Genomic DNA, 56,809 nt, shown 5'->3' with positions numbered 1-56,809 from the left:
CGGGCGATTTTCCCATGGTGCTGAAGACCTGGCGCATCGCGCCGGGCGAGGCGAATACCTGGTCCATCCGGGTGCTGGGGATGAAGGGATCGGCCGTATTCACGACCAAGAGCCCGCGCCAATGGCAATGGATGCGCTATGAGGCGGGCGGGTCGCAGGGCTGGGTGACGGAGGATCTGGGCTATACGCCGCTGTTCGGGGCGATCACGGGGGGGATCTTCGAGTTCGGCTTCACCGATGCGATCCAGCAGATGTGGGCGGCCTTTGTGGATGAACTGGCAGGGGGGGATGCGCAGGGCTTTCCCTGCGCCACGCCGGAGGAGGCTGCGGCGCATCATGCGGTGCTGACGGCGGCCCTTCAGGCCGGGACCAGCGGGCAGTCGGTCGAGGTTTGCTGGTGATGCCGCCGCCCTCTGCCAGACGCGGCGTCGCCTGTGCGGGGAACTGGATCGTGGACATCGTCCACACGATCGAGGGCTGGCCCGCGAAAAGCGAACTGGTCCGGATCACCGACGAGGTCGAGGGGACGGGCGGCGGCGCGGCCAATGTGATGCTGTCGCTGGCGGCCTTTCAGGCCGGGCTGCCGCTGTGGGCGATCGGGCTGGTGGGGATGGATCGCCACGCGGCGACGGTGCGCTGGGCGGTGAAGGCGGCGGGGGCGGATGGCACGCACCTGGCCGAGACGGACCGCGCGCCCACGGCGCATACCCATGTGATGAACCTGCCCGGAGACAGCCGCACCTTCTTTTACCACCCCGGCACGAATGACCTGCTGGATGAGGGCGACATCGCGGTCGAGGCCGTGGCCGCGGCGGGGGCGCGGATCTTCTATCTGGGCTATCTGAACCTTCTGGGACGCCTCGATGAGGTGGCGGGGGGCGAAAGCGGCGCGGCGCGGGTGCTGGCGCGGGCGCAGGCGGCGGGGATGGTGACGGCGGTCGATCTCGTTTCCACGGATCGCGCGGGGTTCCGCGCCACGGTCGAGGCGGCGTTGCCCTTCACCGATGTGCTGTTCCTGAACGAGATCGAGGCTGCGCGGGCGACGGGGCGCGCGGTGGCAGGGGCCGGGGATGCGGCGGGTCTGGAGGCGGCGGCGCGGCAGTTGCGCGACGGTGGCGCGGGGCAGGTGGTGATCCACAGCCCGGCGCTGGGCCTGTGGCTGACGCCCGGGGGGGATGCGGTCGCGATCCGCCCCGATCCTGTCCCGGCCGAACGCGTGGTCAGCCCGGTCGGCGCAGGCGATGCCTTTGCCGCGGGCTGCCTTTACGGCCTGCATGAGGGATGGGCACCCGAGGCCTGCCTCAGGCTCGGCCATCGCGCCGCGGCGGCCAGCCTTGCCGGGGCCACGGCCACCGGGGCGATCCCGCCCCTGACGGCGCTTCTGGGCTGAGGGAGCAACCCCTCCCCCAACCCTGCCCGAGCAACCCCTCCCCCAACCCCTCCCCATGGCTGGGGAGGGGAGATGTCCTTTCCCCTTTCACCTTGGCGAAAATACCCAATCGACCCCTGCCACCCTTTCGGGCGGCTTGGCCCTGAGCGCGGGGGGGTCAAGGGGGGGCTGTGCCCCCCCTTGGGGCTGTGGTCCCGCGCGGGATCAGGGTCAGGGGCAGCGGGGCGGGCCGCGGCGGGGTCTCGCCGCGCATCAGGGCGATGATCTGATCCACCGCCGCCTGGCCGATCTCGCGGATCGGCTGGGCGATGGTGGTCAGCTGCGGGATCGTGTAGCGCGCGGCGGGCAGATCGTCGAAGCCGATGATCGACAGATCCCCCGGCACCGACAGCCCGCATCCCGCCGCCGCATGCAGCGCGCCGATGGCGGCCATGTCGGACGTGCCGATCAGCGCATCGGGGCGCGTCTCCGCCAGAAGCGCCGCCGCCAGATCACGGCAGGCCTCGAATCCGTGGACGGGGCCAAGGCGGATCACCGGCGGGGGCAGCCCCGCCGCGGCGAGTTCCTCGGTCAACCCCGCCAACCTGTCCTGCACCGGGGCGGAATGGCCCGGCGCGCCGATCACGCCGAAACGGCGATGCCCGAGGTCGATCAGATGCCGCGCCTGCATCCGCCCGCCGGTGCGGTGGTCGGCGGCCACGGTCGGCGTGCCGGGCAGGGCGCGATCCAGCGCGACGATGGGCACGCGCGCCGCGCGCAGGCGCGCCACCCCTGCCCCGTCCGGCGTGACGGCGGCAAGGATCACGCCATCCACCTGCTGCGCCAGCATGGCCGAGACATAATCCGCCTCATGTTCCGGGCTTTCGGCGGTGGAGCAGATCATCGCCTGATAGCCGCGCGCGAACAGCGCCTGTTCCACCGTATGGGCCAGGATCCCGAAGAAATGCACGTCCAGCGCGGGCAGAAGCACCCCCACCATCCGGCTGCTGCCCGAGCGCATCATCCGCGCCCCGGCATTGGGCCTGTAGCCCAGTTCGGCCACCGCCGCCTCGATCCGGGCGCGCATCGCGGCGCTGACATAGCCCGATCCGTTCACCACCCGCGAAACCGTGGCGATGGAGGCCCCGGCCCTTTCGGCGATTTCCTTGATCTTGGTCATGGCGGCGCGCCCTCTGCTGATGGTCCTGTCTAGCCGCGTTTCGCGAAACGGCAAGCGATGGCGTGTCTGGCCTGCCGCGCTCTGGCAGGTTTTCCGGAAAGATACATTCATAGTCTTGAATATTTATTCCAGCCGGTCTAACTAGGCGACATCACCGCGAGGAGACTACCCATGCGCCGTCTGTCTTTCGTCTCGATCCTGGCTGCCCTGCTCGGCACGGCGGCCCTGGCTGAAACGGTCACGCTTTCCCCTGTCACCGTGACGGAATGGAAGGCCGTCTATGGCCGGATCGAGGCGCGCGACCGCATTCCCGCCCGGGCGCGGCTGGGTGGCACGCTGGTTTCGCTGAAGGTCGCCGAGGGCGATATGGTGGCGCAAGGCGATGTGCTGGCCGAGATCGTGGATGAAAAGCTGGGCTTCCAGCTTTCCGCGCTGGACGCGCAGCGATCGGCGCTGGAGGCGCAGCTTGGCAATGCACGGGCCGAACTGACGCGGGGCGAGGAATTGCTGGCCCAGGGCGTGACAACGGCGCAGCGGCTGGATGCGCTGCGGACGCAGGTCGATGTGGTGACGGGCCAGATCGCCGCGCTGGAGGCGCAGCGGCAGGTGGTGCAACAGCAGGCGGCCGAGGGCGCGGTGCTGGCGCCGGTGGCGGGCCGGGTGCTGGATGTGCCGGTGGCGCAGGGCGCGGTGGTGATGCCGGGCGAGGCGGTGGCGCAACTGGGCGGCGGCGGGATCTTCCTGCGGCTGGCCGTGCCGGAGCGCCACGCCGCCGACCTGACCGAGGGCGACGCAATCGAGATCGAGGGCGCAGAGGGCACGGTCGAGGGGCGGCTGGTCAAGGTCTATCCGCTGATCGAGAATGGCCGCGTCGTGGCCGATGTCGAGGTGGCGGGCCTGACCGACCGCTTTGTCGATGCGCGTGTGCTGGTGCGCCTGCCGGTGGGCGAACGCAGCGCCCTGATGGTGCCGGAAACCGCGCTGGTGACGCGCGGGGGGCTGGATTTCGTGGGCGTCGAAGGCGCGGGCCTGCGGACGGTGGTGCCCGGCCAGCGGATCGAGCGGGAGGGCGTGGCCATGGTCGAGGTGCTGACCGGGCTGAAGGCGGGCGATGCGGTGCTGACCGTGGCCCCGCAGGCGGGCGAGGTGGGCCATGAGTGACCGCGACGCCGCAGCGCTGGGCATTGCCGGGCGGCTGACGAAGGGCTTCATCGCCTCGGCCCTGACGCCGCTCTTCATTCTGGCCGCGCTGGCGGCGGGGCTGGTGGCGCTGGTCTCGCTCCCGCGCGAGGAAGAGCCGCAGATTTCCGTGCCGCTGGTCGATATCCATGTGCAGGCCCAGGGCCTGCGCGCCGAGGATGGCGTGAAGCTGGTGACGGAACCGCTGGAGATCCTCGTGAAGGGGATCAACGATGTGGAACATGTCTATTCCCAGACGCGCGACGATGCCGCGCTGGTGACGGCGCGGTTCGAGGTGGGCACCAAGGCCGAGGATGCGATCCTGCGCGTGCATGACAAGCTGCGCGCCAATATCGACAGGCTGCCGGTGGGCATTCCCGAACCCTTGGTGATCGGGCGGGGGATCGACGATGTGGCGATCCTGACGCTGACCCTGTCGGCCGCGCCGGGCTCGGAGGCCACGGCCAATGACCTGACGCGCGTGGTGCGCGCCCTGCAATCCGAGGTCGCCAAGACCGAGGATGTGGGCCTGACCTATGTCGTGGGCGAGGCGCAGGAGGCGATCCGCATCGAACCCGATCCGGAACGCCTGGCGCTTTATGGCGTGACGCTGCAGCAACTGGCGGGGAAGGTGGCGCAGGCCAACCGCACGCTGAACACCGGCAAGGTCCGTGCTGGCGGCGGGCAGGTGGATCTGGTGGCGGGCGAAACCATGACGGCCCCGGCGGAAGTCGCCAATCTGCTGCTGACGGCGCGCGACGGGCGGCCGGTCTATGTTTCGGATGTGGCCGATGTTGTCTTCGTGCCCGATACATCGGACCGGATCGTCAGCCATCTGGTCAAGGACGAGGCAGGCAGCGTGCATCGCGCCCCGGCGGTGACGCTGGCCGTGGCCAAGCGGGCCGGGGCCAATGCGGTGGTGGTGGCCGAAGAGGTGCTGCACCGCGTCCACACGCTGGAGGGCAAGCTGATCCCCGAAGGCATGGCGCTGACCGTGACGCGCGACTATGGCGAGACGGCGAATGAAAAGGCCAATGAACTGCTGTTCCACCTTGGCCTTGCCACAGTGTCGATCATTGCCCTCGTCTGGCTGGCCATCGGCTGGCGGGAATCCATCGTGGTGGCCATCGTCATCCCGGTGACGATCCTTCTCACGCTCTTTGCCGCCTGGATCATGGGCTATACGCTGAACCGCGTCAGCCTGTTTGCGCTGATCTTCTCCATCGGGATCCTGGTGGATGACGCCATTGTCGTGATCGAGAACATCGCCCGCCACTGGGCGATGAAGGACAGCCGCAGCCGGACCGAAGCCGCCATCGACGCCGTTGCCGAGGTGGGCAATCCCACCATTGTTGCCACGCTGACGGTGGTGGCGGCGCTGTTGCCCATGCTCTTTGTCAGCGGGCTGATGGGGCCCTACATGTCGCCCATCCCGTCCAATGCCAGCGCGGCGATGATCTTTTCCTTCTTTGTCGCGGTGATCATCACGCCCTGGCTGATGGTGAAGATCGCGGGCAAGGCCGACATGTCGGCCCATGGCGAAGGCGGGCATGGCGGCCATCATGGCGGGATGCTGGAGCGCAGCTATAATGCCGTGGCGCGGCCCCTGCTGGCGACGAAGGGGCGCAGCCTTGCCTTCCTGCTGATCACGGCGGCGCTGTCCTTCGGATCGTTGGCAGCGCTTTATACCCGCGACGTGACGGTGAAGCTTCTGCCCTTCGACAACAAGTCGGAACTGTCGGTGATGATCGACCTGCCCGAAGGTGCCTCGGTCGAGGCGACGGACCGGGTGGCGCAGGATGTGGCGGCCATCGTGATGCAGATGCCCGAGGTGACCTCGGTCCAGACCCATGCGGGAACGGCGGCACCCTTCAACTTCAACGGGCTGGTGCGGCATACCTATCTGCGGCAGGAGCCGCAACTGGGCGAGGTGGCGATCAACCTTCTGCCCAAGACGGATCGCGACCGGGCCAGCCATGACATCGCGCTGGATATCCGCGAGCGGCTGAAGGCCGTGGCCGTGCCCGAGGGGACGGTGTTGAAGACCGTGGAACCCCCGCCGGGGCCGCCCGTCATCGCCACCCTGCTGGCCGAGGTCTATGGCCCGGATGCCGAGACGCGGCGCAAGGCGGCGGCGCAGATCCGGGCGGCCTTTGAAAGCATCCCCTTCGTCGTCGATGTGGATGACAGCTTTGGCGTCATGGCGCCGCGCCTGAGGGCCACCATCTCGACCGATGATCTGGAATTCTTCGGCGTGCAGGAGGCGGATGTCTTCGACACGATGGCGCTGCTGAATGGCGGGCAGACGGTGGGCTATTCGCATCGCGGCGAGGGGCGGCATCCCATTCCGCTGATCGTCGGGCGCGACAAGGGCGACCGGGTGCTGGACGAACGCTTTCTGACGACGCCCATTCCGGCCAATGTCCTGCCCGGGGCGCGCGGGGTGGTGGAACTGGGCGACGTGATCCGCGTGGCGGAGGAACAGTCCTCCTATCCCGTCTTCCGCCACAATGGCCTTGAGGCCGAGATGGTGACGGCCGAGCTTGCAGGTGATTTCGAGGCCCCGCTTTACGGCATGCTGGCCGTGGCCGACGCGATCGAGGCGCAGGACTGGGCCCCGGGCACGAAGCCCGAGATCAGCCTGCATGGCCAGCCCGAGGATGAGGGCCCCGTCACGCTGCTGTGGGACGGCGAATGGGAAGTGACCTTCGTCACCTTCCGCGACATGGGGGCGGCCTTCGGGGTGGCGCTCTTGGGGATCTATATCCTTGTCGTGGCGCAGTTCGGATCGTTCAAGCTGCCGCTCGTGATCCTGACGCCCATCCCGCTGACCTTCCTTGGCATCATCCTGGGCCACTGGCTGTTTGCCGCGCCCTTCTCGGCCACCTCGATGATCGGCTTCATCGCGTTGGCGGGGATCATCGTGCGCAACTCGATCCTGCTGGTGGATTTCATCCGAAATTCCGGAACGGGCAGGGTCTCGGTCGATGTGCTGATCGAGGCGGGGGCGATCCGGTTCAAGCCCATCCTGCTGACGGCGATTGCCGCGATGATCGGGGCGGTGGTGATCCTGGCGGACCCGATCTTTCAGGGGCTGGCGATTTCGCTGCTGTTCGGGCTTCTGTCCTCGACCCTGCTGACGGTGCTGGTGATCCCGGCGATCTATCGGGTGTTCCGCACCTGAGGCCGGATGCCGGGGGGCGGCCGCAGGGCCGCCCTCGGGATGGCGGGGGCCGCCTTCCGGCCTGCGGGCAGACCTCTGGACAGGCAAGCGATCCGCAAGCGCTGGGGCGCGGCTTGGCAGGGTGGGATAGAAGGGGGGCAGGGCGGCACGCCGCCCTCCCCCCTTTTGCTGCCGGGTCTTGATGACCCCCGATCCGGCGGCGAAAGGGGCGGCCCGGTATGGTGAGTTGGCGCGGTTCCCGGCCCCTGCTGCCTGCGGATGATCCGGCCTTCCCCAGAGGTGGGGCGCAGGTCGGCGGGGGCCGATCCTGCGGCAGGGTCAGAAGTGGAAGGCGTCGGTGACGTGCCGCTTGCCCAGGGTCAGCGCATCGGCGACATGCACCATGGGGGCGAGATCCACTTCGGATGCCCCGGCGCGGACAAGTTCGGCCATGCGGGCATAGAGGCGCGGATATTCGCCCATGATCGTCTGTTCGCCCGCGATGTCCTGGCCCGCCACCTGAAACCGGTTGCCGCCAAAGCGCAGCGCGCAGGGGCCGGCATCGGTGTCGATCTCGATATCCCAGGTCTGCGGGCCTTCCTGCCGCCAGTCGAAATCGGCGGTGACATTGCCACAAAAGGCGATGCGCGCGGCGATGGGGGTGTCGCGGTTGGCGGGGAATTCCAGATCGGCCTGCGTGACATGCACGGGGGCGGGCAGGATTTCCGTCAGGATCGAAAGCGCGTTGATGCCGGGATCGAAGACTCCCATGCCACCCGGTTCGAACACCCAGTCCTGGCCGGGATGCCATTTGCGCACATCCTCGCGCCAGGTGATATGGGCGCGGGTGATGGTCTTGTCCCTGAGCCAGGCCTTCGCGGGGGCCACAGCCTCGGCCATGCGGGAATGCCATGTGGCATAGAGGGTGACGCCCTGTTCGGCGGCCAGGCGTTCCAGGGCATGCACCTCGGCCAGGGTCTGGCCCGGGGGTTTCTCCAGCATGACATGGCGGCCCGCCTTCAGCGCCAGTTCCGCATAGGGATAGCGGGGCTGCGGCGGCAGGCAGAGCGAGACCGCCCCGATATCGGGGCGCTGCGCCAGCATGGCGGCGAAATCGGTGAAGGCGGGCACGCCATCGACGCTGCCCGCGCGGCTGACCGTGGCCGCCAGTTCCCAATCGGGGGAGGCGGCCAGCGCGGGAACATGCTGGTCGCGGGCGATCTTGCCGATGCCGACGAGGGCGATCTTCATCAGTGCGAATCCTTGCCCACCGGCGCGCCACGATTGCCGCGCAGGAAATCGAGATCGGCCCCCTTGTCCGCGCCCATGACATGCTGGTGATGCAGCATGGCATAGCCGCTGTCGGGCGGAGTCACGCGGGGTTTCCAGGCGGCAAGGCGGGCGGCAAGCTCTGCGTCGCTGATATCCAGATGCAGGCGGCGGTTGGGCACGTCCAGTTCGATCATGTCGCCGCTTTGCACCACGGCGAGCGGGCCGCCTGCGGCGGCCTCGGGCGAGGTGTGCAGGACGACCGTGCCATAGGCGGTGCCCGACATGCGCGCATCCGAGATGCGCACCATGTCGGTGATCCCCTTCTTCAGAACCTTGGGCGGCAGGCCCATATTGCCCACCTCGGCCATGCCGGGATAGCCCTTCGGGCCGCAGTTCTTCATCACCATGACGCAGGTTTCGTCGATGTCGAGATCGGGGTCGTTGATGCGGGCCTTGTAGTCGTCGATATCCTCGAACACCACCGCGCGGCCGCGATGCGTCATCAGCGCGGGGGTTGCGGCGGAAGGTTTCAGCACCGCGCCATTGGGGGCAAGGTTGCCCTTCACCACCACCACGCCGCCCGATTGCGTCAGCGCCTTTTCGACCGGAAGGATCACGTCGGGATTGTGGTTCACCACCTCCTTCACCTCGTCCCACATCGTTTCGCCCGAAACGGTGAGCGCGTCCCTGTTCAGCAGGCCGCTTTCGCCCAGACGTTTCAGCACGACAGGCAGGCCGCCCGCGTAGAAGAATTCCTCCATCAGGTATTTGCCCGAAGGCATCAGGTTGACGATGGTGGGCACGTCGCGGCCCAAGCGGTCCCAGTCGTCCAGCGTCAGGTCGATGCCGACGCGGCCCGCGATGGCCAGAAGGTGGATCACGGCATTGGTCGATCCGCCGATGGCGGCATTGGTGCGGATGGCGTTTTCGAACGCCTCGCGCTTCAGGATGTCGGAGGGTTTCAGATCGTCCTTCACCATCTGCACGATGCGGCGGCCCGAAAGCTGCGCCATGACGCGGCGGCGGCTGTCCACCGCCGGGATGGCGGCATTGCCCGAAAGCGCCATGCCCAGCGCCTCGGCCATGGAGGCCATGGTGCTGGCGGTGCCCATCGTGTTGCAGGAGCCTGCCGAGCGGGACATCGAGGCCTCGGCCTCGGCAAACTCGGCCGGGGACATCTCGCCTGCCTTCACGGCTTCGGAGAATTTCCACAGATGCGTGCCGGAACCCACGCGTTCGCCCCGGAAATAACCGTTCAGCATCGGCCCGCCGGTCACCACGATGGAGGGCAGGTCGGTGGAGGCGGCGGCCATGAGGAGCGAGGGCGTGGTCTTGTCGCAGCCCACCAGCAGCACGCAGCCATCCATCGGCTGGCCGCGCATCTGTTCCTCGACCGACATGGCGGCGAGGTTGCGGAACATCATGGCGGTCGGGCGGAAGGCGGATTCCGAGACGGAGAAGACGGGCACCTCGACCGGGAAACCGCCCGCCTCGTAGATGCCGTTCTTCACCTTTTCCGCGAGGTCGTTCAGATGCGCGTTGCAGGGGTTCAGTTCCGACCAGGTGTTCAGGATGCCGATGACCGGGCGGCCATCGAACAGGTCATGCGGGAAGCCCTGATTCTTCATCCAGCCGCGGTGATAGATGTTGTCGCGGCTGGAACCGCCGAACCATTCCTGCGAGCGCAGTTTGCGGGGCCATTTGGCGGGTTTGAATGTCATCTCTTCCTCACAGGGCATGAACGGCGACAATGGCCGCACCCGGCGCGGGCGCGCGGGCGAGCGGATTTTTCAGCGGCAGGCCGAAGGGGGGGGCCTCGATCTCGAACAGGTCGCCGGGTTGGGTGGCGATGCCATCGGCAAAGGACAGGGTGGCGGTGCCGAACATGTGGACATGCACATCGCCCGGGCGACGGAAGAGATCGTATTTGAAATGGTGATGTTCGAGATTGGCCATGCTGTGCGACATGTTCGCCTCGCCCGAGAGGAAGGGTTTCTCCCAGATCACCGCGCCATCCCTGCGGATGCGCGACATGCCCTGCACATCGGCGGGCAGGTCGCCCACCAGGATTTCGGGCCCGAAAGAGGCCTCGCGCAGCTTGGAATGGGCCAGCCACAGATAGTTGAACCGTTCGGTGATATGGTCCGAGAATTCGTTGGCCAGCGCCCAGCCCAGGCGGCAGGGCGTGCCGTCGGGGGCGATGATGTAGATGCCGGCCAGTTCCGGTTCCTCGCCGCCGTCTTCGGCGAAGGCGGGCATGGTCAGGGGCTGGCCGGGGCCGATGGCGGTGGTGCCATTGCCCTTGTAGAACCATTCGGGCTGCGCGCCGGGGGTGCCCGGCGCGGGGCGGCCACCCTCAAGGCCCAGGCGGAACATCTTCATGCTGTCGGTCAGGTTTTCCGCCCCGTCCAGCTTGGCATGCATCGCATCGCGGGCCGAGGCGCTGCCCAGATGCGTCAGGCCCGTTCCCGTCAGGTGCATATGGGTGGGATCGGGATGGGTGATGGGCAGCGTGACGCGCCCCTCGGCCAGAAGCGAGGGCAGGTCCACCGCCGCGCCCATGCCCCGTTCGGCGATGATCGCGGCGACCGGGCGGCGGGTGGTGGCGGCCTCAAGCGCCAGGTCATAGGTGCTGGCCGTGCCACGCAGGATCGCGGCTTCGGATCCCGCGCGGACCACGACGGCAAGGCTGCCATCGGGGCGGATGATCTGCGACAAAAGCATGGGGGGCCTCACTTGTTCTTGTTGTAGACGTCGAAGATGACGGCGGCCAGAAGGACAAGGCCCTTGATCACCTGCTGGTAGTCGATCCCGATGCCCAGGATGGACATGCCGTTGTTCATCACCCCCATGATCAGCGCGCCCACGACCACCCCGATGATCTTGCCCGATCCGCCGGTCATCGAGGCCCCGCCGATGAAGACGGCGGCGATCACATCGAGTTCGAACCCGACCCCCGCCTTGGGGGTAGAGGAGTTCAGCCGCGCCGCCACGATCATCCCCGCAAGCGAGGCAAGCACCCCCATGTTGCAGAAGGCGAAGAAGGTCAGCCGTTCCGTATTGATCCCCGACAGGCGGGCGGCCTTCTCGTTGCCGCCCAGGGCATAGATGCGGCGGCCCGTCGTCGTGTTCTCGGTGAAGAAGGCGTAAAGCACGGTCAGCACTGACAGCACCACAACCACATTGGGCAGGCCGCGGAAGGTGGCCAGCTTGTAGCCCACGAACAGCAGCGCGGCGGCCACCACGAAGTTCCTTATCGCGAAGACGGCCACGGGTTCGGGCGTGATGCCGAATTGCTGATCCCTGGCGCGGGCGCGCAGGCCCATCCACAGGATCGCCACCGCCGCCAGCGCCACCAGCGCCAGCGCCGTCATGTTCGGCTTGCCCACGCCAAAGGCATCGGGGATGAAACCCGTCGAAAGCGACTGGAAGGATTTGGGGAACGGCCCCACATTCTGCCCCGCCAGCAGCCAGAGCGTCAGCCCCCGGAAGACCAGCATCCCCGCCAGCGTGACGATGAAGGACGGGATGCGCCAATAGGCCACCCAATAGCCCTGCGCCGCCCCGATGCAGAGCCCGACCAGAAGGCAGGCCGGGATCACCGCATAGACGGGCCAGCCCATGTTCACCGTCAGCACCGCGGCCACCGCGCCGGTAAAGCCCACGACAGAGCCGATGGACAGGTCGATATGGCCCGCCACGATCACCAGAAGCATCCCCAGCGCCATGATGATCACATAGGAATTCTGCAGGAAGAGGTTGGTGATGTTCTGCGCCGACAGGAAATCGACACCCAGCTGGACCCGGACCACCACGGTAAAGAAGATCACGATGGCGACCAGCGCCAGGATCATCCCGTTTTCCCGCAGATGCCCGCCCAGATGCGCGCCGATGCCCTTGCCGCCCGTGCCTGCCGCCTGATCCGCCATCACGCCACCCTTGCCTTGCCGTCATTCTTCAGGATGAGGGACATGATACGCTCCTGGCTGGCCTCTGCCTTCGACAGTTCGCCCGCGATGCGCCCCTCGTTCATCACATAGATCCGGTCGCACATGCCCAGAAGTTCGGGCATTTCGCTGCTGATCATCACCACCCCGCGCCCCTGGGCGGCAAGTTCGTTCATGATCGTGTAGATTTCAAACTTCGCGCCCACGTCGATGCCGCGCGTGGGTTCGTCCAGGATCAGGACCTGCGGATCGGCGAACAGCCATTTCGACAGCACCACCTTCTGCTGGTTGCCGCCCGACAGGTTCACCACCTTCTGGAACACGCTTGGCGTGCGGATCGACATGGCGCGGCGATACTCCTCGGCCACCTGCTGTTCGCGTCCCCGTGACAGGACGCCCCGCGTGGCCACCCCCGCCAGATTGGCCAGCGTGATGTTCTTCACGATGGGTTCGTCAAGGACAAGGCCAAGCTGCTTGCGGTCCTCGGTCACATAGGCCAGCCCCGCCGCGATGGCGCGGGTGACGGAAGAGGTATCGACGACCTTGCCCCCCATCTTCACCGTGCCGGAAATGTCGCGCCCATAGGCATGGCCGAAGATCGACATGGCCAGTTCCGTGCGCCCCGCGCCCATCAGCCCGGCGATGCCCACGATCTCGCCCTTGCGGACGGTGAAACCCGCGTCGCGGATCATCTGGCGGCCCTGCTGTTCGGGATGCCAGACGTTCCAGCCCGACACTTCCATCAGCACCTCGCCGGGGTTCGAGTCACGCTCGGGGTAGCGATGGGCCATGTCGCGGCCGACCATGTCGCGGATGATGCGTTCCTCGCTGATATCGGCCTTGTCGAGGGTCGAGACGGTGGCCCCGTCACGCAGGATGGTGATGCGGTCGGCCACGCGGCCGATCTCGTTCAGCTTGTGGGAAATGATGATCTGGGTGACGCCCTGCGCCTTCAGTTCCAGCATCAGGTCCAGCAGTTTCTGGCTGTCATTCTCCTGCAGGGCCGCTGTGGGTTCATCGAGGATCAGCAGGCGCACATCCTTGGCCAGGGCCTTGGCGATCTCGATCAGTTGCTGCTTGCCGACGCCCAGCTTGCCCACCTGCGTGGTGGGCGGCTCCGAAAGCCCCACCTTCTTGAGCAGGGCCTCGGTCTGCTGAAAGGCGCTGGGCCAATTGATGATGCCGTTCTTCGCCACCTCGTTGCCGAGGAAGAGGTTCTCGGCAATCGACAGAAGCGGCACAAGCGCCAGTTCCTGGTGGATGATGATGATGCCCTTTTCCTCGCTGTCGCGGATGCCGCGATTGGCAAGGGTGGCGCCGTCGTAAAGGATTTCGCCCTCATAGCTGCCATGCGGATAGACGCCCGACAGCACCTTCATCAGGGTGGACTTGCCCGCGCCATTCTCGCCGCAGATGGCGTGGATCTCTCCCGCTTCGACCGTCAGGTCGACATGGTCCAGCGCGCGGACACCGGGAAAGACCTTGCTGATCCCCCGCATTTCCAGAAGCCTTGCCATGCGATCCCCCCGGTCTGCATCAGGCCCGCCCGCGCCAGGCGGGCGGGCGGGCGGGCCTGACTTTCTGGACGTTACTTCAGCTGATCGGCCGTGTAATAGCCCGAACCGACGAGGATTTCCTCATAGTTCGTGACATCGACCGAGACCGGCTCCAGCAGGTAGGAGGGAACGACCTTCACCCCGTTGTCATAGGTTTCGGTGTCGTTGATCTCCGGCTCGCCGCCCGACAGGATGGCATCCACCATCTTCACGGTCACGCCGGCCAGCGCGCGGGTGTCCTTGAAGATGGTCGAATACTGCTCGCCCGCGATCATCGACTTGACCGAGGGCACTTCGGCATCCTGGCCCGTCACGATGGGCATCGGCAGATCGCCCGAGCCATAGCCCACGCCCTTGACCGAGGACAGGATGCCGATCGACAGCCCGTCATAGGGCGAAAGCGCGCCATGCAGCTGCTTGTCGCCATAGTTGGCCGACAGAAGGTTATCCATGCGCGCCTGTGCCACCGCGCCATCCCAGCGCAGGGTGCCCACCACATCCATGCCCATCTGGCCCGACGGGATGACGATGTCGCCCGCGTCGATCAGCGGCTGCAGCACGCTCATCGCGCCGTTGTAGAAGAAGAAGGCGTTGTTGTCGTCGGGCGAGCCGCCGAACAGTTCCACATTCCACGGCTTCGCGTCGGGGAAGCGCTCCTTCAGGCCCTTCACCAGGCTTTCGGCCTGCTGCACGCCCACCTTGAAGTTGTCGAAGGTGGCGTAATAGTCGACCGACCCGCTGTCGCGGATCAGGCGGTCATAGGCGATGACCTTGATCCCCGCCGCGGCGGCATTGTCCAGCGCGTTGGACAGCGTGGTGCCGTCGATGGCCGCGATGACAAGGACGTTCACGCCCTTGGTGATCATGTTCTCCACCTGCGCAAGCTGGGTGGGGATGTCGTCTTCGGCATATTGCAGATCGGTCGCGTAACCGGCGGCGGTGAACTGCTCCACCATCGAGTTGCCGTCCGAAATCCAGCGCGCCGAGGATTGCGTCGGCATCGCGATGCCCACGGTGCCCTTGTCCTGCGCGAAGCTGGGCGCGCCGACAAAAGATGCGGCAGTGGCAAGCGCAAGAAGCGCCCTTCTGGAAAGTTTCATGCTGTCCTCCCTCGCCGTGATGCGCCACGGCATGTTGCGGCCCCGTTGCCGGGCTCCCGTCCCGCCAACGCCGTGGGGCGGAGAGTTGCAACGGCTTTGCATATCCGTCAAAGAATGATTTGTGATGAATATATGGCGATAAGGTTATGTCAGAATCCGACAATCTGCTGCGCCGCGGGGTCAAGCTGGCGCATCTGCGCCTGATGGCGGCGCTGGCGGAAACCGGGCAGCTGGGCGCGGCGGCCGATCTTCTGGGCGTGGCGCAGCCCGCCGCCTCGCGCCTGCTGGCCGAGGTGGAGCGGATCGCGGGCCAGCCCGTGCATCAGCGCACCGGGCGCGGCATCACGCTGACGCCGATGGGCCATGCGCTGGCCCGGCGGGCCGAACGGGTGGTGATGGAATTGCGCGATGCCGGGCGCGAGATCGCCGAGATCGCCAGTGGCGGATCGGGCCATGTGCGGATCGGTTCGGTGACGGGGCCCGCGCTGGACCGGGTGCTGCCCGCGCTGCGCACGGCGCGGCTGGCCCTGCCGCAGGTGACGGCCGAGGTCGTCGTGGCGCCTTCGGACCTGCTGGCGCAGCAATTGCTGGCGGGGCGGCTGGATTTCGCCATCGGCCGGATGCCCGACGGGATGGAGGGGCAGTTGCACCTGTCAGATCCCATCGGGGTGGAACCCGTCGCCCTGATGGTGCGGCGCGGGCACCGGCTGGCGATGATGCCCGAGGTCGCGCCGGGCGATCTGATGGGGTTCGACTGGGTCATGCCGGGGCCGGGCGCGCTTTTGAACCGGGCGGTGACAGAGCGCCTGCGCGCCCTTGGCCTGCCGCAGCCGCCGCAGCGTCTGGCCACGGCCTCGTTCCTGCTGACGCTGGCGCTGATCCAGCAATCCAACGCCATCGCGCCCCTGGCGCGCGCGGTCTGCGACCGCTTCGCGGGGCCGGATTCGCCCTATGTCATCCTGCCGGTCGATCTGGGGATCGTGGTGGAACCCTTCGGCCTTCTGACCCGCGCAGGTGCGATCCTGACCCCGGTCGCGGCGCGGCTGGCGGGCATGGTCGTCGCGCAGGGCGGCGAGGCGGGGGCAGGCGACGGGGCAGGGGATCGGCAGGGCTGATTAGGCTTTGCCTAAGCCGCGCATGGGAACATCCTGCTTTCCTTGTGCAAGCCCATGGCGGAAAGTCATCTTTGCGGGCGACGCCGTCGCGCCGCCGATCCGAGGATGCCGCCATGACCGCCCTAGACCCCGCCCTGCGCGCCATCGAGGAATTGCGCGCCAATGTCGCCGTGCCCTTCGAACGCGCGCAGGCCATGCCGAAATCGGTCTATACCTCACCCGCCTTCGCCGAGGCCGAACAGCGCCACATCTTCGCGCAGGACTGGCTTTGCGCGGGCCGCGCCGACGCGCTGAAGGAACCGGGCGACTATCTGACGATGGAGATCGCGGGCGAACCCGTCATCATCCTGCGCGACCGCGACGGGCAATTGCGCGGCCTCTCCAACGTCTGTCGCCACCGCATGTCGACGCTGCTGGAAGGCCGCGGCCGCGTCCGCGCCATCGTCTGCCCCTATCACGCCTGGACCTACAACCTTGACGGCAGCCTGCGCGGCGCGCCCGCGATGACGCTGAACGAAACCTTCTGCAAGGAGCAGGTCCACCTGCCGAAGATCCGCGTCGCCGACTGGCACGGCTGGATCATGGTCACGCTGAACCCCGAGGCCGCCCCCATCCATGACCGCCTTCGCGATGTCGAGGCGCTGGTGGGCCATCTCGACATGGCCTCCTACTCTGAGACCTTCCGCGAGGAATTCCGCTGGGCGACCAACTGGAAGGTGCTGGCCGAGAATTTCATGGAAAGCTACCACCTGCCCGCCTGCCATGCGGGCACCATCGGCGGCACCTGCGACCTTGCCCTGATGGAATGCCCCGAGGGGACGGAGGCCTTCAACTATCACTGGATCGTCAAGAACGACCTTGTCCCCCTTGCGCTGGCGCATCCGTCGAACACCAGGCTGCAAGGCGACGCGCGGCGCATCACCTGGCTTCTGGCGATCTATCCCGCGCTGCTGATCACGCTGACACCGGGCTATTTCTGGTATCTGTCGCTGACGCCGGACGGGCCGGGCCATGTGAAGGTGCTGTTCGGCGGCGGGATGAGCGCGGAGTGGATGGCCGATCCCGACGCCCCGACGCATCTTGCGAAAGTGAAGGAATTGCTGGACGACGTGCAGGTGGAAGACAAGGGATGCACCGAAAAGGTCTATCGCGGCCTGCTTGCCGCCATGTCCTCCCCCGGTCCCCTGTCCCACCTCGAACGCCCGAACTTCGAATTCGCCCAATACATCGCCCGGATGATGCCCCCGGCGTGACCCTGTGCCCAAGCCGGGGGGCAATGCTGCCCCCCGGACCCCCCGCCGCCCCAGAAACCAACCGGAAAGACATCATGGCCCATATCCGCCACCGCAAGTTCAACACGAAGGACACCTATCCCGAACAGAAGCTGGACAATGACCTTGCCCAGGCCGTGGTGGCGCGGGGGACGGTGATCTTCCTGCGCGGTCAGTGCCCGCAGGATCTGGACACGGCGATGAACATCGGCAGCCACGATCCGGTGGAGCAGACCCACAAGGTGATGCAGAACATCCGCCAGCTGGTCGAGGAATGCGGCGGGAAGATGGAGCATGTGACCAAGCTTGTGGTCTATCTTACCGATGTCCGCCACCGCGAGGCCGTCTATCGCACCATGGGCGAATATATCCGCGGCGTGCATCCCGTCTGCACCGGGCTTGTCGTCGTGGCGCTGGCCCGGCCCGACTGGCTGGTGGAGATCGACGCCACCGCCGTGATCCCCGACTGAACCGCGCCCGAGCCGCCCTGCAGACCCGTTGCATGGGTATTTGCGGCCAAGATGAAGATGCCGTTTCACCTTGGCCCAAATACCCTGCGACGCCCGTAACCCCGAGGTGACGCATGACCTTTTCGCTGTTGGCCCGCTGCCCCGAGACGGGTGCCTTCGGGATGGTGATCTCTTCCTCTTCCCCGGCCGTTGCCGCGCGCTGCGCCCATGCGCGGGCGGGGGTGGGGGTGGCGGCAACGCAGAACATCACCGACCCTGCCCTCGGTCCGGCGCTGCTGGACCGGCTTGCCGCAGGTCGCCATGCGGATCAGGCCGTGGCAGAGGTGGTGGCCGGGACGGCCCATGCCGAATACCGGCAATTGATGTGCGTCGATGCGGGGGGCCGGGTGGCCGCCCATTCCGGCGGGCATGTGCTGGGGATCTGGGGGGTGGCGGAAGGCCCCGGCGTGATCGCGGGGGGCAATCTTCTGGCCCATGACGGCGTGCCCGCGGCCATGGTGGCGGGTTTCCTTGCCGCGCGCGGGGCGCTGGGCGACCGGCTGGTCGCCGCCCTGATCGCCGGGCGCGATGCCGGGGGCGAGGCGGGGCCGGTGCATTCGGCGGGGCTTCTGATGGTGGATCGCGAAAGCTGGCCTGTCGCCGAATTGCGTTGCGACTGGTCCGACGAGGCGCGTCCGATCGAGGCCGTGGCGCGGGCCTGGCAGGTCTATGCCCCGCAGATGGCGGCCTATGTGCAGCGCGCGCGCGATCCGCGGCAGGCCCCGTCCTATGGCGTGCCGGGCGATGAGTGAGGGGTCGCGCGCGGGGCTTCCGTCGCGGGCGGCGGCAGGCTAGCCTGCGGGGATGCCGCTTCGCTTTACCCTGCGCCAGCTTGAATACCTCGTCGCCGTCGCGGAATGCGGATCGGTGGCGCTGGCGGCAGAGCGCTGCCATGTCTCATCGCCGTCGATTTCCGCGGCCATCGCGCAGCTGGAACAGGAATTCGGGCTGCAGCTGTTCATCCGGCGGCATGCGCAGGGCCTGTCGCTGACCGAGGGCGGGCGTCAGTTCACCGAAGCCGCGCGGGCGGTGCTGCTGGCCGGGGGCGCCCTGAACGACCGCGCGGCGGATCTGACGGGGCAGGTGCGCGGGCCGCTGGCGGTGGGCTGTCTGCTGACCTTCGCCCAGGTCGTGCTGCCGCGCCTGCGCCGCAGCTTTGCCGAGGCGCATCCCCAGGTGGAGTTCCGCCAGTCCGAGCATGATCACGCCGCCCTGATCGAGGCGCTGCGCCGGGCGACGCTGGATGTGGCGCTGTCCTATGATCTGGAGATCCCGGGCGATCTGGAGTTCCGGCCCCTGCTGCCGCTGTCGCCCTATGCGCTGCTGCCCGAGGATCACCCGCTGGCCGGGCGGGCGGCGGTGACGGCGGCGGATCTGGCGCCGCATCCGATGGTGCTGCTGGATCTGCCCTACAGCGCCGATTACTTCCTGTCCTTCTTCACCGCCGAGGGCCTGCGCCCGCTGATCGCCGAGCGGACCCGCGACATGGGGGTGATGCGGGCCATGGTGGCCAATGGATTCGGCTATTCCATCGCCAATATCCGGCTTGGATCGGATCGCGCGCCCGATGGGCGGCGGCTGGTCTTCGTGCCGTTGCGCACCGCGCGGCCGCCGATGCGGATGGGGCTGATCCTGCCCGCTTCCGCGCCGCTGCGCCGTGCGGTGGCGGCCTTTGCCGATCATTGCCGCGATGCGCTGACCGATGCCGTCCTGCCCGGCCTTTCCGATCCCGAAGGTTGACGCAGGCCCCGGCATGGCTAGATCGCGCGCATGACCCGCCCTTTCCCCCCCCTGCCGCCCGCCGCATTGATCGTGGCGCATGGCCAGCCTTCGGATCCCGGCCCCGCCGCGGCCGAGATCGCCTTTCTCGCCGCCAAGGTGCAGGCGCTGATGCCGGGCTGGCGGATCCGGTCGGCCACGCTGGCCGATGAGGGGGCGCTGCCGCGCGAGGTGGCGGCGGCGGGCAGGGCGGGGCTGGTCTATCCGCTCTTCATGGCCGGTGGCTGGTTCACCGCCACCCATCTGCCGGCGCGTCTGGCTGCGGCAGGTGGGGCGGACTGGCGGATCCTGCCCCCCTTCGGGCTGGATCCCGGGGTGCAGGCGCTGACGCTGACACTGGCGCGCGAAGCGGCAGCGCGCCGCGGGCTTGCCGCGGCCGACCTGCCGCTTCTTCTGGCGGCGCATGGCAGTTTCCGCAGCCCCGCCCCGTCGGAGGTGGCCCATGCCATGGTCGCCCGCCTGCGCCAGGAGGCGGGCTTCAGCCGCGCCGAGGCCGCCTTCATCGACCAATCCCCCCGCATCGCCGAGGTGGCCGCGGGCTTTCCCCCCGGCGCGCTGGTATTGCCCTTCTTCGCCGCCCGCGGCGGCCATGTGACCGAGGATCTGCCGCAGGCCCTGCAGGCGGCGGGGTTTTCCGGCCAGGTATTGCCGCCGGTCGGGCTCGATCCCCGGGTGCCGGGATTGATCCGCGCCGCGCTGCGCCGGGCGGCGGGCTGATCAGGGCGCGGCCGTCTCGCTGGCAGGCGCCCCGCGGGGCGCGGCCGGGCCGGTTTCGCCAGAGGCCGCTTCGGCCTGCAGCAGCAGCGCGGCCCGCGTCTCCTGCCAGATGCCCGCGATCCGTGACAGGGCCTGCGCGATGGCCGCCGGATCGGGCTGATGTTCGCCCGGGGCTGCGGCAGGCGGCTCTTCCGCCTGGGGCCGGTCATCGGGATGCAGCGCCCCCGCACCCAGCGCCTCTTGCGCGGCCATGAGGGCATGCCGCAAGGCAAGCGCGCCGAACGTGCCTGAACTGCCCGTCAGGCGATGGCACAGACGTGCCATCTCGGCCCCGTCGCGGCCCGGATCCAGCGCGCCGAGGCGGGCAAGGCTTGCATCCGCCTCTTCGATCAGGCGCAGGATCAGGGCCTGCGCCGTTTCCGCGCCGACATAGCGGATCAGATCGGCCAGGCGGTCGGCATCAATCACCTGCGGCAGCGGTGCCGCGCCAGGGCCGCCCGCGCCACCGGTCTCGGCCAGGGCCGGCCCGCCCGCAGGGCCGGTGGCGGCCCGGTCCAGCGCGGCGGGATCGCCCGCCAGCGCCCGCAACAGGGCATTGCGCCCGATGGGCTTGGTCAGCGAGGCCTCCATCCCCGCCGCGCGAAAGCGCGCCTGTTCCTGTGGCAGGGCATGGGCTGTCAGCGCCAGGATCCGCGCCTGCGCCGAAGGCCCGCCGCCCACGCGGATCGCGCGGGTGGCGGCGATGCCATCCATCCGCGGCATGGAGATATCCATCAGGATCGCGTCGAACCCCGCCTTGCCGGCCTTCTCCACGCCTTCGATGCCATCCGCGGCCTCGGTCACCTGATGACCGCCGCTTTCGAGGAAGCGCCGCAGCAGGAAGCGGTTGATCGCATTGTCCTCGACCAGCAGCACCCGCAGGGGGGGGCCTGGATCGACATCGTCGCCGGCATCCGCCGCGCTCTTGCCCGGGGGGGCAGGCTCTGTCGTGGCCGCGGGCGGGGCGGGCGGCAGGGGCAGGCGCAGCCAGAACAGGCTGCCCTCGCCCTCCAGGCTTTCCAGCCCGATCTCGCCCCCCATGGCCCGGGCCAGCCGCCGCGCGATGCCAAGGCCAAGCCCGGTGCCGCCGGTGCTGCGCCCATAGCTGGCATCCAGCGTGACGAAATCCTGAAATATCCGCTCCTGATCCGCCTCGGCGATGCCGATGCCGGTATCGCCCACGCGAATCTCCACCAGCCCGGGCTGATCCGGCAGGCGTTCCGCCTCGATCGAGATATTGCCGTCGCGGGTGAACTTCACCGCATTGCCGACAAGGTTCAGAAGGATCTGCCGAAGCTTGCCCCGGTCGCCGATCACCCGGCCCAGCGGGCCATCGGGCTGCGTTACGGCCATGCTGTTCCCCGCCGCCTCGGCCAGACCCGCCTGATTGGCGGCGGTCTCTTCCAGCAGGCGGTCCAGGTCGAAGGCGGCGGCCTCGGCCCGGGCGGCACCGACTTCGGCGCGCGACACGTCGAGGACGGAGTTTACATGGCCCAGCAGGATCTCGCCCGAGGATTCCATCACCGACAGAAGGGCGCGCTGGTCGTCATTGGTGGCGGCACGGCGCAAGAGTTCCATCGACCCGATCAGCCCGTTCAGCGGGGTGCGCATCTCATGGCTCATCACCGCCAGGAATTCCGCCTTGGCCTTCTCGCCCGCCTGCGCCCGGTCCAGCGCCAGGGTCAGCGTGGCCTCGGCCTCCCGCCGGGCCGAGATGTCGCGCAGGAAGGCCACCACGATGCCCGCTTCCTGCCCCGCGTCCCGCGCGATGGAGACTTCGGCCGGAAAGACGCTGCCATCGGCGCGGCGGGCATCCACCTCGATGCGCAGGGCATCCTGCCCCTCGCCCCGCGGTTCGGACAGGGCCGCGATCAGCGCGCGCTGCTGGGGGCCATCCAGGCCTTCGGCGAAAAGATCCTCCAGCGCGTTCCGCCCGATGGCGCGGGCGGCGGGCAGGCCGAAGATCGCCTCGGCGGCGGGATTGAAGTCAAGGATGATGCCGTTGCGATCGGTGACCACGATCCCGTCCGCCGATGTGGCGACAATGGCCGACAGGCGCGCGCCGGTATCCGACAGGACGCGCTTCTGGATCTCCGACCGGCGGAACTGCAGTGCCAGGATGGCCGCCACCCCGGCCAGGATCAGCATCAGCGCCGCCGTCACCGCCGCCAGGCGCAGCAGCGTCAGCGAAATGGATTCGCGGTTCATATCGGCCTGGGCCGCGAAATCGGATACCGCATCCAGCGTCATTGCCCGGGTCGCGGCCCGCACCTCGGGCAGGGGGGCGGCGATCCGCCCGAGGTTGCGCGCCAGCATCCTGTCGGGCGCGTCGATCAGCGCGACCGTCTCATCCAGATAGGCCATGACCTGGCGATAGCCTGCGGCATAGTCCGGCAGATCCATCAGCGGCGCGTAAAGCGTGCTGCGGTCCAGCATGGCCACGCGGCTGTAGAAGACGTTGAACCAGCGGCGCACCTCGTCCAGCCGGTCGGGGGTGGGGCGCTTCTGCGCCTCGGTCAAGGCGCCCTGCAGGCGCAGCACCTCTACCTCGGTCTGCAGCATCACCCATTGGGTGTTGTCGGAATTGGCCCGTTCCAGCACCGCCAGCCGCGCCCGCACCTCCTGCGCCAGGAAGGCGATGGCGACAAGGCACAGCCCGGCCACCAGCGCCGCAGCGCCCAGCCGGTATTGCCCCATCCTCTGCCAGGTTGCCACCTCGCGCGCGCCCATCTGCCTGCGCAACCCCGCAACAGGCCGGGCGCGCTGTCGCAACCTATGGCGGATTGGGCTTGCCTTCCAAGGCGTTTCACGGTGTCACCATGAAAGGGACAAAGCGGCGCGGTCGCCTCGCCATGCGGGGACAGGCGCGCCGACAGGAGGCAGTGATGCGGCTCTTGCTGGCCGACGACCACGATCTGGTGCGCGAGACGCTGGCGGCCTTCCTGCTTGCCGAAGGGTTCGAAACCGTGCGCTGCGTGGCCACGCTGCCCGCCGCGCTGGAGGTTCTGGCCGAAGGCACGCGCTTCGATCTGGTGCTTCTCGATTACAACATGCCCGGCATGAACGGGCTGGAGGGGCTGGCCCGTGCCCGGGCCGCCGCGCCGGGCGTGCCGGTGGCGATCATCTCGGGCACCACGCAGCGCGATCTGGCCGAAGCCTCGCTTCAGGCCGGGGCGGCGGGTTTCGTGCCCAAGACGCTCGCCTCGCGCGCGATGATCGCGGCGGTGCATCTGATGGCCTCGGGCGATGTCTTCGCGCCGATCTCGCTTCTGATGCGCGAACCCGACATGGCGGATGTGCTGCAAAGCCTGACCCGGCGCGAGACGGATGTCCTGCGCGGCATCTGCGAGGGCAAGTCGAACAAGGAAATCGCCCGCGACCTCGATCTGCAGGAGGTGACGGTGAAGCTGCATGTCAAGACGCTCAGCCGCAAGCTGGGGGCGAAGAACCGCACCCATGCCGCGATGATCGCGCGGGATTCCGGGCTGACCTGACCGCCCCCCCCCGCGCCAAGGCGCGCAAGCGCCCGAATTTTCGCAGAAAATTCGTGGCCCGCCACAGGCGGGCCCTGGACCACCCCGGCGTCAGACCGTGTGCAGGTAAAGGTCGTAATCCACCTCGCTCACCGTGCGGGCGACGCGGGCATGTTCGGCGGCCTTGATGGCGGTGAAGGTGCGGTGCATCTCTGCACCCAGCGCCTCTTTCAGGAAGGCCGAGGCGGTCGCCGCCTCGATCGCCTGCCGCCAGTCCACCGGGATGGGCGGGGCATCCTGCGCCTCGGCATAGCCGTTGCCGGTGGTTTCCGGGCCGGGGTCGATCCTGTGCTTCAGCCCGTGCCGGATGCCCGCCAGAACCGTGGCCGCCACCAGATAGGGATTGGCATCCACGCCCGCCGGGCGGTGTTCGATGCGGCGGGCCTTGATGTCGCCCGCCGGGATGCGCAGCGCGACAGAGCGGTTGTTCACCCCCCAGGTCGGGCTGACGGGGGCATAGCTTTGCGCGGCAAAGCGCCGCCAACTGTTGGCGTGGGGGGCAAAGACCAGCATGGATTCCCCCATCGTCGCCCGCAACCCGCCCAGCGCATGCAGGATGGCGGGGTTCCAGCGGCCTTCCTCTTCCTCGACAAAGACATTGCGCCCCGCCGCGTCGCAGAGCGAGACGTGGAAATGCATGCCCGAGCCTGCATATTTTTCCACCGGCTTGGCCATGAAACAGGCGGTTACGCCATGCTGGCGGGCCTGCAGGCGGACGATGCGCTTCAGCCGCATCAGATCGTCGGCGGCCTGCATTACATCGGTGCGGTAGTGCAGCGTCAGCTCATACTGGCCCGGCGCATATTCCGAGATCATCGTCTCGGCCTTGATCCCGGCCTTTTCCGCCCCGGCATAGATGTCGCTGAACAGGGGCAGCATGCCATGCAGGTGGTCCACCGAGTAGACCTCGGTCTTGTGCGATCCGCGCCCGTCCAGCACGTCGCGGGCGGGCTGCACCTTGCCGTCGGGGCCGCGCTCATTGGCCAGCAGGAAGAATTCCAGCTCGAACGCCCCCGCCGGATAGAGCCCTTCGGCCGCCATGGCATCGACCTGGCGCTGCAGGGCATGACGGGGATCCGATGTCATCGGATTGCCCTCGAGGTCATACATCGACATCAGCACCTCGCCGCGCGGGGGCTGGGTGGCATGCAGCGGCACTAGCGTGCCGGGGATCGGCCAGGCCCGCAGGTCGCCATCGCCCTGATCCCAGATCAGGCCCGTCTCATGCACATCCTCGCCGCAGATATCGAGGCCGAGGATGGAGATCGGCAGATGCCGGCCATTCTTGTAAAGCGACAGAAGTTCATGCCGCCGGATGATCTTGCCCCGACCGATTCCGTTCGAATCGTGCAGGACGATGTCGAAGGCCTCGATCTCGGGATGGGCGGCGAGGAAGGCTTCGGCCTCGGCGAGGGTGGAGCCGGAGGGGCTGGTCGTATCGGTCATTCTGTCTCTCGGGGGAAGAATTCGGTCAGGATTTCGTCGAAGGCGGCGATCAGCCGGTCGATCTGGCGTTTTCGCGTGGCGGGGCTGACCAGCATCATGTTGTGGAAGGGCGCGATCAGGCAGCCGCGGTTCAGAAGCGCGGTATGGATCGCGGCCTCTACCGCGGGCTGGTGGGCGGCCTGGGCCTCGGTTCCGTTATGCAGGGGGCCGGGGGCGCAGATGAATTCCACCCGCGCGCCCACGCGCACCACATGCCAGGGCGCGCCATGCCGTTCGATCGCGGCGGCAAGGCCCCTGGCCAGCCGTTCGGCCCCGGCCTCCATGCGGGCATGGTTTTCGGGCGTCATCACCTCGGCCAGGGTGGCGGCGAGGCAGGCGAACTGCATCGGATTGGCCGAAAGCGTGGTGCCCATGCCCGAATGGCCCGGCGCGCGGGTGGCATCATAGGCGTTGAACCGGTCGGCCACCGCTTCGGTCATGCCCCAGACGGCGGTGGGCATGCCCCCCGCCACGCATTTGCCGACGACGAACATGTCGGGCTGCAGGCCATGCACGCGGCTATAGCCGCCATGGCCGGACGAGATGGTATGCGTCTCGTCGATGATCAGAAGCGCGCCATGCTTCGTGGCCAGCGCGCGCAATCCGGCATGAAAATCGGGCGCAGGCAGGACCATGCAGGAATTGGTCATCACCGGTTCGGTCAGGATGGCCGCGACATCGCCCCTGGCCAGCGCCTTTTCCACCCCGGCCAGATCGTTGAATTCGCAGGCCACCGCGCCCTTCGTCAGATCCTGCACCTGGCCGACAAGCCCCGCACGGTTCACCGTGCGGCCCTGCACCAGTTCCACCATCGTGTCATCCACCGTGCCGTGATAGCAGCCGTTGAAGACCAGCACCTTCGGCCGCCCGGTCACCGCCCGGGCGACACGCAGGGCAAAGCGGTTGGCATCGGTCGCGGTGGTGGCGATCTGCCAGCGGAAGGGGCCGAAGGTTTCCGTGAGCAGGCGGCCCGCTTCCAGCGCGGCTTCGGTGGGCAGCATGTAGGTCAGGCCCCGGCGGGCCTGCTTGCGGATGGCGCGGGCCACGGGTTCGGGCGAATGGCCGAACATGGAGCCGGTATCGCCCAGGCAGAAATCGTCGATCCCGTAGCCGTCGATATCGGTCAGCCTTGCGCCCTTCGCCTCGGCCACCAGGGGCAGGTGGGGCATGGGCCAGTCGGCCATCCAGTGCATCGGCACGCCGTTCAGGAACGCCCCCGCCCCCTGCGCCAGCGCCGCCGCCGCGCGCGGGCGGCTTTGCGCGAAACGCCGCGCCTCGCGCGTGGCGATGCGTTCCAGCCGGTCCTGCGGAATGCCTGCGATGATCCTTGCCGTTCCTGCCATGGGACGCGCCTCCCTGCCGCTTTGGCCCGCTTATGACGCGGAATTTGATCAAATGCAAATGTTGCCGGGCGGAGCGCCGCGCGAAAGGCGCGGCGCAAGCCTTTTGTCGCGCCTGCGCGCGTGCCGCGCTTCGGCGCAGGCGATGGGGGCGCTGCCCCCAAACCCCCGGGGTATTTGGGCCAGGATGAAGGGACCGGGTCAGGAGGTGACGCGGATCTCGATCAGGCGCGGGCCTTTCTGCGGTGCGGCCAGTGCCGCGCGCAGGGCGGCGGGGTCTTCGGCGACAGAGGCGAAGTCCAGGTCGCAGGCGGCGGCGAAGGGGGCAAGGTTGAGCGGGCTGGGCGTGCAGCCGATGATTTCGGTCTGGGCATCGCGCATGGCTTCGGCGATTTCGCGATAGCTCGCGTTGTTCCAGACGAGGAAGGTGAGGGGGAGGGATTCGTCCACCGCCACGCGCAGTTCGGCCGGGTCGAATTGCAGGCCCCCGTCGCCGATGAGGCATATCGTGGGACTGCCGGGATGGGCGATGGCCGCGCCGATGGCGGCGCCGGGGCCGAAGCCCAGGGCGCCAAAGCCGGTGGCGGCGTTGAACCAGCCGCCGGGGCGATCATGGTCGTAGTAAAGGTTGGCGGCATAGACGGGCTGGGTGCTGTCGCCCACGATCTGCGCGCCGGGAAGGGCGCTGCGGATCGCCTCGACCATGGCCAGTTGCGCGGGCATGGAAGGGTGGAGCGCGCCGAGTTCGGCGCGGGCGCGGGCGCGCGTGTCGGCAGCGCGGGCGGGGCCTTCGGCCTGTTTCTGTGCCAGATGGGGCAGAAGCGCCGCGATCGTGGCGGCGGTTTCGGCCCGGATCGGCAGCGCGGCAGGGTGGCGGGCGAGTTGATCGGCGCAGACATCGACGCGGATCATTCCCGACAGATCGGGAAAGCCGCCGCGCACATACATGTCGTAATCCGTGGGGCCGAGTTCGGTGCCCAGCGCCAGGATCCGGTCGGCCTGCGCGATCAGCGCGCGCGGCGCGTCGAGCGAGGGCGAGGCAGGCACGCAAAGCGGGTGGTCATGCAGCATGCCGCGCGCATTCACCGTCAGGATCACGGGCGCGTCGAGGGTTTCGGCCAGTTGGCGCAAGGCTGCATCGCAGCCGCGCGCGCCGCCGCCGGCAAGGATCACCGGGCGCCGGGCGGCGTTCAGCAGGCGGGCGGCTTCTGCGATCTGGTCCGGCTCTGGCGCGGGGCGGGCGGGCAGCGGCGCGCGGGGGGCTTCGGGCGCGGCGAGCGGCATCACATCCGTCGGGATCTCGATATGCACGGGGCCGGGGCGGCCCGTCAGCAGATGGGCGAAGGCGCGGTCGAGCATCGCTTCCAGATCGGCGGGGTCTTCCAGCCTTTCGCTGGGGCAGAGCGGACGGACCATCGCCGCCTGATCGGGGAGTTCGTGCAAGAGGCCCAGCCCCTTGCCCAGGCTGTTGCGCCGGTTGACGCCCGAGATGACGAGGATCGGCACCGAATCCGCCTTGGCCTGGCCCATGGCGGTCAGCGCGTTCAGAAGGCCCGGCCCGGTGATGACGAAGGCCACGCCCGGCTTGCCCGAGGCGCGGGCATAGCCATCGGCCATGAAGGCCGCGCCCTGTTCGTGGCGTGGGGTGACATGGCGGATGCCGCCGCCCGCAAGGCCGCGGTAAAGTTCGATCGTATGCACGCCGGGGATGCCGAAGACCACCTCGACCCCGCGCGCCCTCAGCCCCTCGACCAGGGCCTGGCCCACCGTCCTCATGCCGCGATCCTCCGCCCGGCGGCGAAGGTGGCGATGCGGTCGCAAGCCGTGGCGATGCGGTCATCGGGCTGGGTCAGCGACAGGCGCAACCAGCCCGCCAGCGCCGTGCCAAAGCTTTCGCCGGGCATGGTGGCGACCTTCGCCTCGGCCAGCAGGGCGCGGGCGAAGGCATCGCCCGTCATGCCGCTGGCGCGGATGTCGAGCAGCGCGAACATCCCCGCCTGCGGCATATGCACCTTCAGCCCCGCCACCCCATCCAGCCGGTCGCGGATCAGCACCGCGCGGCGCTGGAAGCGGGCCATCATCTCGGCCGCGATGGGCGAGGGGGAGGCGACGGCCTCGGCCGTCATGTCGGCGATGAAGGGCTGGCTGCCGAAGAGCATGGTTTCCGACAGGGGCAGGAGGCGGGCGCAGAATTCCGCCGGGCCCAGGCACCAGCCGGAGCGGAAGCCGGGCGCGGCATGGGATTTGGAGATGGAGGAGGCGACGATGACCCGTTCCGCGAATTCGGGCAGGTCAAGCGGCGAGGCGAAGGGGACGCCGGGGAAGCAGAGATCCTCATAGACCTCGTCGCAGATCACCCAGAGGTCATGCGCGGCGGCAAGGCCGCAGAGGGCGACAAGGTGCTCGCGGGTGAGGACCGCCCCGGTCGGGTTGTGCGGGCTGTTGAGGAACAGCACGCGCGAGCGGGGGGTGATGCGGGCGGCGATATCGGCGGGCTGGATACGAAAGCCCGCCTCGGGGCGCAGCGGCACGGGGATGACGGCGGCCCCGGTGGCGCGGATCAGCCCCTCATAGGTGGCATACATCGGATCGCCCACCAGCACCTCGTCCCCTTCCGTCACCAGCGTCTGCAGCACGGCGTAAAGCGTGGTCTGGGTGCCGGGCAGGCACATCACCTGATCCTGCCCGATGGGGCGGCCCCGGCGGGCGCTGTAGCGCGCGGCAAGGGCCGCGACCAGCGCCGGTTCCCCCTGGCCGTTGGAATAGCCGGTCCGGCCTGCGCGCATCGCCCGGGCGGCGGTGTCCATCAGGGCGGCGGGGGTGGCGACATCGGGTTCGCCGATGGTCAGTTCGATCACCGGCTCTCCCGCGGCCTGCATGCGGCGGGCGAGGGCGTGAATCTCCCATTTGGCGCCGCCAAGTCCGGCAAGACGGTCGGTGACGGGGGCGTATCTCATGCAGGGGTCTCGCTTTCGGGGGGGATCTGATAGGCGCTTTCGGGGAAACGGATGCCCAGCATGGCCCCGATGCCATCCAGCGCGATGCGCAGCACCTCGCCCTGGTCGAAATTGTCGGGCAGGGATCCGCCCTCGATCCAAAGCCCGTCGATCAGCGCGTTGCAGGCGATGGCCTCGCGCCGGTCGCGGGCGGGGTCGGCGGGGCGGGGCAGGGCGGCGATCAGCTCCTGCAGGCGGTCGCGATAGCCCAGATAGGTGGCCTCGTGGATGGCATGCATGACCGGGTCGTTGCGGCCCAGATGCATGTAGCCCGCCCAGACGCCGACCAGCAGCGTCGTCATCACCGGCGGGCGGAAATTCGCGGCGACGAAGGCGGCAAGGCGGCCGGCCGGATCGGCCTCGGGGATGGCGGCGGCGGCGCGCATCGCCTCATGCGTCATGGCTTCCATGACCTGCCGATAGGCGGCATGGGTCAGCTCTTCCTTGGATTGGAAATAGTGCCGGATCAGGCCCGGCGTCACGCCCGCCCGGGCCGCGATGGCGCGCACGGTGGCGGCTTCCGGCCCGCCCTCGGCCACAAGCGCCATGGCCGCGGCGATCAGGGCGTCGCGGCGCTTCTCCTCGCCTTCACGGCGATAGGGGCGGCGGATGGCGGGTTCGGACATGGGCGGGTGACCGTCAATTATACATGTGGATAATAACGCAAGGCGCGGACCCGTTCAAGCGCTGTATCGGGGGCCGGATCATGCTGCCACAGGGGCGCGAAAAAGGCGATGCGCGGATTGTGACCGGATCAATGCAGCGGGGGCTTCGCGGCGGGTGGCGCGGCCGGGGCGGCGGCAGGGCCGGCAGGTGCGGCGGCCACGTCCTTGTGGACGATGACATCGGCCTGCGGATAGGCGGCCAGGATCGCCCGGCGCAGCGCGGCGCCGATGGCATGGGCCTCGCGCAGGGTCTGGTCGCCATCCAGTTCGATATGGATGTTCACGAAGACCCGGCTGCCCGCCGTCCGCGTCTTCAGATCGTGAAACCCCCGCACCCCGGGCCAGCCTGCGGCCAGCTTGCCGATCCCGGCCACGATCTCGGGGTCGGCGCGGCGATCCATCAGCGCATCCCAGGCCCCCTTGCCGATGCGCAGCGCCCCCAGCGCGAGCATCCCCGCCGCCCCAAGGGCCACGATCGAATCCACCGATCCCAGCCCGAACCGGCTGGACGCCCAGAGCGAGGCGATGGCCCCGATATTGGGCAGAAGATCGCCCAGGTAATGCAGCCGGTCCGCCGCCACGACGCGGCTGCCCGTGCGCGCGGCGACCCGGCCCTGCCACCAGACAAGGCCCAGCGTCAGCAGGATCGACACCCCCATGATCAGCATGCCCAGCCCTTCGGCCTGCAGCGCTGCGGGGGCGGGCGACAGAAGCCGCTCCACCGCGCCCACGGCAATGGCCCCGGCGGCGATCAGGATGAACAGCGCCTGCCCCAGCGCGGCCAGATCCTCGGCCGAGGAATGGCCGAAGGCGTGATCCTCGTCCGCGGGCTTGGCGGCATAGATCAGCGCGGCCAGCGCGCCCAGGCTTACCATCAGGTCCATCGCGCTGTCGGCCAGCGACGCGGCCACCGACAGCGCCCCGGTCTGCCCCAGCGCCCAGAGCTTCAGCCCCACCAGCACCCCGGCCACAAGCACCGAGGACAGACCCGCCGACAGGTTCATGCGGATTGAGGGCGACAGGGGCATGGCGGCGCGTGTCCTTCGGTCAGGCCGGGGGGATGGCCGCTCGCTACCAAAGCCGGGGGGGCGCGATCAAGCGAGAGCGACTCGCAATGCCGCTATTCGATCACTTCCCCGGGGGCCACGCCCCAAAGCGCGGTCTTGCGAACCCAGCCCCTTTCGCCATCGACCGAAACGCGGCACCAGTCGGGCAGGCATTCCTGCACCCAGCCCACGACATTGCGTTCGGCCTTCAGGATGACTTCGGCCTCGTCCTGCGGGCGGCTGTGGAATTCGGCCAGATCGGCGGCGACCAGCACCGAACGCACGCCCGACAGCAGCGAATAATGCACCCAGCCACCCACGCCTTCGGCATCCTCGACCCGGCGCCAGTTTTCGTATTCCGCGGTGATGCGCAGCGGCATCCCCGACCGGGTGAAGACCCAGTCGATGCGATGGGTCAGGCCCGGGCCACGGCGGGCATTGCCTTCGTTCCCCTTCAGGCTGACGAAACGCGGCAGGGGCAGGTTGGTCACGCTGCCACGGCTTGGATCGCGGGCCGGGGCGGCGGCGGCGGCCTGTGCCGGGGCGGCCTCGGGCTGTTGCGGGGCGGCGGGCGCGCTGGGCGCGGCAAGGGCCGGGGTCGCCGTGGCGTCGGGGGAAGCGGGCGGGGCCGTTGTGGCGGCGGCGGCGGCGGGCACCAGCCCCTCGGGGCGCGGCATCGGGCGCGTCCCCTCTTGCGCAAGGCCGGGGGCTGCGGCCAGAAGCCCCGCCCAGATCCCCGCGCCCATCAGCGCCATCCTTGCCCGGTATCCCATCGCGACCGCCTGTTCCTTGCCGTGATCGGGGCCCCGCGCGCCATGCCCGGCGCGCCGACCCCTGTTCTTGCTGCCCATCTGTCCGCGTCGATGCGCGGCCTCTTGCTTCGGGGGCTTGTGCCTTGCCCCGCTTCCCGCCACTTTGCCATTCAGGGAACGGATTTGGAAGTGCAGGGAGGCGGTCGATGCCCGCAGGACGCTTGAGTGTTGTCGTGACGCGACGGTTGCCCGAGCCGGTGGAAACCCGGATGAAGGAACTCTTCGATGTCGACCTGCGCGATCCCGACACCCCGATGTCGCGCGACGAACTCGCCGCTGCCATGCGCCGGGCCGATGTGCTGGTGCCCACGATCACCGACCAGATCGACGCGGGCCTTCTTGGGCAGGCGGGCGACAAGCTGAAACTGATCGCCAATTACGGCTCGGGCGTGGATCACATCGACGTGGCCACCGCCCGCCAGCGCGGCATCCTTGTGTCGAACACCCCCGGCGTGGTGACCGAGGATACCGCCGACATGACCATGGCGCTGATCCTGGGCGTCACGCGCCGCATCCCCGAGGGGCTGGCGCTGATGCAGACCGGCGAATGGCCGGGCTGGTCGCCCATGGCGCTTCTGGGCGGGCGGATCGGCGGCAAGCGGCTGGGCATCCTCGGGATGGGGCGGATCGGGCAGGCCGTGGCGCGGCGGGCGCGGGCCTTCGGCATGCAGATCCACTATCACAACCGCCGCCGCCTGCGCCCCGAGGTCGAGGCAGAGCATGAGGCCACCTTCTGGGAAAGCCTCGACCAGATGATCGCGCGGATGGATGTCATCTCGATCAACTGCCCGCATACGCCCTCGACCTATCACCTGATGAACGCGCGGCGGCTGAAACTGCTCAAACCCTCGGCCGTGGTGGTGAACACCTCGCGCGGCGAGGTGATCGACGAGAACGCCCTGACGCGGATGCTCCGCGCGGGCGAGATCGCGGGGGCGGGCCTCGACGTCTATGAACGCGGGGTCGAGATCAACCCCCGCCTGCGCGAATTGCCCAATGTCGTTCTGCTGCCGCATATGGGATCGGCCACGCTGGAAGGCCGGATCGAGATGGGCGAGAAGGTGATCATCAACATCAAGACCTTTGCCGATGGCCACCGCCCGCCGGATCAGGTGGTGCCGGGGATGCTGTAACCCCCGGCCCGGATCGCCCGCGCCTCAGGCGTAGTGGTCGCGATACCAGTCGACAAAGCGCTGCACGCCCTCGCGGATGTCGGTGCGGGGCAGGGGGCCTGTCAGCGCCTCGATCAGCGTGGCATCGGCCCAGGTCGCAGGCACGTCGCCGGGCTGCATCGGCAGCAGGCGCTTTTCGGCCGTCATCCCAAGTGCTGCCTCCACCGCCTGCACGAAGTCCATCAGCCCGACCGGCGCGCCATTGCCGATATTCACGATCCGGCAGGGCGCGACCGGCGAAAGGCTGTCGCACGGCCCCGCCGATTCCGCCGGGGGCAGGGCGATCAGCCGCGTGATCCCCTCGACCAGATCATCGACATAGGTGAAATCGCGCCGCATCTCGCCGTGGTTGTAGATCTCTATCGGCGCGCCCTGCAGGATCGCCTTCACGAACTTGAACAGCGCCATGTCGGGGCGGCCCCAGGGGCCATAGACGGTAAAGAAGCGGAACAGCGTCGTCGGGATGCCATAGAGATGGGCATAGGAATGGGCCATCGCCTCGCCCGCCTTCTTGGTCGCGGCATAGAAGGACATGGGGTGATCGGCCTTGTGACCCTCGGCATAGGGCATCCGGGTATTCGCGCCATAGACGGATGAGGTGGAGGCCATCAGCAGATGCGCGGGCCGGGCGTGGCGGGCGGCCTCCAGCACCTCATAGCTGCCGATGAGATTGGCCTCCACATAGCTGCGCGGGGCCTCGATCGAATAGCGCACCCCGGCCTGCGCGGCGAGGTGGACGATCACCCCCGCCCCCTGCGCCAGCCCGGCCACAAGGCCCGGCGTCTCGACCAGCCCCTCCACCGCGCGAAACCCCGGCGACTGGCGCAGAAGCGCATGGCGCGCCTCCTTCAGGCTGACGTCGTAATAGGGCGTCATCCCGTCCAGCCCGGTGACTTGCCAGCCATCGGCCAGCAGGCGGCGGCACAGGTGAAAGCCGATGAACCCCGCGGATCCCGTGACCAAAGCCCGTCTTTCCATGCCGCAACCCCCCGCACCTGCACCGTTGACAGCCCCAAGTCGCGCGGATCACGGCGGAAATCAAGCCCGCCGGGGCCTTCGCGCCGCTGCCCGTTTGCGCGGGGGGCAGGTCGGGATTGGAACAGACCGGCGGGCCGGGGGCATGGCTTTCTGGCGCGGCACGGCAGGAGGTTGGCATGCGTTACGGATCGGGAATGGTTCTGGTCGTTCTGGCGGGGATCCTGTGGTCTTCGCAGGGGTTGATCTTCCGCCAGATCGACAGCGCGGGAACCTGGGCCGTGCTGTTCTGGCGATCCGTGGGCATGGTGCCGGTGCTGCTGGCCTTTCTGATCTGGCGCGCGGGCGGCTCGCCGCTGCCGGCGATCCGGGCGGTGGGCCTTGCCGGGGTGCTGGGCGGGATCGGCCTTGTCGGGGCCTTCGGCGGGGCGATCTATTCCATTCAGGCCACCACCATCGCCAATGCAGTCTTCCTGTTCGCCGCCTCGCCCTTCCTGACGGCGCTGATCGGCTGGGCCGTGCTGGGTGAAAGGGTCCGGCCCGAGACATGGGCCGCCATGGGCGTGGCGATGGCGGGGATCTTCGTCATGGTGCGCGACGGGCTGGAAGGCGGGGCGCTGGCGGGCAATGTCGCGGCGCTGCTTTCGGCGCTGGGCTTTGCGGTCTTCACCGTGTCGCTGCGCTGGCGCGGGCTGGCCGACACGCTGCCTTCGGTCCTTCTGGGGGGGATCTTTTCCATCGCGGTGGGGGCGCTGGTGGCGGGGCAACTGGGCCAGACCCTTGCCGTGCCGCTGCCCGATGCGCTCTGGTCCATGGCGATGGGGGCGGGCACGCTGTCGGGGGGGATGGTGCTTTACACGCTGGGAAGCCGGGTCGTGCCGGCCGCCGAACTGGCGCTTCTGTCGAATATCGAGGTGATGCTCGCCCCGCTCTGGGTCTGGCTCTTCCTGAACGAAACCGCCAGCGCCGCCACCTTCATGGGCGGGGCGATCCTTCTGGTCGCGGTCACCATGAACGGGCTGTCGGGGGCAAGGCGGGCGGTGACGGCCTGATCGGCCCCCAATTCTCCCCCTTGACCGTCTCTCAATTGAGAGACACCATCCCCGCATCGACAAGGGAGATCCGCCATGCCCGCCAACACGACCATGCTGCATATCCGCATCGACGAAGAGGTGAAGACCCGCGCCGCCGCCGCGCTGGAAGGCGTGGGGCTGACCCTGTCGGATGCCGTCCGCATCCTGCTGACCCGCGTGGCAAAGGAGGGCGGCCTTCCCCCCGGCCTTACGGTGACCGAGGAAACCCATGACCAGTGGTTCCGCCGCAAGGTGCAAGAGGCGCTTGACGATCCGGGTCCGCTCATGTCCCATGAAGATGCAATGCGTGAGATGCGTGCCCTGATTGATGCGAAACGCAAGGCCAGACTGGACGGATGAGGCGCGGCAGGATCTTGCTGCCATCATCGGCTTCATTGCCTCGGACAATCCCGCCGCCGCCGATGCCTTCCTCGACCGGATCATCGAAAGGGCCGACAGGCTTCCCCAGCATCCCCATGCCTACCGCCAAGGTCGCCTTCCCGGCACGCGCGAGATGGTGATCCACCCCAACTAATCTTCGTCTATGCGGTTGGCGAAGGCGCCGTCACCATCCTGCGCCTGCTGCACAGCGCGCGCAACTGGCCCTAGAGCGGCCCTTGCCGCCCTCAGCGATGCCGCCGGAAGAAGCGCGACCTTGCATACAGTTCTTCCAGCCGTTTCAGCCGCCCTTCCGTCACCGTCCATGTCCGGTCCTGGACCGAGGCGAGCAGCGTCTCGACCAGCACCAGAAGCGACACGGTCGAATCCCAGGCACTCGGCGCCTCGATATGGCAGGCCAGAACATGCCGCGCATGGGCGGCAGCGGGCGACAGCCAGCGATCCGTCACCAGCACCACCTCTGCCCCTTGCTCCACGGCAAGTTCGGTCAGTTGCAGCACCGAATTCTCGTAGCGGCGGATGTCGAAGACCACCAGCACATCCCCCGCCGACATGTCCAGCAGCGCGGGTGGCCAGGTGTTCGACATGCCCGAAAGCAGCGTCACGTTCGGACGGACATTCTTCATCAGCGTGACGAAATACTCGGCCATGGCATGGGTGATCCGCCCGCCCATGGCAAAGACCCGCCGGTCGGGATTGGCCAGAAGCGCCGCCGTGGCATCGAATTCGGCATGGTCGATCTGCCCCAGCGTGGCCTGAAGGTTCGCCACCACCGCATCGGCGAAACGGTTCAGGATATGGGTGTCGGGCACACCCCCCGCCCAGCGGTCATGCTTGGCAAGCGGCGAGACCAGCATCGCCTCCACCTCGCCGCGCAGGGCCTGCTGGTAATCGGGATAGCCCTTGAATCCCAGCTTCTGGCACAGCCGCACCACCGTGGGGTTCGACACGCCCGAGGCGCGGGCCAGTTCCGTGATCGACCCAAGCGCCGCCACCGGGTAATGTGTCAGGATATGGCTCGCCAATTGCCGCTCGGCCCGGGTGAGATCGCCCATCGCGGCGCGCATCCGGTCTTCGATCGTCGCTGCGGCATCCATGCTGCCCCCTTTTCCAGCGGCCTGCCCGGGAAGCAATCGAATCCCCGCAGGCCCCATTCAGAAAACTTTGTAACAGAAATTTCATCTCCGAAAAATTCTTGACAGAACGCCGCACGACGGTTGAGCCTTGGGGGGAACAACAGGGGGATGACTCGCGCAATGAACGCGGGCGCACAGAGCGATGCGGCGGTCTTTCCGCCGGTGATCGAGAATGCCGCGGCCGGGGGGCGGGCGGTCATCGTCTGCGAACATGCCTCGAACCATTTTCCCGCGCGCTGGGGCGATCTGGGCCTGACGCCCGATCAGGCCCGCGCCCATATCGCCTGGGATCCGGGCGCGCTGGGGCTGGCGCGGGGGCTGGCGCGGCGGCTGGATGGCGTGCTGGTCCATGCGCCCGTCTCGCGCCTGGTCTATGACTGCAACCGCGCCCCCGACATGGCCGGCGCCATGCCGGCCCGATCCGAACTGCACGACATTCCCGGCAATGCCGCGATCACGCCCGAAGAGCGCGCCGCCCGCACCGCCGCGGTCTATGTTCCCTTCCATGACGGCCTGCATGCCCTGCTGATGGACCGCATCGCCCGCGGCCTGCACCCCGCGCTGATCACCATCCACAGCTTCACCCCCGTCTATTTCGGCACCCCCCGCGCGGTGGAATTCGGCGTCATCCACGACGCCGACGAAACCCTCCCCCGCGCCATCCTGGCCGAGGCGCTGGCCCGCACCCCCCTTAGGGCGGAACTGAACGAGCCCTATTCCGCCCGCGATGACGTGACCCATACCCTGCGGCTGCAGGCCACGCCCTATGGCCTGCCCAATGCCATGCTGGAGATCCGCAACGACCTGATCGCCACGCCGCAGGCCGAATCCGCCATGGCCGCCACCCTTGCCCCCGTCCTCGCCGCGGCCATGGCCGCGCTGACGCCCGAACCCGCGCAATGAGGGGACAGATGCCGCGCTTCGTGATCGCCTTCGTCAGACTGGTGGACCGCCTGAATTACGGCGTCGGCCGCCTTGCCATGTATCTTCTCTTCGTCCTGATGGCGATCCTGATGTGGTCCTCCATCTCGAAGGCCTTCTTCAACCCCTCGCTCTGGACGCTGGAAATGGCGCAGTTCGTGATGGTGGCCTATTACATCCTCGGCGGCCCCTACACGATGCAGAACGAAGGCCATGTCCGCATGGACCTGTTCTATGCCAGGCAATCCCCCGTCCGCCGCGCCTGGTGGGACGGCTTCACCGTCTTCGCCATCCTCTTCTACCTTGGCGTGCTGATCTGGGGGGCGGCGGAAAGCTTCGGCTATTCGCTGGGCCTGCGATGGAGCGATCCGGAAACCTCGGCCCTTGGCCTGTCCTGGCCGCAGATCGGCCGGCTGGAACGCAGCCCCACGGCCTGGCGGCCCTATCTCTGGCCCATCAAGCTGGTGATGCTGACGGGCTTCATCCTGATGCTGCTGCAGGCGCTTTCGTCGCTGGCCAAGGACATCGCAACCATCCGCGGGGAAACCATCTGATGCCCTACGAGATGATCGCCGCCCTGATGTTCGCGACCATGCTGCTGATGATGATGACGGGGCAGCGCGTCTTCGGGATCATCGGCTTCGTCGCCGTGCTGGCGGCGCTCGCGCTCTGGGGCACGGGGGGGCACAACATGGGCTTCTCGGCCTCGATGAAGCTGATGAAGTGGTATCCGCTGCTGTCGCTGCCCATGTTCGTCTTCATGGGCTACATCATGTCGGAAAGCCGCCTGGCCGATGACCTTTACCGCATGTTCCATGTCTGGTTCGGCCCGGTCCCCGGCGGCCTTGCCATCGGAACCATCCTTCTGATGGTGCTGATTTCCGCCATGAACGGGCTGTCCGTCGCGGGCATGGCCATCGGATCGACCATCGCGCTGCCGGAACTGCTGCGCCGTGGCTATCAGAAGGAAATGGTGACCGGCGTCATTCAGGCGGGGTCTTCGCTTGGCATCCTGATCCCGCCCTCGGTGGTGCTGGTCCTTTACGCCATGATCGCCCGCGCCCCGGTGTCGGAACTGTGGCTCGCGGGCCTGATCCCCGGCCTGATGATGGCCACGATGTTCATCCTCTATGTCTGGATCCGCTGCTGGATCCAGCCCGAGCTTGGCCCGGCGATGAGCGCCGGGGAACGCGCCTCCATCAGCCGTGCCGACAAGCTGCGCGCGCTGCGCGCGGGCGCGCTGCCCTTCATCATCTTCTTCGCGATGATGTTCCCCTTCATCTATGGCTGGACGTCGCTTGTCGAAAGCTCGGTCATCGGGGTTGCGGCCACGGTGATCGCCGCCGTGATCAAGGGCCGGATGAACCGGATGGTGTTCGAGGTCGCCACCCGATCCACGCTCTTCATCACCTGCATGTTCATGTGGGTGATCCTTGCCGCGCTGTCCTTCGGGGCGGTGTTCGACGGGCTTGGTGCGGTCAAGGCCATCGAAAGCCTGTTTGTCGAGAAGCTGGGCTTCGGCCCCTGGACGATCCTGATCCTGATGCAACTGTCCTTCCTGCTGATGGGCATGTTCCTTGACGACACCGCCATGCTGGTGATCGTGGCCCCGCTCTACGTGCCGCTGGTCGCCACGCTGGACCTGGGTATCCCGCCCGAAGACGTGCTGATCTGGTATGGCGTGCTTTACACCATCACCTGCCAGATCGCCTATCTGACGCCCCCCTTCGGCTATAACCTGTTCCTGATGCGCGCCTTCGCGCCGCCGGAAATCACCATGGGCGACATCTACCGCTCTGTTGTTCCCTTTGTGCTGGTGATGGCAGCCGCCCTTGCGGTGCTGATGATCTTCCCCGGCATCGCGCTGTGGCTGCCCAATCTGATCTATCCGAACTGACACCCGATCGCGGGGGCTTTCCCCCGCATCCAACAAGGAGGCTGATCCATGACGACTTCGAGACGTTCCTTCCTCACCAAGGGCGCATTGGCCGGGGCCGCCACTCTGGCCGCGCCCGCCGTCGCCACCGCACAGGCCCCGATCAAATGGCGGATGCAGACCTATGCCGGTGCCGCCCTTGGCGAACAGGTGGTCAAGCCCGCCGTCGATGCCTTCAACCGCATCGCGCAAGGGCAGATGGAGATCGAACTCTTCTACGCCGACCAGCTGGTCCCCACGGGCGAGCTGTTCCAGGCCATGCAGTCGGGCACCATCGACTGCGTGCAGTCCGATGATGACAGCATGGCCTCGCCCACCGAGGTGACGGTGTTCGGCGGCTATTTCCCGCTGGGCCTGCGCTACAGCCTCGACGTGCCGGCGCTGTTCAACAAATACGGGCTGAAGCAGATCTGGGAAGACGAATATGCCGCCGTGGGGGTGAAGCACATCTCGGCCGGGTCATGGGATCCCTGCCATTTCGCGACCAAGGATCCGATCAACAGCCTGGCCGACCTGCAGGGCAAGCGCGTCTTCACATTCCCGACGGCGGGCCGTTTCCTGACGCAGTTCGGCGTCGTGCCCGTCACCCTGCCATGGGAAGATATCGAGGTCGCGATGCAGACGGGCGAGCTGGACGGCATCGCCTGGTCGGGCATCACCGAGGTTTATACGGTGGGCTGGTCCAACGTGACCAACTACTTCCTCACGAACAACATCTCGGGCGCGTGGATCGGGCATTTCTTCGCCAATATGGACCGCTGGAACGAACTGCCGCCGCATCTGCAGGAACTGCTGGCGACCTGTTTCGAACAGTCCCACTACTATCGCCAGCACTGGTACTGGGCGGGCGAGGCGGATCTGCGGATCAATGGCGGCAAGCTGCAACTGACCACCATCCCGGATGAGGAATGGAAGACGGTCGAGGCTGCTGCCATGACCTTCTGGGACGAGATCGCCGCGGAAAGCGAAGTGAAGGCCAAGGTCGTGGAGATCTTCAAGCAGTATAACGACGTCATGGTGAAGGCCGGACGTCCCTACCGCTTCTGACCCGCGCGCGGGGGGCGGCATCCGCCCCCCGCACCCCCCATGCACGCTGATCCTGCCGATTGCGCGGGACGGCTGGTGAAGATATGATCAAATTCTGCGGCACCGGCATCCAGCCCCCTGCCGCCGCCCCCGGAGGCCCCATGCGGATCGCATCCCCCGCCCGATCTGACGCCCGCAGCGATTGCTGGCCGCGCAAGCCCGAATTCGGCGGCGCCGGCCCCCTCTGCCGCGTCCCCGCGCAAGGCTGACCACCCGACGGTCCCCCCCCCTCCCTTCCGCCCCCCAGCGGGGCCAGCCATCCGAGACATGAGGCCACCAGATGCCCGGAACCATGACCTTCGACACCCTGAAAGAAGCCGTTGCCCGCGGCGAGATCGACACCGTCCTCGTCGCCGCCGTCGACATGCAGGGCCGCCTGATGGGCAAGCGCTTTCACGCCGCCTTCTTCATCGAAAGCGGCTACAAGGAAACCCATTGCTGCAACTACCTGCTGGCCGTGGACATGGAGATGTACACCGTCCCCGGCTACAAGAGCAGCGGCTGGGAACAGGGCTATGGCGACTATGTGATGAAGCCCGACCTTTCCACCCTGCGCGCGCTGCCCTGGCTGCCCGGCACGGCGCTGTGCCTGTCGGATCTTCTCGATCACCACAGCCATGAAGAGGTCTCCGTCTCGCCCCGCGCGATCCTGAAGAAACAGGTCGCCCGCGCCCGCGCCATGGGCTTCGAGCCGATGATGGCCACCGAACTGGAATTCTACATCTTCGAGAATGCCTATGAAAACCTGCGCGATGGCGGGCTTTCGGCGCTGAAACCCATCTCGGGCTACAACGAGGATTACAACCTCTTCCAGACCACCAAGGAAGAAAGCCTGATGCGCGACGTGCGCAACCACCTTCACGCCGCGGGCATCCCCATCGAGAACACCAAGGGCGAGGCCGATGCCGGCCAGCATGAGGTGAACTACAAATATTCCGACGCGCTGGACACGGCCGACAACCACGCGATCATCAAGCAGGGCGTGAAGGAAATCGCGCATCTGAAGGGCAAGTCCGTCACCTTCATGGCCAAGTATGACCACCGCAAGGCGGGCTCTTCGGCGCATGTCCACCAGTCGCTCTGGACGCTGGACGGCAAACCCGCCTTCTACGACCACGACGATGCCCATGGCATGTCGGCCACCATGAAGCACTTCGTCGCGGGCCAACTGGCCCATGCGCAGGAGATCACCACCTTCCTGGCTCCCTACGTCAACAGCTACAAGCGCTTTACCATCGGCATGTTCGCCCCCACCAAGGCGGTCTGGAGCGCGGACAACCGCACCGCGGGCTTCCGCGTCTGCGGCGAACATACCAAGGCCGTCCGCGTCGAATGCCGCATCCCCGGTTCCGACGTGAACCCCTATCTCTGCTGCGCCGCCCTTCTGGCCGCGGGCCTTGCCGGGATCGAACAGAAGCTGGAGCTGGAACCCGAACTGAAGGGCGACATGTATGCCGCCCGGAACGTGCGCGAGATACCGAAGAACCTGCGCGAGGCCGCCGCCCTGCTCAACACCTCCACCATGCTGCGGGCGGCCTTCGGCGATGATGTGGTCGATCACTACCACCATGCCGCGCAATGGGAGATTTCGGAAACCGATCGTGTGGTGACCGATTTCGAACTCCAGCGCCTGCTGGAACGCGCGTAACGTAGGGCGGGGTTCACCCCGCCCCCCCGAACCGACGGCGGGGTGAACCCCGCCCTACAAGGACGTCGAACATGAAACCCATCCAACTCATCTCTCCGGTCGATGGATCGGTCTATCTGGAACGCATGCCGCTGTCGGCGGACGAGGCAAAGGCCGCCGTCGCCCGCGCCAGGGCCGCGCAGAAGGCCTGGGCCGCCAAACCTCTGGAAGACCGCATCGCCCTGGTCAAGGCAGGCGTTGCCAAGCTGAACGACATGTCGGCCGTCATCGTCGAGGAACTCGCCTGGCAGATGGGCCGCCCCACCCGCTTTGGCGGCGAATTCGGCGGCGTCAACGCCCGCACCGAATACATGTCCGACATCGCCACCGCGACCCTCGCCCCGCAGATCATCGAGGACAGCGACAAGTTCCGCCGCTACCTCGCCCGCGATCCGGTGGGCGTGGTCTTCATCGTGGCCCCCTGGAACTATCCCTACCTCACCACGATCAACACGCTTGTCCCCGCCCTCATCGCCGGGAACACCGTCATCCTGAAACATGCCAGCCAGACCATGAAGGTGGGCGAACGCCTCGCCGAGGCGTTCCACGCCGCAGGCATCCCCGAGGATGTCTTCCAGAACGTCGTCCTCGATCATGCCACGACCGAGGCGCTCATCGCTGCCCGCTCCTTCGGCTTTGTCAACTTCACCGGATCGGTGGGCGGTGGCGTGGCGATGGAAAAGGCCGCCGCCGGCACCTTCACCCCCCTTGGCCTCGAACTCGGCGGCAAGGATCCCGGCTATGTCCGCCATGACGCCAATCTCGATGCCGCGGTGGATACGCTGATGGATGGCGCGATGTATAATGCAGGCCAATGCTGCTGCGGCATCGAACGCATCTACGTTCACGAAAGCCTCTACGACGCCTTCGTCGAAAAGGCCGTGGCCTGGGTCAAGACCCTGAAACTCGGCAACCCCTTCGACGCCGACAGCACCCTCGGCCCGATGGCCAACAAGCGCTTTGCCAAGGTCGTCCGCGACCAGATCGCCGATGCCGTGGCCCAGGGCGCAAAGCCCCTGATCGACCCCGCGCTCTTCCCCGCCGATGACGGCGGCGCCTATCTCGCGCCCCAGATCCTCGTGAACGTCAACCACTCCATGCGCGTGATGACCGAGGAATCCTTCGGCCCCGTCGTCGGCATCATGAAGGTCAAGGACGATGAAGAAGCCATCGCCCTGATGAACGACTCGCCCTATGGCCTGACGGCATCGGTCTGGACGCAGGACTATGACACCGCCCAGGCCATCGGCCAGCGGATCGAGACCGGCACCGTCTTCATGAACCGCGCCGATTACCTTGACCCGGCGCTCTGCTGGACGGGATGCAAGGATACCGGGCGCGGCGGCAGCCTCTCCTATCTCGGGTTCCATTCGGTGACCCGTCCGAAATCCTATCACCTCAAGAAGGTCTGAACACCATGACCCACAACGTTCCCAACCGGAACTGGTCCTATCCCACCGCCCTCAAATTCGGCGTGGGCCGCATTGCGGAACTGGCCGATCATTGCCAGGCGGCGGGGATCACCAAGCCGCTCTTCGTCACCGACAAGGCGCTGGCCGCGCTGCCCATCACGGCGGATGCCGTGGCGGTGCTGTCCAGGGCCGGGCTGGGGTCTGCCGTCTTCTCCGACGTCGACCCCAACCCCAATGAGGGGAACATGGAAGCCGGGATCAAGGTCTACAAGGCGGGCGGCCATGACGGCGTGATCTGCTTCGGCGGCGGCTCGGCGCTGGACCTTGGCAAGATGATCGCGCTGATGGCGCACCAGCGGGCCGATCTGAGCGTCTGGGATCTGGAAGACATCGACGACTGGTATACCCGCGCCGATGGCGCGAAGATCGCCCCCATCGTGGCCGTCCCCACCACTGCAGGCACCGGCTCCGAAGTGGGCCGCGCGGGGGTTCTGACGAACTCCGCCACCCACAAGAAGAAGATCATCTTCCATCCCAAACTGATGCCCGCCGTCACGATCTGCGATCCGGCGCTGACCGTGGGGATGCCGAAATTCATCACCGCCGGCACCGGGATGGATGCGCTGGCGCATTGCCTTGAGGCCTTCTGTTCCCCCTTCTACCACCCGATGAGCCAAGGCATCGCGCTGGAAGGGATGCGTCTGGTCTTCGAAAACCTGCCCACCGCCTACAGCGATCCGACAAACCTCGAGGCGCGGGCGCATATGATGTCCGCCGCCGCCATGGGCGCGGTGGCCTTCCAGAAAGGGCTGGGCGCGATCCACTCGCTCTCGCACCCCGTGGGTGCGGTCTACAACACCCATCACGGCACCACCAATGCCGTCGTGATGCCCATGGTGCTGGATTTCAACCGCCCCGCGATCGAGGCGCGTCTGGAAAAGGCCGCCGCCTATATCGGCATTGCGGGCGGCTTTGACGGCTTCCGCAAGGCGGTGATGGACCTGCGCACGACGCTGAACATCCCGGCCAATCTCTCGGCCATGGGGGTCGAATCCGCGCGTCTGGACGAACTCACCGAAATGGCGCTGGAAGATCCCTCCTGCGGTGGCAACCCCATCGAAATGACGCGCGAGAATACCCGCGCGCTCTATCAGGCCTGCATGTAAGGCGCTTGCGCCTTCTCCCCTCCCCCGCCCGCGGGGGAGGGTCAGGGAGGGGGGGCGCCCTCTGTGCAGCAGCGCAGGGTTAACCATGTTGCGCCGGGTCTTTCTGCCGGATCTTGTATGAACGCCTGTCTGCACTGGCCATCTGCACCGGCTGTTGCACGCCAGATCGGCCCTAAACCCTTGTCACGCCAGCCTTTCCGTCTTCGTTAACGCCCAGGGAACCACCCGCGATGCTCCGCCATGTCACCACCGATATCGCCATCATCGGGGGCGGCGTGATTGGCCTCGCCATTGCCGAAAGGCTGACGGCCGAAGGCCGCGAGGTCGTGCTGATCGACCCGAACCCAGCGGGAGCCACGGTCAGCCAGAACGCGGCAAGCTACGGAAATGCCGGGACAATCGCCGATTACGCCGTGCTTCCCGTCGGCACGCCCGATGTGCTGCGCAACCTGCCCTCGCTGCTTTTCGACCGCAACTCCCCCCTCGCCATCCGCCGCGCCGCCCTGCCTGCGCTGATGCCCTGGCTGCTCAGGTTCGCCCTGCAATCCCTGCCCGCCGCCGCCGAAAGGAACGCCCGCAACATCGCCCGCCTGATGGCCGATGCCTGCCCCGACTGGCTCGATCTCGGGGCCAGATTGGGCGGTGGGGACATCCTGAAAAAGCGTGGCTGTCTCTATGTTTACGAGACGGCCAAGGGCTTTCGCGCCGCCGGGCGCGACATGGATTTCCGGCGGTCGCTGGGGGTTTCGGTGGATCTGATCGACCCTGCCACTCTCCGCCAGATGGAACCCGCCCTGCCCGAGGTCGAAGGGGGCGCGGCCTTTTTTCCAAAGGCCGTCTTCCTGAACGATCCGGGCCGGATGGTGGGCCTTCTGGCGGCCGAGGTCGCCAGCCGCGCCGAACGGCTGCAGGCACGGGCGGAAAGCCTTGAAAGACAAGGGGATGGCGTGCTTGTCACAGGCCCCGGCCTGCGCCTGAAGGCCCGCCATGTGGTCATCGCGGCGGGCGCGCATTCCCGAAAACTCGCCGCCATGGCGGGCGACCGGGTGCCGCTCGATACCGAACGCGGCTACCATGTCGAATGGGACATGGCGCATCCCCCCGTCACCCGCCCCACCTGCCCGACGACGCGGGGTTTCTATCTCTGCCCGATGGACGGCCGCCTGCGGGTTGCGGGAACGGTGGAACTGGGCGGCCTCACGGCGCCGCCTTCGCCCCACCGGATCGCGAAACTCGTTGAAGGCGCACGGGAAATCTTTCCCGACCTGCCCGCGCCCGACCGCGAATGGATGGGGTTCCGCCCGTCGATGCCCGACAGCCTGCCCGTCATCGGCCCCGGTCGCGCCGGGCCCGACGTGATCCATGCCTATGGCCACGGGCATCTTGGCCTGTCGATGGCCCCGGTCACCGCGCGCATCGTGGCGGATCTTCTTGCCGGGCGGGATCCTTCGATGGACCTGGCCCCCTATCTGCCGGGCCGGTTCTGAGCGGGGTCAGTATCCCCGCCCGCGATCGACCAGATGCAGCAGCGCCTCGCCCGCCACGGCGCGGCGGATATTCCCGGCGATCACGCGGCTGGCGGAATAAGCCCTTGTATCGGCTGCAATATGCGGCGTCACCGTGACGCGGGGATGCGCCCAGAACGGGTGATCCTGCGGCAGGGGTTCCATGCGGAAGACATCAAGCGTGGCATGCCCGACCTTGCCCGCATCCAGCGCGGCAAGCAGGGCCTCATCGTCGATCAGCGCGCCGCGACCAGGGTTCAGGATCACCGCGCCATCGGGCAGAAGCGCCAGGGTGCGCACGTTCAGCGTGTTCTCCGTCTCGGGCGTCTTCGGCAGAAGGGTGACCACGATCTGCGCCTGAGAAAGGGCCTGATCAAGGCCCGCGCTGCCATGCAGGCAGGGGATGCCATCCACGGTCTTGGGCGACCGGCTCCATCCCGTCACGGGAAAGTTGAGCGCGGACAGCGCGCGGGCGCAGGCGGTGCCAAGCTCGCCCATGCCCAGCATGGCGATGGGGCGTTCGCGGGCGAGGGGCGGGCAGACCGGATCCCAGACGCGACCGGGGTTCACGATATGGCGGTCCATTCCCAGATGATGGCGCAGGGCGTGGCCAACCACCCATTCGACCATCCCCTCGGTCAGACCGGGATCGACCATGCGGCAGAGAGGTTGCGTAAGGGTCGGATTGCCCACGATCCGTTCCACCCCCGCCCAAAGCGACAGCACCGCCTTGCAGCGGGTGAATGGCGCGAAATCCTGCGCCGGAGAGGAGGGGGTATAGACGATGAAATCCACCTCGGCGGGATCCGCGTCGCGCGTGAGCCGGGCGCTGAGGCCTGCTTCATCCAGTGCCGCGCGCAGGGGGGCTGCGTATTCGGCCCAATTGGCATCGGAGGCGGCGAAGAGGACAGTCAGGGTCATGGATTACCTTGGTCGGTGGACATGGGCGCTCTGGATCAGGCCGAAGGCGATCAGCAGCACCAGCATGACCGATCCGCCGTATGAGAGGAAGGGCAGCGGCACCCCCACGACCGGGGCCATGCCCATGACCATCGACAGGTTCACAGCGAGGTAGAGGAAGAAGTTCGCGGCCAGCCCGATGATGAGAAGCTGGCTGAAACGGTCCTTGTTCTGCAGGGCGGAGGTAAAGCAGAAGAACAGGATAAGGCCGTAGAGGATCAGAAGCGAGAAGGCCCCGACAAAGCCGAATTCCTCGCCCAATGTGGTGAAGATGAAATCGGTGTGCTTCTCGGGCAGGAAGTTCAGCCGCGACTGCGTGCCCTGCATGAAGCCCTTGCCGCCCCAGCCGCCCGATCCCAGCGCGATCTTGGCCTGCATGATGTTGTAGCCCGCGCCCAGCGGATCGGCGGAGGGGTCGAGGAAGGTGTCGATCCGGCGATACTGGTAGTCGTGCAGGAACTGCCAGGGGGTGCCGCGCGTGGTGAAGACGGCGACGACCAGCCCGCCGACAAGGGCCGCGACGGCAGCGAAGTACCAGATGCTGACACCGGCCGCGAACATGACCGCCGCCCCGCCCATCAACAGCATGAGCGAGGTGCCGAGGTTGGGCTGGATCACCACAAGGAAGGTGGGAATGAGGATGATCAGGACCGGGATCAGCACCCAGAGCGGGCGCGAGGTCTTTTTCAGATCCAGCCAGTCATAATAGGCGGCCAGCATCATCACCATCGTGACCTTCATCAGTTCCGACGGTTGCAGGCGAAGCGGGCCGATATCCAGCCAGCGCTGCGCCCCCATGCCGACGACGCCGAAGAATTCGACGGCAAGCAGCAGCAGGATGGTGATGCCATAGGCAAGGCCTGCCATGTTGCGCCAGAACCAGATCGGCACGAAGGCGATGGCGAACATCAGCACCATGCCGACGCCGAAGCGTTTCATCTGCGGCTCTGCCCAGACGGACAGGTTGCCACCCGCGATGGAATAGAGGACCAGGAAACCGACCGAGGAAACCGCCGCCACCAGCACGACGAGCGGCCAGTTCAGGTAGAACACCTTGCGCAGCCCGCCCGGAACGGTCTTGACCTGATATTCCAGAAAGCTCATGGCTCCCCCCTGCCTCAGGCCCTTGAACTGCCCGAGGGGCCGGTGTTGCGCAGCCGTTCCCTGAGGGCGTCGAGATCCGTTTCGATGCGGCCGCGCTGGCTGGCGGGATAGGCCGTCAAGGGCGGGATGTCGCCATGCAGCGCGCGCAGGATGGCATCACGGGCGATGGGCGCGGCCACGGCCGAGCCGCCGCCGCCATGTTCGACCACCACCGTCACCGCATAGCGCGGATTGTCGAAGGGGGCGTAGCCCACATAAAGCGCATGATCCCGGCGGTTCCAGGGCAGCTGGTCGTTCGAGACGACGCCGCGCGCGCGTTCGGCCGCGCTGATGTTGCGGACCTGGCTGGTGCCGGTCTTGCCGGCAAGAACCATCGTCTCATCCGCGATGCGAGAGCTGAAGGCCGTGCCGCGTTGGGTGTTCATCACCTCGAACATGCCTTCGCGGATGGACCGCAGCCCTGCGGGATCAAGATCGAGCGAGGGGGCCTCGGGCATGTCGACGGGTTTCCCCCCGATGGCGCGGACAAGGCGCGGAACGATGGCCCGCCCGGTGGCGAGGCGGGCTGTCATCACGGTCAGTTGCAGGGGCGATGCCAGAACATAACCCTGCCCGATCGAGGCGTTGATCGTGTCGCCGACACGCCATTCCTGGCCCCAGCGTTCCAGCTTCCAGGCCTTGTCAGGCATGATGCCCTCGGTGATGGCCGACATGGGCAGATCGTGCCGCATGCCAAGGCCAAGCCGGCGGCCCATTTCGGCGATCTTGTCGATGCCGACCTTCTGCGCAATCTCGTAATAGTAGACGTCGCAGCTTTCGGCGAGCGAACGGGCCAGATCGACCCGGCCATGCCCGCCGCGTTTCCAGCAGTGGAAGCGACGGTCGCCGAATTCGATATAGCCGGGGCAGGAATGTGTGGTCTCGGGCGTGATCACGCCCGCCTCGAGCGCGGCAAGCGCCGTGACCATCTTGAAGGTCGAGCCCGGGGGATAGGCACCCTGCACCGTCTTGTTGGCCAGCGGGCGGTGGTCATCCTCCATCAGGGCGGAATAGTCGCGCTGGGTGATGCCGCGCACGAAGAGGTTCGGGTCGAAGCCGGGTGCCGAGGCGCAGGCGATCAACTCGCCCGTGTTCACATCCATCACCACGCAGGCAGCGCTCTCCTCGCCCAGGCGGGCCTGCACGAAGTTCTGGATATCGGCATCGAGTGTAAGCTGGATATCCTGTCCCGGCGTGCCATCGGTGCGTTCCAGTTCGCGCATCACGCGGCCGACATGGTTGACCTCGATCCGCTTGTTGCCCGCAGCGCCGCGCAGCGTTTCCTCCATCCAGCGTTCGACACCGATCTTGCCGATCTGGAATTCGGGGATGCGCAGGACGGGATCGGGATTGGGCCGTTCCTCCAGATCCTTTTCGCTGACGGGGCCGACATAGCCCACGACATGGCTGAAATCCTCGATCAGGGGGTAGTGCCGCGACAGGCCTACCTCGGGGGTGACGCCGGGCAGGGTGGGGGCGTTGACGGCGACCTTGGAGAAATCCTCCCACGGCAGGCGATCGGCCACGATGATCGGCACGAAGGGGGAGTTGCGCCCGATGTCACGGGTGACACGGTCCATCTCTTCAGCCGTGATGGGGATGATGCGCGTCAGCCGGGCAAGGACGGAGTCCACATCGCCCGCATCCTCGCGCGTGATGGTGACGCGGTAGTTCTGTTCATTGCCCGCGATCAACTTGCCATTGCGATCAAGGATCAACCCGCGTTCCGGCGGGATCAGGCGCATGTTGATGCGGTTCTCCTCGGCGAGGAGGCGGAACTCATCGGCCTGTTCCACCGAGAGGAAACGCATCCGCGCGCCCAGCACGGCGAACATGGCGGCCATGGCCCCGCCCATGAGAAGGCCCCGGCGGCTGATCCGGCGGGCGCTTTCCTCGGTATCGCGGGCGGTGCGTCGCATCTCTGGTCAGAGCCTCCGTCCGTAGGCATCCACTTCGCCGGTCGCCGGTTTGCGCAGATCGAAGGCAAAACGCGACACGGCCACCACCAGCGGATAGCACAGGATCGTCCAGAGAGTCTGCAACAGTCCGAAGCCGAGGCTGGGTTGCGGCACGAAGGCGATCGCGAAGGCCAGCCGGTTTGCGATCATCAGGGCCAGCATCAGGCCCGCGATCAGCAGCCATTCCGTCAGGAACTGCAATTCGCGCGTCAAGGCCACGCGGGCGCGCAGGAATTCGCTGGCAAGGATCACGAGCGCGGCCCAGAGACCGGGCGGGCGCAGAAGGATCAGGTCTTCCATCAGGACGACGATGCCGATGAGAAAGACGGGAAGGAAGTCGGGCCGACGCGTCACCCAGGCGAAGATCAGGCAAAGCAGGATATCCGGGCCGGGCCAATCGCCAGCGACCGAGCCGAGGGGAAGGAGCTTGATGAAAAGCAGCAGGACGGCCAGGCCGACGAAGACCCCGCGATAAAGCCAGGTAGAGGAGCGCAGCGCCTCAACCATCGGTGCCTGCCGTCGCTTCGGGGGAGCCTTCGGTGACATCCGCCGTGCCGCCTGCCGAGGCCGGATCCGCCTGCACCGCGCTGCCTTCGCCGGTTTCCGCTTCGGGTTCCGAAGGGATGGGCGGCGGTGCGATCAGGGCGCCTGCATCCGTGATCGGCGTCAGATCATGGCTGCGCAGCACGCGCAGGAATTCCAGCCTTTCGTAATCCGCACTCAGGACCACGCGAAGGCGGCGATCTGTGCCCATCGCAACCTGGCCAACCAGCAGGCCAGCGGGCAGGATGGCGCCATCGCCCGAGGTGACCACCCTGTCGCCCGGGCGGACAAGATCCGCATCCTCGAGGAATTCCAGCGGGGGAAGGGCGCTGTTGTCGCCCGAGAGCAGGGCCTTCTGGCCGGATGGCTGCACCGTGACGGGAACGCGGGAGTTCGAGTCTGTCAGCAGGATCACGCGGCTGGTCTTTTCGCCCACGCCGGAGATGCGCCCGACAAGGCCGATGCCATCCATCGTGGCCCAGCCGTCGCGGATGCCATCGCGCGCGCCCACGTTCAGCAGGACCGATTGGCGGAAGGGCGATCCGCTGTCGGCCAGAACGACGCCGGTGACATGGGTAAGCTTCGGATCCAGCCGGACCTGATTGAGATCGAGCAGGCGGGCATTCTTCTGTTCGAGTTGCAAGGCCGCCTCGCGCCAGGCCTTCATCTGCTGCAATTCGCGGCGCAGTTCCTGGTTCTGTTCGTAGAGGCTGGCATAGCTCTGGAATTCCTCGATCATGCCTGCCGCCCGGGTGATGGGGCGCAGCGCCCAGTCGAAGGACGGGACCACACTGTCCACCAGGGCCGCGCGGAACCGTTCGACCCGCGGGGAATCGATCCGCCAGAGCAGGAACAGGCCGAGAAGGACAAGCACGAAAAGCCCCACGAACAGGCGTCGCAGGGGCCGTGCATAATCTTCTGGTCCAGTATTGCGCGACTTTGCCACGGCTGCCTCTTGTCCGATGCCGTGCCCTGCCCGGGGCCGACGATCAGCTGTCGTAGTCGATCACATGCCGCAATTGCTTCTCGTATTCCAGCGCCTTGCCAGTGCCGAGAGCGACACAATTCAGTGACTCGTTGGCGACAGAGATCGAAAGCCCGGTCTGTTCCCGCAAGGACAGGTCAAGGTCGCCCAGAAGGGCGCCGCCGCCCGTGAGCATGACGCCGCGATCCACGATATCGGCGGCAAGGTCGGGGGGTGTGGCCTCCAGCGCCTGCATGACCGCGTCGCAGATCTGCTGGACGGGTTCGGCCAGGGCTTCGGCGACCTGGGCCTGGTTGATCTCGGTTTCCTTCGGGACGCCATTCAGCAGGTCGCGGCCGCGGATCTGCATCGACGCGCCGCGCCCGTCATCGGGCATGCGGGCGGTGCCGATGGATGTCTTGATGCGTTCGGCGGTGGATTCGCCGATCAGCAGGTTCTGGTGACGGCGGAGGTAGGAGATGATCGCCTCATCCATGCGGTCGCCGCCGACGCGGACGGAGCGGGCATAGACGATGTCGCCGAGGGAGAGGACGGCAACCTCGGTCGTGCCGCCGCCGATATCGACGACCATGTTGCCCGTGGGATCGGTGATGGGCATGCCCGCGCCGATGGCCGCGGCGATGGGTTCGGCGATCAGGCCGGCGCGGCGGGCGCCTGCCGAAAGGACCGACTGGCGGATGGCGCGCTTTTCGACCGGCGTCGCGCCATGGGGGACGCAGACGATGATCTTGGGTTTCGAGAAGGTCGTGCGCTTGTGGACCTTGCGGATGAAGTGCTTGATCATCTCTTCGGCAGAGTCGAAATCGGCGATGACGCCGTCGCGCATGGGGCGGATCGCCTCGATCGTTCCTGGCGTGCGGCCGAGCATCAGCTTGGCATCCTCGCCCACGGCCAGCACCTGCTTTTTCCCGTCCTTGACGTGATAGGCCACGACGGAAGGTTCGTTCAGCACGATCCCCTTGCCGCGGATATAGACGAGCGTATTCGCCGTGCCGAGGTCGATCGCCATGTCCGACGAGAAGATGCCCGAGAGTACCGACATGCTGGGGTGATCCTGTGCCACAGTAAGGATAATGAACCCGCGACTCAGCCAAAGCCGAGGCAGGCGCCCCCATATAAAGACAGGCAGGGGGCAGCGAAAGCCCGGAGGCTGCAAAGGGGCGCAATTCCGCGTGACGGGGTGGGAATTGCGATTTTTCTGCGAAAAATCTGATGCGGGCCGAGGTGGCCCGCCTGCTTCTGTCACTTTTCCTGCGCGCAAGGGGTGCGGCTGGAGAGACCGGACGTTCTGCCGAACCCATTGCAAGCAGTTCTTTTTGCCTTGGCCTGCGGGTTCATGCCTTTCCCCGGCGCAACTTCGAACCTATGGCTGTGGGAATGTTCCTGTCGCTGGGGTGCCGCATGCCTGAATTCCTGCCCGATGTTCCCGCAGAGGCTGTCATCGCCGCGCTGTCCCGCGCGCCGGGGGGCGAGTTGGCTTCGGGCAAGTTCGACAGCCCCGAATCCTCGGCGGCGCTTGTGGCGAATGCCTTTGGCCGTTTCCTTGAGGCGGCCGATCTGCTGCCGCCGCTTCCCGGCGTGCCGATGGGGCGCCCGCTGCAAGTGGAGATCGAGGCCGAGATGCGCTTTCCCTGGCGCGGGGGGCGCCATCCCTGGATGGATGCCGCCATCACGACGGCGACGACGCTGGTGGGGGTGGAGTCGAAGCGATACGAGCCGTTCCGCCCGGGCAAGGCCACGCAATTCTCCGAAGCCTATGAAAGCCGGGACTGGGGCGAGAGCATGGCCCGGCACGACGGCATGCGGAGGGCCCTGATATCCGGCGAGCGGCGGTTCCGCCATCTGGATGCGGTTCAACTGGTCAAGCATGCCTATGGGTTGCGCAATCAGGCCAGTCGCCGGGGGTTGGGTGCGGTTCTGGTCTATCTGCATGCGGCCCCCGCGCAATGGGCCAATGGCAAGCCGGTCGATCCTGTTCAGGTCCGGGCGCATGAGGCAGAGATTGCCGCCTATGCCGAGGCGGTCCGGGGGGATGCCGTGGTCCTTGTGCCGCTTCGTTGGGCGGATCTGTTGCGGCAATGGGCAGCCGATCCCGAGCTTCTTGCCCATGCGACCGCGCTGGAGGCGCGGTTCCTGCCGGGCACGCTGGCGCGCTGAGGGTGCGGGCCGGGCAGCAGGGTTGATCAGGCCGGGCCGGGCTGCACGCTTTCGCGGAAGAAGCGGGCAAAGCCTTCGGCCATTTCCCGGCTGTCCAGCGCCGGGCCGAGTGTCGCCAGCGCCTGGGATACAAGATCGTGCGGGAAGGCCGTGACGGCATTGCCTTCGAGCAGGCCGCGCAGATAGCCGGGCGACAGTTCGGGATGGACCTGCACCGACATGGCGGGGAAATCATATCGGAAGCCGCCATGGGGCGAGGCGGGCGAGGAGAGCAGGAGTTCGGTTCCCGGCGGGGCTTCCAGAACCTGGTCCTGATGGAAGGAAAGTGCCGACAGCGCCGCCTTGCCAAAGAGACCCGCGCCAAGCGGGCTGGCGCGGTGGAGATGGCGGCCTATGGTCCAGCCGGCGGGGGCCCGCGCGACGCGCCCGCCAAAGGTTTCGGCCAGAAGCTGATGGCCAAAGCAGATCCCGGCCATGGGAATGCGTGCGCCCCTGAGGGCACGCAGATGGGCCTTCAGCGGGGCGATCCAGTCTTCCGCATCATGCACTCCGGCGCGCGATCCGGTGATCAGCACGGCATCCACCGATCCCGGAGGCGGGGGCGCTTCGCCGCCTGCAAGATGGGCGCGGGAGAAGCGGGCCTCAGGCAAGGCGGGGGCGAGCCAGGCTTCGAACATGTCGGCATAGGTGCCGAAACGGGCCTGATGTTCGGGGATGGGGCGGTCAGCCTCGTAGATGCACAGATGCATGGCGCCTATCTTTCGCCGCCCCGATCCCGCGTCACGATCACCGACAGGACGATCAGGATGAGAGAGGCCAGAACGATCAGCGTGCCGACCGCGTTGATTTCCGGCGTCACGCCGCGCCGCATGGTGGAATAGATGTACATGGGGAGGGTGTTGTCGCGCCCGGTCAGGAAGAAGGTGACGGGGATTTCGTCAAAGGAAAGGACGAAGGAGAGCAGGCCCGCGCCAAGGATGGCGGAACGGAGATTGGGCAGGGTGATGTAGAGGAAGGTGCGCAACGGGGTTGCGCCAAGATCGCCGGAGGCTTCCTCGAGCGATCGCGGCAGGCGCTGGAGGCGGGCATAGACCTGGGTGACGACCACGCCGAGCAAGGCGGTGGCATGGCCGAAGATCACCGTTTCCAGCGACAGGGGAAAACCCAGCAGCTTGAACATGTTGAGCATCGAGATGCCGGTGACGATGCCGGGAAGGGTGATGGGCAGCAGGATCAGGCGGCGGAACAGCGTCTTGCCCGGGAAATCGAAGCGGTGCAGGGCGAGTGCGGCCGTCACCCCGACGACAAGGGCAAGCAGGGTGGCGAAGGTCGCAACGTAAAGGCTGTTCCAGACGGCGGCCTGAAGATCGGTATTGGCAAAGAGCTTGCGATACCAGTCCAGCGTCAGGCCCGGGATCGGCCAGGTGAGCGAGCGCGACGAGGAGAAGCTGAAGGCGATCAGCACCCAGATCGGGATATAGAGGAAGGCCATCAGCAGGGCGATGAAGGTCATGAAGGCGGTATCGGCGCCATAGCGTGACAGGGTTCCGGGGCGGTTTGCCTGTGTCATGCTACACCCCCACCGCGCCACGGCGTTCCATGCCGTCGGAGAGCGAGACGATGGACAGCACGATGACCAGCATCACGATGGACAGGGCCGAGCCGAGGGGCCAGTTCAGGGCCGAGCCGAATTGCGTCTGGATCACGCTGGCGATCAGGTTTCCGTCCGGGCCGCCGACAAGGAAGGGGGCGATGAAATCGCCGAAGGAGAGGCAGAAGGTCAGCGTGAAGCCGGCCGCGATGCCGGGCATCGAAAGGGGCACGGTGATCCGGGCGAAGGTCTGCCAGGGGTTCATGCCCAGATCGGCAGAGGCTTCGGTCAGGTTGCGGGGGATGCGTTCCATCGCGGAATAGATCGGCATCACCATGAAGGGGATGAAGATGTAGGTCAGCGTCAGGACCATGGCGAACTGGTTGTAGAGGAAAATGTCGGAGGGGGTATCGGTGATGCCCGCCCAGATCAGGAAGGAGTTCAGGATACCTTCCGTGCCGAGGATCGTCTTCCAGATATAGGCGCGCAGAAGGTAGCTGACCCAGAGTGGCGCGATGACGGCAAGATAGAGCCAGGTGCGCAAAGCCTGAGAGCGGCAGCGGAAGACGAGCCAGTAGGCGAAGGGATAGGCAAGAAGCAGCGAGGTGGCGGAGACCAGCGCGCTGATCTTGAGGGTGCGCCAGAGGACCTGAAGATATTGCGGATCGGTGAAGAGGATCGCGTAATTGCCGAACTGGAAGGCGGGCTTGAAGGTTGGGTAGGATTTCACCCAGAAGCTGTAGGTGGCAAGGATGCCATAGGGCAGCAGCATGAAGAGCAGGATCCAGACCAGCGGAATGCCAAGGACCATCGCACCGGCGAGGTTGTTCCGGATCCGGTTCATGGGCGCACCCTGTTGATTTGCACTGAGAGCTGACCCGGGTTTTCCATCGAGAAGTGACCCACCATTGGTTATGGATTTCGTGTCATG

Annotated in this window: 50 protein-coding genes (1 of these 50 cut by a window edge); 24 read left to right on the top strand and 26 right to left on the bottom strand. The window is 67.2% G+C overall.

Annotated elements, in window-relative coordinates:
• Both G5V65_RS06735 and G5V65_RS06730 read left to right on the top strand, forming a co-directional pair.
• On the top strand, positions 1-401 hold the final stretch of the coding sequence (locus G5V65_RS06735; protein WP_165048234.1) for a Gfo/Idh/MocA family protein. 739 nt of this gene lie to the left of the window's left edge; 401 of the gene's 1,140 nt are visible here — the last part of the coding sequence; the start codon falls outside the window, past its left edge; its stop codon occupies positions 399-401.
• Entirely contained in the window at positions 401-1,390 is a 990-nt protein-coding gene (locus G5V65_RS06730) for a carbohydrate kinase family protein (RefSeq protein ID WP_165048232.1), read from the top strand. The genes G5V65_RS06735 and G5V65_RS06730 overlap by 1 nt, the downstream gene beginning before the upstream one ends.
• Before the next feature lie 157 nt (positions 1,391-1,547).
• On the opposite strand, the gene G5V65_RS06725 is transcribed toward G5V65_RS06730, so the two are convergent.
• Entirely contained in the window at positions 1,548-2,549 is a 1,002-nt protein-coding gene (locus G5V65_RS06725; RefSeq protein ID WP_165048230.1) for a LacI family DNA-binding transcriptional regulator, read from the bottom strand.
• Between the two features lie 171 nt (positions 2,550-2,720).
• On the opposite strand from G5V65_RS06725, the gene G5V65_RS06720 reads away from it, so the two are divergent.
• Positions 2,721-3,710 carry an efflux RND transporter periplasmic adaptor subunit gene (locus G5V65_RS06720; protein WP_165048229.1) on the top strand — a complete coding sequence of 330 codons (990 nt, stop codon included), beginning with the start codon at positions 2,721-2,723 and terminating at the stop codon, positions 3,708-3,710.
• Entirely contained in the window at positions 3,703-6,912 is a 3,210-nt protein-coding gene (locus G5V65_RS06715; RefSeq protein ID WP_165048227.1) for an efflux RND transporter permease subunit, read from the top strand. The genes G5V65_RS06720 and G5V65_RS06715 overlap by 8 nt, the downstream gene beginning before the upstream one ends.
• Before the next feature lie 318 nt (positions 6,913-7,230).
• On the opposite strand, the gene G5V65_RS06710 is transcribed toward G5V65_RS06715, so the two are convergent.
• The 6 genes from G5V65_RS06710 to chvE all read right to left on the bottom strand — a co-directional run bounded on the left by G5V65_RS06710 (position 7,231) and on the right by chvE (position 14,766).
• Positions 7,231-8,142 carry a Gfo/Idh/MocA family protein gene (locus tag G5V65_RS06710; RefSeq protein WP_165048225.1) on the bottom strand — a complete coding sequence of 304 codons (912 nt, stop codon included), beginning with the start codon at positions 8,140-8,142 and terminating at the stop codon, positions 7,231-7,233.
• Positions 8,142-9,884, bottom strand: coding sequence for an L-arabinonate dehydratase (gene araD / locus G5V65_RS06705; protein ID WP_165048223.1), 1,743 nt, complete (start codon positions 9,882-9,884; stop codon positions 8,142-8,144). The genes G5V65_RS06710 and araD overlap by 1 nt, the downstream gene beginning before the upstream one ends.
• 7 nt (positions 9,885-9,891) lie before the next feature.
• On the bottom strand, positions 9,892-10,887 hold the full coding sequence (gene araD1, locus G5V65_RS06700; RefSeq protein ID WP_165048221.1) for an AraD1 family protein: 996 nt from the start codon (positions 10,885-10,887) through the stop codon (positions 9,892-9,894).
• Positions 10,888-10,895: 8 nt separating this feature from the next.
• A complete protein-coding gene (gene mmsB / locus G5V65_RS06695; RefSeq protein ID WP_165048218.1) occupies positions 10,896-12,092 on the bottom strand; it encodes a multiple monosaccharide ABC transporter permease in 1,197 nt (398 codons plus the stop codon).
• The gene (gene mmsA / locus G5V65_RS06690; protein WP_165048216.1) at positions 12,092-13,627 is read right to left on the bottom strand and encodes a multiple monosaccharide ABC transporter ATP-binding protein; all 1,536 of its coding nucleotides are present in this window, start codon (positions 13,625-13,627) and stop codon (positions 12,092-12,094) included. The genes mmsB and mmsA overlap by 1 nt, the downstream gene beginning before the upstream one ends.
• A gap of 71 nt (positions 13,628-13,698) precedes the next feature.
• Complete coding sequence (chvE, locus tag G5V65_RS06685) at positions 13,699-14,766, bottom strand: multiple monosaccharide ABC transporter substrate-binding protein (protein WP_165048215.1); 1,068 nt, start codon at positions 14,764-14,766, stop codon at positions 13,699-13,701.
• 146 nt (positions 14,767-14,912) lie between these two features.
• Between chvE and G5V65_RS06680 the strand changes: the two genes are divergently transcribed.
• The 6 genes from G5V65_RS06680 to G5V65_RS06655 all read left to right on the top strand — a co-directional run bounded on the left by G5V65_RS06680 (position 14,913) and on the right by G5V65_RS06655 (position 20,157).
• On the top strand, positions 14,913-15,881 hold the full coding sequence (locus tag G5V65_RS06680; RefSeq protein WP_165048213.1) for a LysR substrate-binding domain-containing protein: 969 nt from the start codon (positions 14,913-14,915) through the stop codon (positions 15,879-15,881).
• A gap of 113 nt (positions 15,882-15,994) precedes the next feature.
• A complete protein-coding gene (locus G5V65_RS06675; RefSeq protein WP_165048211.1) occupies positions 15,995-17,134 on the top strand; it encodes an aromatic ring-hydroxylating oxygenase subunit alpha in 1,140 nt (379 codons plus the stop codon).
• A gap of 74 nt (positions 17,135-17,208) precedes the next feature.
• Entirely contained in the window at positions 17,209-17,622 is a 414-nt protein-coding gene (locus tag G5V65_RS06670; RefSeq protein WP_165048209.1) for a RidA family protein, read from the top strand.
• Positions 17,623-17,735: 113 nt separating this feature from the next.
• A complete protein-coding gene (locus G5V65_RS06665; protein ID WP_165048207.1) occupies positions 17,736-18,413 on the top strand; it encodes a DUF1028 domain-containing protein in 678 nt (225 codons plus the stop codon).
• A 52-nt stretch (positions 18,414-18,465) separates the two neighbouring features.
• On the top strand, positions 18,466-19,401 hold the full coding sequence (locus tag G5V65_RS06660) for a LysR substrate-binding domain-containing protein (RefSeq protein WP_165048205.1): 936 nt from the start codon (positions 18,466-18,468) through the stop codon (positions 19,399-19,401).
• 30 nt (positions 19,402-19,431) lie between these two features.
• Positions 19,432-20,157: a sirohydrochlorin chelatase gene (locus G5V65_RS06655; RefSeq protein ID WP_394352232.1), complete on the top strand. Its 726-nt coding sequence runs from the start codon at positions 19,432-19,434 to the stop codon at positions 20,155-20,157.
• On the opposite strand, the gene G5V65_RS06650 is transcribed toward G5V65_RS06655, so the two are convergent.
• Positions 20,158-22,926, bottom strand: coding sequence for a hybrid sensor histidine kinase/response regulator (locus G5V65_RS06650; RefSeq protein ID WP_165048203.1), 2,769 nt, complete (start codon positions 22,924-22,926; stop codon positions 20,158-20,160).
• Between the two features lie 155 nt (positions 22,927-23,081).
• Between G5V65_RS06650 and G5V65_RS06645 the strand changes: the two genes are divergently transcribed.
• The gene (locus G5V65_RS06645) at positions 23,082-23,690 is read left to right on the top strand and encodes a response regulator (protein ID WP_165048201.1); all 609 of its coding nucleotides are present in this window, start codon (positions 23,082-23,084) and stop codon (positions 23,688-23,690) included.
• A gap of 90 nt (positions 23,691-23,780) precedes the next feature.
• Here G5V65_RS06645 and G5V65_RS06640 read toward each other — a convergent pair whose 3' ends face one another.
• The 7 genes from G5V65_RS06640 to G5V65_RS06610 form a co-directional block, all read right to left on the bottom strand.
• Complete coding sequence (locus G5V65_RS06640; protein WP_165048200.1) at positions 23,781-25,175, bottom strand: glutamine synthetase family protein; 1,395 nt, start codon at positions 25,173-25,175, stop codon at positions 23,781-23,783.
• Positions 25,172-26,557, bottom strand: a complete 1,386-nt coding sequence (locus G5V65_RS06635; RefSeq protein WP_165048197.1) for an aspartate aminotransferase family protein — start codon at positions 26,555-26,557, stop codon at positions 25,172-25,174. Before G5V65_RS06635 ends, G5V65_RS06640 begins: the two co-directional genes overlap by 4 nt.
• Before the next feature lie 198 nt (positions 26,558-26,755).
• Positions 26,756-28,330 carry a 5-guanidino-2-oxopentanoate decarboxylase gene (locus tag G5V65_RS06630; protein ID WP_165048195.1) on the bottom strand — a complete coding sequence of 525 codons (1,575 nt, stop codon included), beginning with the start codon at positions 28,328-28,330 and terminating at the stop codon, positions 26,756-26,758.
• Positions 28,327-29,511, bottom strand: coding sequence for a pyridoxal phosphate-dependent aminotransferase (locus G5V65_RS06625; RefSeq protein ID WP_165048193.1), 1,185 nt, complete (start codon positions 29,509-29,511; stop codon positions 28,327-28,329). The genes G5V65_RS06630 and G5V65_RS06625 overlap by 4 nt, the downstream gene beginning before the upstream one ends.
• Entirely contained in the window at positions 29,508-30,176 is a 669-nt protein-coding gene (locus tag G5V65_RS06620) for a TetR family transcriptional regulator C-terminal domain-containing protein (protein WP_165048191.1), read from the bottom strand. Before G5V65_RS06620 ends, G5V65_RS06625 begins: the two co-directional genes overlap by 4 nt.
• Before the next feature lie 128 nt (positions 30,177-30,304).
• Complete coding sequence (locus G5V65_RS06615) at positions 30,305-31,243, bottom strand: cation diffusion facilitator family transporter (RefSeq protein WP_165048189.1); 939 nt, start codon at positions 31,241-31,243, stop codon at positions 30,305-30,307.
• 92 nt (positions 31,244-31,335) lie between these two features.
• Positions 31,336-31,938: an SH3 domain-containing protein gene (locus G5V65_RS06610; protein WP_165048614.1), complete on the bottom strand. Its 603-nt coding sequence runs from the start codon at positions 31,936-31,938 to the stop codon at positions 31,336-31,338.
• A 281-nt stretch (positions 31,939-32,219) separates the two neighbouring features.
• Here G5V65_RS06610 and G5V65_RS06605 point away from each other — a divergent pair, with 281 nt between their 5' ends.
• Complete coding sequence (locus G5V65_RS06605; protein WP_165048187.1) at positions 32,220-33,206, top strand: 2-hydroxyacid dehydrogenase; 987 nt, start codon at positions 32,220-32,222, stop codon at positions 33,204-33,206.
• A gap of 24 nt (positions 33,207-33,230) precedes the next feature.
• Here the strand turns inward: G5V65_RS06605 and G5V65_RS06600 are convergent, their stop codons facing one another.
• A complete protein-coding gene (locus G5V65_RS06600; protein ID WP_165048185.1) occupies positions 33,231-34,223 on the bottom strand; it encodes an NAD-dependent epimerase/dehydratase family protein in 993 nt (330 codons plus the stop codon).
• Between the two features lie 176 nt (positions 34,224-34,399).
• Here G5V65_RS06600 and G5V65_RS06595 point away from each other — a divergent pair, with 176 nt between their 5' ends.
• The 3 genes from G5V65_RS06595 to G5V65_RS06585 all read left to right on the top strand — a co-directional run bounded on the left by G5V65_RS06595 (position 34,400) and on the right by G5V65_RS06585 (position 35,828).
• A complete protein-coding gene (locus G5V65_RS06595; protein WP_165048183.1) occupies positions 34,400-35,272 on the top strand; it encodes a DMT family transporter in 873 nt (290 codons plus the stop codon).
• A gap of 75 nt (positions 35,273-35,347) precedes the next feature.
• On the top strand, positions 35,348-35,653 hold the full coding sequence (locus tag G5V65_RS06590; protein ID WP_165048181.1) for a type II toxin-antitoxin system RelB/DinJ family antitoxin: 306 nt from the start codon (positions 35,348-35,350) through the stop codon (positions 35,651-35,653).
• Complete coding sequence (locus G5V65_RS06585) at positions 35,622-35,828, top strand: type II toxin-antitoxin system RelE/ParE family toxin (RefSeq protein WP_241250476.1); 207 nt, start codon at positions 35,622-35,624, stop codon at positions 35,826-35,828. Before G5V65_RS06590 ends, G5V65_RS06585 begins: the two co-directional genes overlap by 32 nt.
• Positions 35,829-35,919: 91 nt before the next feature.
• Here the strand turns inward: G5V65_RS06585 and G5V65_RS06580 are convergent, their stop codons facing one another.
• Positions 35,920-36,789 (bottom strand): MurR/RpiR family transcriptional regulator, encoded by an 870-nt coding sequence (locus G5V65_RS06580; RefSeq protein WP_165048179.1) that lies wholly within the window; start codon positions 36,787-36,789, stop codon positions 35,920-35,922.
• Between the two features lie 159 nt (positions 36,790-36,948).
• Here G5V65_RS06580 and G5V65_RS06575 point away from each other — a divergent pair, with 159 nt between their 5' ends.
• The 8 genes from G5V65_RS06575 (at position 36,949) to G5V65_RS06540 (ending at position 46,523) form a co-directional block, all read left to right on the top strand.
• A complete protein-coding gene (locus tag G5V65_RS06575; RefSeq protein ID WP_165048177.1) occupies positions 36,949-37,731 on the top strand; it encodes an N-formylglutamate amidohydrolase in 783 nt (260 codons plus the stop codon).
• 8 nt (positions 37,732-37,739) lie between these two features.
• A complete protein-coding gene (locus G5V65_RS06570) occupies positions 37,740-38,303 on the top strand; it encodes a TRAP transporter small permease subunit (protein WP_165048175.1) in 564 nt (187 codons plus the stop codon).
• On the top strand, positions 38,303-39,646 hold the full coding sequence (locus G5V65_RS06565) for a TRAP transporter large permease (protein ID WP_165048173.1): 1,344 nt from the start codon (positions 38,303-38,305) through the stop codon (positions 39,644-39,646). The genes G5V65_RS06570 and G5V65_RS06565 overlap by 1 nt, the downstream gene beginning before the upstream one ends.
• 48 nt (positions 39,647-39,694) lie before the next feature.
• Positions 39,695-40,732 carry a TRAP transporter substrate-binding protein gene (locus G5V65_RS06560; RefSeq protein ID WP_165048170.1) on the top strand — a complete coding sequence of 346 codons (1,038 nt, stop codon included), beginning with the start codon at positions 39,695-39,697 and terminating at the stop codon, positions 40,730-40,732.
• Positions 40,733-41,051: 319 nt separating this feature from the next.
• On the top strand, positions 41,052-42,419 hold the full coding sequence (locus G5V65_RS06555) for a glutamine synthetase family protein (RefSeq protein WP_165048168.1): 1,368 nt from the start codon (positions 41,052-41,054) through the stop codon (positions 42,417-42,419).
• 71 nt (positions 42,420-42,490) lie between these two features.
• The gene (locus G5V65_RS06550; protein WP_165048165.1) at positions 42,491-43,870 is read left to right on the top strand and encodes an aldehyde dehydrogenase family protein; all 1,380 of its coding nucleotides are present in this window, start codon (positions 42,491-42,493) and stop codon (positions 43,868-43,870) included.
• Positions 43,871-43,875: 5 nt separating this feature from the next.
• Positions 43,876-45,036 (top strand): iron-containing alcohol dehydrogenase, encoded by a 1,161-nt coding sequence (locus tag G5V65_RS06545; protein WP_165048163.1) that lies wholly within the window; start codon positions 43,876-43,878, stop codon positions 45,034-45,036.
• A 230-nt stretch (positions 45,037-45,266) separates the two neighbouring features.
• Positions 45,267-46,523 carry an NAD(P)/FAD-dependent oxidoreductase gene (locus G5V65_RS06540; RefSeq protein WP_165048161.1) on the top strand — a complete coding sequence of 419 codons (1,257 nt, stop codon included), beginning with the start codon at positions 45,267-45,269 and terminating at the stop codon, positions 46,521-46,523.
• Between the two features lie 6 nt (positions 46,524-46,529).
• Here G5V65_RS06540 and G5V65_RS06535 read toward each other — a convergent pair whose 3' ends face one another.
• Genes G5V65_RS06535 through G5V65_RS06510 form a run of 6 tightly spaced genes read right to left on the bottom strand, consistent with a single transcriptional unit; the run spans position 46,530 to position 53,172 of the window.
• Positions 46,530-47,462, bottom strand: coding sequence for a 2-hydroxyacid dehydrogenase (locus G5V65_RS06535; protein ID WP_165048158.1), 933 nt, complete (start codon positions 47,460-47,462; stop codon positions 46,530-46,532).
• 3 nt (positions 47,463-47,465) lie between these two features.
• Positions 47,466-48,605 carry a rod shape-determining protein RodA gene (gene rodA / locus G5V65_RS06530; protein ID WP_165048156.1) on the bottom strand — a complete coding sequence of 380 codons (1,140 nt, stop codon included), beginning with the start codon at positions 48,603-48,605 and terminating at the stop codon, positions 47,466-47,468.
• A 14-nt stretch (positions 48,606-48,619) separates the two neighbouring features.
• On the bottom strand, positions 48,620-50,563 hold the full coding sequence (mrdA, locus tag G5V65_RS06525; protein ID WP_165048154.1) for a penicillin-binding protein 2: 1,944 nt from the start codon (positions 50,561-50,563) through the stop codon (positions 48,620-48,622).
• 6 nt (positions 50,564-50,569) lie between these two features.
• Positions 50,570-51,109: a rod shape-determining protein MreD gene (locus tag G5V65_RS06520; RefSeq protein WP_165048152.1), complete on the bottom strand. Its 540-nt coding sequence runs from the start codon at positions 51,107-51,109 to the stop codon at positions 50,570-50,572.
• Positions 51,102-52,091, bottom strand: a complete 990-nt coding sequence (gene mreC / locus G5V65_RS06515; RefSeq protein ID WP_165048149.1) for a rod shape-determining protein MreC — start codon at positions 52,089-52,091, stop codon at positions 51,102-51,104. Before mreC ends, G5V65_RS06520 begins: the two co-directional genes overlap by 8 nt.
• A gap of 43 nt (positions 52,092-52,134) precedes the next feature.
• Positions 52,135-53,172: a rod shape-determining protein gene (locus G5V65_RS06510; protein WP_023664066.1), complete on the bottom strand. Its 1,038-nt coding sequence runs from the start codon at positions 53,170-53,172 to the stop codon at positions 52,135-52,137.
• Between the two features lie 359 nt (positions 53,173-53,531).
• Between G5V65_RS06510 and G5V65_RS06505 the strand changes: the two genes are divergently transcribed.
• Complete coding sequence (locus G5V65_RS06505) at positions 53,532-54,287, top strand: hypothetical protein (protein ID WP_165048147.1); 756 nt, start codon at positions 53,532-53,534, stop codon at positions 54,285-54,287.
• A 26-nt stretch (positions 54,288-54,313) separates the two neighbouring features.
• Here G5V65_RS06505 and G5V65_RS06500 read toward each other — a convergent pair whose 3' ends face one another.
• From G5V65_RS06500 to G5V65_RS06490, 3 genes are read right to left on the bottom strand one after another with little or no spacing between them, the layout of a single operon-like run.
• On the bottom strand, positions 54,314-55,036 hold the full coding sequence (locus tag G5V65_RS06500; protein ID WP_165048145.1) for a type 1 glutamine amidotransferase: 723 nt from the start codon (positions 55,034-55,036) through the stop codon (positions 54,314-54,316).
• Between the two features lie 5 nt (positions 55,037-55,041).
• Positions 55,042-55,857 (bottom strand): ABC transporter permease, encoded by an 816-nt coding sequence (locus tag G5V65_RS06495; RefSeq protein WP_165048143.1) that lies wholly within the window; start codon positions 55,855-55,857, stop codon positions 55,042-55,044.
• 1 nt (position 55,858) lies between these two features.
• Positions 55,859-56,722 carry an ABC transporter permease gene (locus G5V65_RS06490; protein ID WP_165048140.1) on the bottom strand — a complete coding sequence of 288 codons (864 nt, stop codon included), beginning with the start codon at positions 56,720-56,722 and terminating at the stop codon, positions 55,859-55,861.
• Positions 56,723-56,809: the final 87 nt, after the last annotated feature.

This window comes from Paragemmobacter kunshanensis, assembly GCF_011059185.1.
Lineage (GTDB): Bacteria > Pseudomonadota > Alphaproteobacteria > Rhodobacterales > Rhodobacteraceae > Paragemmobacter > Paragemmobacter kunshanensis.
Note: the sequence above shows the minus strand (reverse complement) of the source record. Positions and strands in the feature narration are given on the sequence as shown.

Coding starts and splice junctions, on each gene's coding strand:
- G5V65_RS06665 (WP_165048207.1), top strand. CDS start 17,736: ATGACCTTTTCGCTGTTGGCCCGCTGCCCCGAGACGGGTGCCTTCGGG.
- G5V65_RS06625 (WP_165048193.1), bottom strand. CDS start 29,511: ATGAGATACGCCCCCGTCACCGACCGTCTTGCCGGACTTGGCGGCGCC.
- araD (WP_165048223.1), bottom strand. CDS start 9,884: ATGACATTCAAACCCGCCAAATGGCCCCGCAAACTGCGCTCGCAGGAA.
- G5V65_RS06595 (WP_165048183.1), top strand. CDS start 34,400: ATGCGTTACGGATCGGGAATGGTTCTGGTCGTTCTGGCGGGGATCCTG.
- rodA (WP_165048156.1), bottom strand. CDS start 48,605: ATGAGCTTTCTGGAATATCAGGTCAAGACCGTTCCGGGCGGGCTGCGC.
- G5V65_RS06510 (WP_023664066.1), bottom strand. CDS start 53,172: ATGTCGGTACTCTCGGGCATCTTCTCGTCGGACATGGCGATCGACCTC.
- G5V65_RS06670 (WP_165048209.1), top strand. CDS start 17,209: ATGGCCCATATCCGCCACCGCAAGTTCAACACGAAGGACACCTATCCC.
- G5V65_RS06540 (WP_165048161.1), top strand. CDS start 45,267: ATGCTCCGCCATGTCACCACCGATATCGCCATCATCGGGGGCGGCGTG.
- G5V65_RS06555 (WP_165048168.1), top strand. CDS start 41,052: ATGCCCGGAACCATGACCTTCGACACCCTGAAAGAAGCCGTTGCCCGC.
- G5V65_RS06605 (WP_165048187.1), top strand. CDS start 32,220: ATGCCCGCAGGACGCTTGAGTGTTGTCGTGACGCGACGGTTGCCCGAG.
- araD1 (WP_165048221.1), bottom strand. CDS start 10,887: ATGCTTTTGTCGCAGATCATCCGCCCCGATGGCAGCCTTGCCGTCGTG.
- G5V65_RS06725 (WP_165048230.1), bottom strand. CDS start 2,549: ATGACCAAGATCAAGGAAATCGCCGAAAGGGCCGGGGCCTCCATCGCC.
- G5V65_RS06575 (WP_165048177.1), top strand. CDS start 36,949: ATGAACGCGGGCGCACAGAGCGATGCGGCGGTCTTTCCGCCGGTGATC.
- G5V65_RS06500 (WP_165048145.1), bottom strand. CDS start 55,036: ATGCATCTGTGCATCTACGAGGCTGACCGCCCCATCCCCGAACATCAG.
- G5V65_RS06535 (WP_165048158.1), bottom strand. CDS start 47,462: ATGACCCTGACTGTCCTCTTCGCCGCCTCCGATGCCAATTGGGCCGAA.
- G5V65_RS06585 (WP_241250476.1), top strand. CDS start 35,622: ATGCGAAACGCAAGGCCAGACTGGACGGATGAGGCGCGGCAGGATCTT.
- G5V65_RS06640 (WP_165048200.1), bottom strand. CDS start 25,175: ATGACCGATACGACCAGCCCCTCCGGCTCCACCCTCGCCGAGGCCGAA.
- G5V65_RS06590 (WP_165048181.1), top strand. CDS start 35,348: ATGCCCGCCAACACGACCATGCTGCATATCCGCATCGACGAAGAGGTG.
- G5V65_RS06620 (WP_165048191.1), bottom strand. CDS start 30,176: ATGTCCGAACCCGCCATCCGCCGCCCCTATCGCCGTGAAGGCGAGGAG.
- G5V65_RS06660 (WP_165048205.1), top strand. CDS start 18,466: ATGCCGCTTCGCTTTACCCTGCGCCAGCTTGAATACCTCGTCGCCGTC.
- G5V65_RS06635 (WP_165048197.1), bottom strand. CDS start 26,557: ATGGCAGGAACGGCAAGGATCATCGCAGGCATTCCGCAGGACCGGCTG.
- G5V65_RS06490 (WP_165048140.1), bottom strand. CDS start 56,722: ATGAACCGGATCCGGAACAACCTCGCCGGTGCGATGGTCCTTGGCATT.
- G5V65_RS06680 (WP_165048213.1), top strand. CDS start 14,913: ATGTCAGAATCCGACAATCTGCTGCGCCGCGGGGTCAAGCTGGCGCAT.
- G5V65_RS06675 (WP_165048211.1), top strand. CDS start 15,995: ATGACCGCCCTAGACCCCGCCCTGCGCGCCATCGAGGAATTGCGCGCC.
- G5V65_RS06565 (WP_165048173.1), top strand. CDS start 38,303: ATGCCCTACGAGATGATCGCCGCCCTGATGTTCGCGACCATGCTGCTG.
- G5V65_RS06715 (WP_165048227.1), top strand. CDS start 3,703: ATGAGTGACCGCGACGCCGCAGCGCTGGGCATTGCCGGGCGGCTGACG.
- G5V65_RS06610 (WP_165048614.1), bottom strand. CDS start 31,938: ATGCCGCGCCCCGAGGGGCTGGTGCCCGCCGCCGCCGCCGCCACAACG.
- G5V65_RS06495 (WP_165048143.1), bottom strand. CDS start 55,857: ATGACACAGGCAAACCGCCCCGGAACCCTGTCACGCTATGGCGCCGAT.
- G5V65_RS06600 (WP_165048185.1), bottom strand. CDS start 34,223: ATGGAAAGACGGGCTTTGGTCACGGGATCCGCGGGGTTCATCGGCTTT.
- G5V65_RS06570 (WP_165048175.1), top strand. CDS start 37,740: ATGCCGCGCTTCGTGATCGCCTTCGTCAGACTGGTGGACCGCCTGAAT.
- G5V65_RS06550 (WP_165048165.1), top strand. CDS start 42,491: ATGAAACCCATCCAACTCATCTCTCCGGTCGATGGATCGGTCTATCTG.
- G5V65_RS06710 (WP_165048225.1), bottom strand. CDS start 8,142: ATGAAGATCGCCCTCGTCGGCATCGGCAAGATCGCCCGCGACCAGCAT.
- G5V65_RS06630 (WP_165048195.1), bottom strand. CDS start 28,330: ATGAGGACGGTGGGCCAGGCCCTGGTCGAGGGGCTGAGGGCGCGCGGG.
- G5V65_RS06650 (WP_165048203.1), bottom strand. CDS start 22,926: ATGGGCGCGCGCGAGGTGGCAACCTGGCAGAGGATGGGGCAATACCGG.
- G5V65_RS06545 (WP_165048163.1), top strand. CDS start 43,876: ATGACCCACAACGTTCCCAACCGGAACTGGTCCTATCCCACCGCCCTC.
- G5V65_RS06645 (WP_165048201.1), top strand. CDS start 23,082: ATGCGGCTCTTGCTGGCCGACGACCACGATCTGGTGCGCGAGACGCTG.
- chvE (WP_165048215.1), bottom strand. CDS start 14,766: ATGAAACTTTCCAGAAGGGCGCTTCTTGCGCTTGCCACTGCCGCATCT.
- mmsB (WP_165048218.1), bottom strand. CDS start 12,092: ATGGCGGATCAGGCGGCAGGCACGGGCGGCAAGGGCATCGGCGCGCAT.
- G5V65_RS06520 (WP_165048152.1), bottom strand. CDS start 51,109: ATGGTTGAGGCGCTGCGCTCCTCTACCTGGCTTTATCGCGGGGTCTTC.
- G5V65_RS06615 (WP_165048189.1), bottom strand. CDS start 31,243: ATGCCCCTGTCGCCCTCAATCCGCATGAACCTGTCGGCGGGTCTGTCC.
- G5V65_RS06580 (WP_165048179.1), bottom strand. CDS start 36,789: ATGGATGCCGCAGCGACGATCGAAGACCGGATGCGCGCCGCGATGGGC.
- G5V65_RS06720 (WP_165048229.1), top strand. CDS start 2,721: ATGCGCCGTCTGTCTTTCGTCTCGATCCTGGCTGCCCTGCTCGGCACG.
- mrdA (WP_165048154.1), bottom strand. CDS start 50,563: ATGCGACGCACCGCCCGCGATACCGAGGAAAGCGCCCGCCGGATCAGC.
- G5V65_RS06560 (WP_165048170.1), top strand. CDS start 39,695: ATGACGACTTCGAGACGTTCCTTCCTCACCAAGGGCGCATTGGCCGGG.
- mmsA (WP_165048216.1), bottom strand. CDS start 13,627: ATGGCAAGGCTTCTGGAAATGCGGGGGATCAGCAAGGTCTTTCCCGGT.
- G5V65_RS06505 (WP_165048147.1), top strand. CDS start 53,532: ATGCCTGAATTCCTGCCCGATGTTCCCGCAGAGGCTGTCATCGCCGCG.
- G5V65_RS06655 (WP_394352232.1), top strand. CDS start 19,432: ATGACCCGCCCTTTCCCCCCCCTGCCGCCCGCCGCATTGATCGTGGCG.
- G5V65_RS06730 (WP_165048232.1), top strand. CDS start 401: ATGCCGCCGCCCTCTGCCAGACGCGGCGTCGCCTGTGCGGGGAACTGG.